The sequence below is a fragment of the Pseudomonas sp. 2995-1 genome (genome assembly GCF_002742505.1).
Lineage (GTDB): Bacteria > Pseudomonadota > Gammaproteobacteria > Pseudomonadales > Pseudomonadaceae > Aquipseudomonas > Aquipseudomonas sivasensis.
The window spans coordinates 55559-112025 of the sequence record NZ_LJSA01000368.1 but is presented as its reverse complement, the minus strand read 5'-3'; the positions used below and the strand labels follow the sequence as shown (position 1 = coordinate 112025).

The 56467-nt window shown below is 60.3% G+C and carries 53 protein-coding genes and 1 pseudogene (2 of these 54 cut by a window edge); 35 read left to right on the top strand and 19 right to left on the bottom strand.

The window, feature by feature from the left end; translation table 11 throughout:
- The 6 genes in view from recC to AOA61_RS17250 are tightly spaced (at most 12 nt apart) and all read left to right on the top strand, a layout consistent with a single transcriptional unit that may run on beyond the window.
- Window positions 1-2534 carry the 3' portion of an exodeoxyribonuclease V subunit gamma gene (gene recC, locus AOA61_RS17275; RefSeq protein ID WP_099602225.1) on the top strand. The gene continues 919 nt to the left of window position 1, outside the view, so the window shows 2534 of its 3453 coding nt (coding positions 920-3453); its start codon lies off the left edge, out of view; it ends in the stop codon at window positions 2532-2534.
- Entirely contained in the window at window positions 2531-6205 is a 3675-nt protein-coding gene (recB, locus tag AOA61_RS17270) for an exodeoxyribonuclease V subunit beta (RefSeq protein ID WP_099602224.1), read from the top strand. The genes recC and recB overlap by 4 nt, the downstream gene beginning before the upstream one ends.
- Entirely contained in the window at window positions 6202-8307 is a 2106-nt protein-coding gene (recD, locus tag AOA61_RS17265) for an exodeoxyribonuclease V subunit alpha (RefSeq protein ID WP_099602223.1), read from the top strand. Before recB ends, recD begins: the two co-directional genes overlap by 4 nt.
- A 12-nt stretch (window positions 8308-8319) precedes the next feature.
- Window positions 8320-8886 (top strand): YfiR family protein, encoded by a 567-nt coding sequence (locus tag AOA61_RS17260; protein ID WP_032885562.1) that lies wholly within the window; start codon window positions 8320-8322, stop codon window positions 8884-8886.
- Window positions 8883-10145 carry a diguanylate cyclase gene (locus AOA61_RS17255; protein WP_099602222.1) on the top strand — a complete coding sequence of 421 codons (1263 nt, stop codon included), beginning with the start codon at window positions 8883-8885 and terminating at the stop codon, window positions 10143-10145. Before AOA61_RS17260 ends, AOA61_RS17255 begins: the two co-directional genes overlap by 4 nt.
- A gap of 4 nt (window positions 10146-10149) precedes the next feature.
- A complete protein-coding gene (locus tag AOA61_RS17250) occupies window positions 10150-10641 on the top strand; it encodes an OmpA family protein (RefSeq protein WP_099602221.1) in 492 nt (163 codons plus the stop codon).
- A gap of 415 nt (window positions 10642-11056) precedes the next feature.
- Here the strand turns inward: AOA61_RS17250 and AOA61_RS17245 are convergent, their stop codons facing one another.
- Window positions 11057-12004, bottom strand: coding sequence for a LysR family transcriptional regulator (locus AOA61_RS17245; RefSeq protein WP_095186354.1), 948 nt, complete (start codon window positions 12002-12004; stop codon window positions 11057-11059).
- Window positions 12005-12137: 133 nt separating this feature from the next.
- On the opposite strand from AOA61_RS17245, the gene AOA61_RS17240 reads away from it, so the two are divergent.
- The 3 genes and pseudogenes from AOA61_RS17240 to AOA61_RS17225 all read left to right on the top strand — a co-directional run.
- A complete protein-coding gene (locus AOA61_RS17240) occupies window positions 12138-13655 on the top strand; it encodes a CoA-acylating methylmalonate-semialdehyde dehydrogenase (RefSeq protein ID WP_032885566.1) in 1518 nt (505 codons plus the stop codon).
- A 14-nt stretch (window positions 13656-13669) separates the two neighbouring features.
- Complete coding sequence (gene mmsB / locus AOA61_RS17235) at window positions 13670-14557, top strand: 3-hydroxyisobutyrate dehydrogenase (RefSeq protein ID WP_032885567.1); 888 nt, start codon at window positions 13670-13672, stop codon at window positions 14555-14557.
- 169 nt (window positions 14558-14726) lie between these two features.
- A pseudogene (locus AOA61_RS17225) lies at window positions 14727-14882 on the top strand (NAD-binding protein); the annotation flags it as partial.
- 335 nt (window positions 14883-15217) lie between these two features.
- Here the strand turns inward: AOA61_RS17225 and AOA61_RS17220 are convergent.
- Window positions 15218-15562, bottom strand: coding sequence for a cupin domain-containing protein (locus AOA61_RS17220; protein ID WP_032885568.1), 345 nt, complete (start codon window positions 15560-15562; stop codon window positions 15218-15220).
- 385 nt (window positions 15563-15947) lie between these two features.
- Between AOA61_RS17220 and kynB the strand changes: the two genes are divergently transcribed.
- Window positions 15948-16598 (top strand): arylformamidase, encoded by a 651-nt coding sequence (kynB, locus tag AOA61_RS17215; RefSeq protein ID WP_099602220.1) that lies wholly within the window; start codon window positions 15948-15950, stop codon window positions 16596-16598.
- Window positions 16595-17452: a tryptophan 2,3-dioxygenase gene (gene kynA, locus AOA61_RS17210; RefSeq protein WP_032885570.1), complete on the top strand. Its 858-nt coding sequence runs from the start codon at window positions 16595-16597 to the stop codon at window positions 17450-17452. The genes kynB and kynA overlap by 4 nt, the downstream gene beginning before the upstream one ends.
- Window positions 17453-17595: 143 nt before the next feature.
- Here the strand turns inward: kynA and AOA61_RS17205 are convergent, their stop codons facing one another.
- The 4 genes from AOA61_RS17205 to antA form a co-directional block, all read right to left on the bottom strand.
- The gene (locus AOA61_RS17205) at window positions 17596-18999 is read right to left on the bottom strand and encodes an amino acid permease (protein WP_099602219.1); all 1404 of its coding nucleotides are present in this window, start codon (window positions 18997-18999) and stop codon (window positions 17596-17598) included.
- Window positions 19000-19071: 72 nt separating this feature from the next.
- On the bottom strand, window positions 19072-20079 hold the full coding sequence (gene antC / locus AOA61_RS17200; RefSeq protein WP_099602218.1) for an anthranilate 1,2-dioxygenase electron transfer component AntC: 1008 nt from the start codon (window positions 20077-20079) through the stop codon (window positions 19072-19074).
- Window positions 20080-20285: 206 nt separating this feature from the next.
- Complete coding sequence (gene antB / locus AOA61_RS17195; protein WP_032885573.1) at window positions 20286-20777, bottom strand: anthranilate 1,2-dioxygenase small subunit; 492 nt, start codon at window positions 20775-20777, stop codon at window positions 20286-20288.
- Window positions 20777-22168, bottom strand: a complete 1392-nt coding sequence (antA, locus tag AOA61_RS17190; RefSeq protein WP_032885574.1) for an anthranilate 1,2-dioxygenase large subunit — start codon at window positions 22166-22168, stop codon at window positions 20777-20779. The genes antB and antA overlap by 1 nt, the downstream gene beginning before the upstream one ends.
- Before the next feature lie 314 nt (window positions 22169-22482).
- Between antA and AOA61_RS17185 the strand changes: the two genes are divergently transcribed.
- Window positions 22483-23475, top strand: coding sequence for a helix-turn-helix domain-containing protein (locus AOA61_RS17185; RefSeq protein ID WP_032885652.1), 993 nt, complete (start codon window positions 22483-22485; stop codon window positions 23473-23475).
- Window positions 23476-23608: 133 nt separating this feature from the next.
- On the opposite strand, the gene AOA61_RS17180 is transcribed toward AOA61_RS17185, so the two are convergent.
- The gene (locus AOA61_RS17180) at window positions 23609-24484 is read right to left on the bottom strand and encodes a LysR family transcriptional regulator (protein ID WP_095186358.1); all 876 of its coding nucleotides are present in this window, start codon (window positions 24482-24484) and stop codon (window positions 23609-23611) included.
- Window positions 24485-24598: 114 nt separating this feature from the next.
- On the opposite strand from AOA61_RS17180, the gene AOA61_RS17175 reads away from it, so the two are divergent.
- From AOA61_RS17175 to catA, 3 genes are read left to right on the top strand one after another with little or no spacing between them, the layout of a single operon-like run.
- Window positions 24599-25726, top strand: a complete 1128-nt coding sequence (locus tag AOA61_RS17175; RefSeq protein WP_099602217.1) for a muconate cycloisomerase family protein — start codon at window positions 24599-24601, stop codon at window positions 25724-25726.
- 12 nt (window positions 25727-25738) lie between these two features.
- Window positions 25739-26029 carry a muconolactone Delta-isomerase gene (catC, locus tag AOA61_RS17170; protein WP_032885577.1) on the top strand — a complete coding sequence of 97 codons (291 nt, stop codon included), beginning with the start codon at window positions 25739-25741 and terminating at the stop codon, window positions 26027-26029.
- 41 nt (window positions 26030-26070) lie between these two features.
- Window positions 26071-27000 (top strand): catechol 1,2-dioxygenase, encoded by a 930-nt coding sequence (gene catA, locus AOA61_RS17165; protein WP_099602216.1) that lies wholly within the window; start codon window positions 26071-26073, stop codon window positions 26998-27000.
- Between the two features lie 123 nt (window positions 27001-27123).
- On the opposite strand, the gene AOA61_RS17160 is transcribed toward catA, so the two are convergent.
- Complete coding sequence (locus AOA61_RS17160; protein WP_032885579.1) at window positions 27124-27597, bottom strand: Lrp/AsnC family transcriptional regulator; 474 nt, start codon at window positions 27595-27597, stop codon at window positions 27124-27126.
- 144 nt (window positions 27598-27741) lie between these two features.
- Between AOA61_RS17160 and kynU the strand changes: the two genes are divergently transcribed.
- Complete coding sequence (gene kynU / locus AOA61_RS17155) at window positions 27742-28992, top strand: kynureninase (protein ID WP_099602215.1); 1251 nt, start codon at window positions 27742-27744, stop codon at window positions 28990-28992.
- Between the two features lie 214 nt (window positions 28993-29206).
- Window positions 29207-30613, top strand: a complete 1407-nt coding sequence (locus AOA61_RS17150; protein ID WP_032885581.1) for an amino acid permease — start codon at window positions 29207-29209, stop codon at window positions 30611-30613.
- Here AOA61_RS17150 and AOA61_RS17145 read toward each other — a convergent pair.
- Window positions 30559-31455: a LysR substrate-binding domain-containing protein gene (locus AOA61_RS17145; protein WP_099602214.1), complete on the bottom strand. Its 897-nt coding sequence runs from the start codon at window positions 31453-31455 to the stop codon at window positions 30559-30561. The genes AOA61_RS17150 and AOA61_RS17145 overlap by 55 nt on opposite strands.
- 187 nt (window positions 31456-31642) lie before the next feature.
- On the opposite strand from AOA61_RS17145, the gene AOA61_RS17140 reads away from it, so the two are divergent.
- The 5 genes from AOA61_RS17140 (at window position 31643) to AOA61_RS17120 (ending at window position 36683) form a co-directional block, all read left to right on the top strand.
- Window positions 31643-32407: a sulfite exporter TauE/SafE family protein gene (locus AOA61_RS17140; RefSeq protein WP_099602213.1), complete on the top strand. Its 765-nt coding sequence runs from the start codon at window positions 31643-31645 to the stop codon at window positions 32405-32407.
- A gap of 119 nt (window positions 32408-32526) precedes the next feature.
- A complete protein-coding gene (locus AOA61_RS17135) occupies window positions 32527-33117 on the top strand; it encodes an NAD(P)H-dependent oxidoreductase (protein ID WP_099602212.1) in 591 nt (196 codons plus the stop codon).
- A 33-nt stretch (window positions 33118-33150) separates the two neighbouring features.
- Window positions 33151-34047 (top strand): LysR family transcriptional regulator, encoded by an 897-nt coding sequence (locus AOA61_RS17130; protein ID WP_099602211.1) that lies wholly within the window; start codon window positions 33151-33153, stop codon window positions 34045-34047.
- Window positions 34048-34150: 103 nt separating this feature from the next.
- Window positions 34151-35044 carry an NAD-dependent epimerase/dehydratase family protein gene (locus AOA61_RS17125; protein WP_032885586.1) on the top strand — a complete coding sequence of 298 codons (894 nt, stop codon included), beginning with the start codon at window positions 34151-34153 and terminating at the stop codon, window positions 35042-35044.
- Window positions 35045-35237: 193 nt separating this feature from the next.
- Window positions 35238-36683, top strand: coding sequence for a SulP family inorganic anion transporter (locus AOA61_RS17120; RefSeq protein WP_032885587.1), 1446 nt, complete (start codon window positions 35238-35240; stop codon window positions 36681-36683).
- 84 nt (window positions 36684-36767) lie between these two features.
- Here AOA61_RS17120 and AOA61_RS17115 read toward each other — a convergent pair whose 3' ends face one another.
- Window positions 36768-37148 carry a lysozyme inhibitor LprI family protein gene (locus AOA61_RS17115; protein WP_032885588.1) on the bottom strand — a complete coding sequence of 127 codons (381 nt, stop codon included), beginning with the start codon at window positions 37146-37148 and terminating at the stop codon, window positions 36768-36770.
- A 193-nt stretch (window positions 37149-37341) separates the two neighbouring features.
- Between AOA61_RS17115 and AOA61_RS17110 the strand changes: the two genes are divergently transcribed.
- Genes AOA61_RS17110 through AOA61_RS17095 form a run of 4 tightly spaced genes read left to right on the top strand, consistent with a single transcriptional unit; the run spans window position 37342 to window position 41481 of the window.
- Entirely contained in the window at window positions 37342-38745 is a 1404-nt protein-coding gene (locus AOA61_RS17110; RefSeq protein WP_099602210.1) for a gluconate:H+ symporter, read from the top strand.
- Window positions 38746-38757: 12 nt separating this feature from the next.
- Complete coding sequence (locus AOA61_RS17105; protein WP_032885590.1) at window positions 38758-39618, top strand: MurR/RpiR family transcriptional regulator; 861 nt, start codon at window positions 38758-38760, stop codon at window positions 39616-39618.
- Between the two features lies 1 nt (window position 39619).
- Window positions 39620-41083 carry an amidohydrolase family protein gene (locus AOA61_RS17100; protein ID WP_099602209.1) on the top strand — a complete coding sequence of 488 codons (1464 nt, stop codon included), beginning with the start codon at window positions 39620-39622 and terminating at the stop codon, window positions 41081-41083.
- 29 nt (window positions 41084-41112) lie between these two features.
- Window positions 41113-41481 (top strand): glyoxalase superfamily protein, encoded by a 369-nt coding sequence (locus tag AOA61_RS17095; RefSeq protein ID WP_032885592.1) that lies wholly within the window; start codon window positions 41113-41115, stop codon window positions 41479-41481.
- A gap of 110 nt (window positions 41482-41591) precedes the next feature.
- Here AOA61_RS17095 and AOA61_RS17090 read toward each other — a convergent pair whose 3' ends face one another.
- On the bottom strand, window positions 41592-43511 hold the full coding sequence (locus tag AOA61_RS17090) for a methyl-accepting chemotaxis protein (RefSeq protein WP_099602208.1): 1920 nt from the start codon (window positions 43509-43511) through the stop codon (window positions 41592-41594).
- Window positions 43512-43760: 249 nt separating this feature from the next.
- Here AOA61_RS17090 and AOA61_RS17085 point away from each other — a divergent pair, with 249 nt between their 5' ends.
- Entirely contained in the window at window positions 43761-44378 is a 618-nt protein-coding gene (locus AOA61_RS17085) for an FKBP-type peptidyl-prolyl cis-trans isomerase (RefSeq protein WP_032885594.1), read from the top strand.
- Window positions 44379-44439: 61 nt separating this feature from the next.
- Here the strand turns inward: AOA61_RS17085 and AOA61_RS17080 are convergent, their stop codons facing one another.
- The 3 genes from AOA61_RS17080 to AOA61_RS17070 all read right to left on the bottom strand — a co-directional run bounded on the left by AOA61_RS17080 (window position 44440) and on the right by AOA61_RS17070 (window position 46359).
- Entirely contained in the window at window positions 44440-44697 is a 258-nt protein-coding gene (locus AOA61_RS17080; protein WP_003194088.1) for a hypothetical protein, read from the bottom strand.
- 157 nt (window positions 44698-44854) lie between these two features.
- Window positions 44855-45196, bottom strand: a complete 342-nt coding sequence (locus tag AOA61_RS17075) for a zinc ribbon domain-containing protein YjdM (protein WP_003230858.1) — start codon at window positions 45194-45196, stop codon at window positions 44855-44857.
- 194 nt (window positions 45197-45390) lie between these two features.
- Entirely contained in the window at window positions 45391-46359 is a 969-nt protein-coding gene (locus AOA61_RS17070) for a polyprenyl synthetase family protein (protein ID WP_032885595.1), read from the bottom strand.
- 239 nt (window positions 46360-46598) lie between these two features.
- Between AOA61_RS17070 and rplU the strand changes: the two genes are divergently transcribed.
- From rplU to AOA61_RS17035, 7 genes are all read left to right on the top strand, one after another.
- The gene (gene rplU, locus AOA61_RS17065) at window positions 46599-46913 is read left to right on the top strand and encodes a 50S ribosomal protein L21 (protein WP_003176051.1); all 315 of its coding nucleotides are present in this window, start codon (window positions 46599-46601) and stop codon (window positions 46911-46913) included.
- A 34-nt stretch (window positions 46914-46947) separates the two neighbouring features.
- Entirely contained in the window at window positions 46948-47205 is a 258-nt protein-coding gene (gene rpmA / locus AOA61_RS17060; RefSeq protein WP_003176049.1) for a 50S ribosomal protein L27, read from the top strand.
- 193 nt (window positions 47206-47398) lie between these two features.
- Window positions 47399-48622, top strand: a complete 1224-nt coding sequence (cgtA, locus tag AOA61_RS17055) for an Obg family GTPase CgtA (protein ID WP_015885843.1) — start codon at window positions 47399-47401, stop codon at window positions 48620-48622.
- A 124-nt stretch (window positions 48623-48746) separates the two neighbouring features.
- Window positions 48747-49865, top strand: coding sequence for a glutamate 5-kinase (gene proB, locus AOA61_RS17050; RefSeq protein WP_026013771.1), 1119 nt, complete (start codon window positions 48747-48749; stop codon window positions 49863-49865).
- A 15-nt stretch (window positions 49866-49880) separates the two neighbouring features.
- Window positions 49881-50345 carry a CreA family protein gene (locus AOA61_RS17045; RefSeq protein WP_032885596.1) on the top strand — a complete coding sequence of 155 codons (465 nt, stop codon included), beginning with the start codon at window positions 49881-49883 and terminating at the stop codon, window positions 50343-50345.
- A gap of 101 nt (window positions 50346-50446) precedes the next feature.
- Window positions 50447-50929: a glutathione peroxidase gene (locus AOA61_RS17040; RefSeq protein WP_099602207.1), complete on the top strand. Its 483-nt coding sequence runs from the start codon at window positions 50447-50449 to the stop codon at window positions 50927-50929.
- Window positions 50930-51093: 164 nt separating this feature from the next.
- The gene (locus AOA61_RS17035; protein ID WP_032885598.1) at window positions 51094-52197 is read left to right on the top strand and encodes an NADH:flavin oxidoreductase; all 1104 of its coding nucleotides are present in this window, start codon (window positions 51094-51096) and stop codon (window positions 52195-52197) included.
- Here the strand turns inward: AOA61_RS17035 and AOA61_RS17030 are convergent.
- Window positions 52166-53368, bottom strand: coding sequence for a glycosyltransferase family 1 protein (locus AOA61_RS17030; protein ID WP_032885599.1), 1203 nt, complete (start codon window positions 53366-53368; stop codon window positions 52166-52168). The genes AOA61_RS17035 and AOA61_RS17030 overlap by 32 nt on opposite strands.
- 54 nt (window positions 53369-53422) lie before the next feature.
- Window positions 53423-54187, bottom strand: coding sequence for a sulfate transporter CysZ (gene cysZ / locus AOA61_RS17025; RefSeq protein ID WP_032885600.1), 765 nt, complete (start codon window positions 54185-54187; stop codon window positions 53423-53425).
- Between the two features lie 281 nt (window positions 54188-54468).
- Here cysZ and trxB point away from each other — a divergent pair, with 281 nt between their 5' ends.
- Window positions 54469-55431, top strand: a complete 963-nt coding sequence (trxB, locus tag AOA61_RS17015) for a thioredoxin-disulfide reductase (protein WP_010206474.1) — start codon at window positions 54469-54471, stop codon at window positions 55429-55431.
- Window positions 55432-55533: 102 nt separating this feature from the next.
- Here the strand turns inward: trxB and AOA61_RS17010 are convergent, their stop codons facing one another.
- The 3 genes in view from AOA61_RS17010 to folX are tightly spaced (at most 16 nt apart) and all read right to left on the bottom strand, a layout consistent with a single transcriptional unit that may run on beyond the window.
- Window positions 55534-55875 carry a HopJ type III effector protein gene (locus tag AOA61_RS17010; protein WP_099602206.1) on the bottom strand — a complete coding sequence of 114 codons (342 nt, stop codon included), beginning with the start codon at window positions 55873-55875 and terminating at the stop codon, window positions 55534-55536.
- Window positions 55868-56164 carry a DUF1244 domain-containing protein gene (locus tag AOA61_RS17005; RefSeq protein WP_010206472.1) on the bottom strand — a complete coding sequence of 99 codons (297 nt, stop codon included), beginning with the start codon at window positions 56162-56164 and terminating at the stop codon, window positions 55868-55870. The genes AOA61_RS17010 and AOA61_RS17005 overlap by 8 nt, the downstream gene beginning before the upstream one ends.
- 16 nt (window positions 56165-56180) lie before the next feature.
- Window positions 56181-56467, bottom strand: the 3' portion of a protein-coding gene (folX, locus tag AOA61_RS17000) for a dihydroneopterin triphosphate 2'-epimerase (protein WP_032857710.1). It continues 85 nt past the right edge of the window; 287 of the gene's 372 nt are visible here — the last part of the coding sequence; the start codon falls outside the window, past its right edge — the gene reads right to left on this strand; it ends in the stop codon at window positions 56181-56183.

Below are 56467 nucleotides of genomic sequence, written 5' to 3'. Positions count from 1 at the left end.
AGCACGCCCATCCGCTGCTGGCCGCCTGGGGTAAACAAGGCCGCGACTACATCAGTCTGCTGGACAGTTACGACGACCCGAACAGCTACCGCGCTGCCTTTCGTGATGGCCGCATCGACCTGTTCAGTGACAGCGAACCCACGACACTGCTCAACCAGCTCCAGGACGATATCCTCGAACTGCGCCCACTCAACGAAACCCGCGACCTATGGCCCGCAGTCGATCTGGAGCGTGACACCTCAGTTCGCTTCCACATTGCCCACAGCGCCCAGCGCGAAGTGGAAATCCTTCACGACCAACTGCTCCAACGCTTCAGCGCCGACCCCACGCTTCGTCCAAGGGACATCATTGTCATGGTCCCCGACGTCGACAGCTACGCACCGCATATTCGTGCGGTCTTCGGCCAGTTGGAAAGAAGTGATTCACGCTTCATCCCCTTTACCCTGACCGACCAAGGTCAACGTGGCCGCGACCCTCTGCTGATCGCCGTCGAACACCTGCTCAAACTCCCCGACAGTCGCTTTCCCGTCAGCGAGATTCTTGATCTGCTGGACGTCCCGGCCTTGCGTGAACGCTTTGCCATCAAGGAGCGCGACCTGCCCACATTGCACCGCTGGATTGAAGGTGCCGGTATCCGTTGGGGGCTCAACGCGGAACAACGGGCCGGCCTCGGTCTGCCAAGTGAGCTGGAACAAAACAGCTGGAGTTTCGGCCTTCGCCGTATGCTGCTGGGTTACGCCGTCGGCACCGGTGCTGCCTGTAACGGCATTGAACCTTACGACGAAATTGGCGGACTCGATGCGGCATTAATCGGCCCGCTGGTGGCTTTACTCGACGCACTCGGCGATGCCCATCAGGCGCTGTCCCAACCCGCAGCTCCCCACGAGTGGGGCGAACGTTTGCAACGCCTGATGCAACTGTTTTTCCTGCCCAGCAGTGAGCACGACGATTACCTGCTGGGTCAGCTTGAGCAACTAAGGGAAACCTGGCTGGTAACCTGCGAGTCAGTAGGCCTACAGGATGAGTTACCGCTCACCGTAGTCCGTGAAGCATGGCTCGCCGGCCTGGACCAAGGTCGTCTATCCCAGCGATTCCTCGCCGGGGCTGTCAATTTTTGCACCTTGATGCCTATGCGCGCGATTCCGTTCAAGCTGGTTTGCCTGCTTGGTATGAACGACGGCGACTACCCGCGAGCCCAACCACCCTTGGATTTCGACCTGATGGGCAGCGACTATCGCCCAGGCGACCGTTCGCGCCGCGAAGACGACCGTTACCTACTACTTGAAGCACTGCTATCGGCCCGAGACCAGCTTTACATCAGTTGGGTCGGCCGAAGCATCCGCGATAACAGCGAGCGTCCTGCCTCTGTTTTGGTCGGCCAACTGCGCGACCATATCGCCAGCGGCTGGCATAACGCAGAAGCAGAAAAGCCACTGCTGGACGCGATGACCCAAGAACACCCGCTCCAACCCTTCAGCGCCCGCTACTTCCACGAAGGCGATCCGCTGTTCAGCTACGCCCGCGAATGGCAGTTGCTACACGAAGCGCAGGTAGCCGCACCTGAGCAAGATGATCTGGCACAACACCATCAGGAAGAACCCCTGAGCCTCGGCCAGTTGCAAGATTTCCTACGCAACCCGGTCAAACACTTCTTCAGTCAGCGTCTGAAAGTGTTCTTCGAGGCCGCCGAAGTGCCGCTGGCCGATGAGGAACCCTTCGTTCTCGATGCGCTGCAACGTTACAGCCTGAGCGATAGCCTGTTGAATGCGGCGCTGTCCCAACCCGATCACCTGGACCAAGCCCTCAACGCCCAGGCCCTGCGTTTGCAAGGAAGTGGCTTACTGCCCATGGTCGGTTTTGGCGAGTGCCTGCGCAACGAATTGATCGAGCCCCTGCCGGGTTTGCTGCAACGCTACCAACAGTTACTGGCGCTCTGGCCTACTCCACACATCGGTGCCGAACCGATCAGTTTTGAGCATCAAGGCATTGCATTGGAAGGCTGGATCAGCGGCCTGCACCGACGCAGTGATGGCGGATTGCTTAGCGTCACCACCATCCCCAATAGCATTGGATCGATCAAGGCACGCAAGTGGCATCGACTGATCCGTCCTTGGGTCAACCATGTGGTGGCGTGCGCCTGTGGCCTACCGTTGAGCACGGGTCTAGTGGCAAGTGACGATACGTTGTTACTGGCCCCGCTGGATAAGCCCGTCGCCCAGGAAATCCTCAGCAACCTACTGCTGGCCTGGCACAGTGGAATGAGAAAACCGCTGCCGGTAGCCGTCAAAACGGCCTTCGCCTGGCTTAGCCAAACCGACCCGGCCAAAGCGCAGGCGGCAGCGAGCAAAGCCTATGAAGGTGACGGCCTGACCACCGACGGCGAACGCCGCGAAACTCCGGCGCTTACCCGGCAGTTCCCCGATTACGCAGCCTTGATTGCCAGCGAAGAATTCGAAGGCTGGTGCGAAACCTTGTATCGACCGCTGATCAACGCCCCATGGCGATCACTCACAGGCGAAGAGGCCGGCGCATGAGCAGCAAACCCTTGGCCCTGGCCTTCCCGCTGAGCGGCAGCCAACTGATCGAAGCCAGCGCCGGTACCGGCAAGACCTTCACTATTTCTGCCTTGTATCTGCGTCTGGTGCTGGGTCATGGTGGTGATGAAGCCGGGTTCGGTCGCGAGTTGCTACCACCGCAAATCCTCGTCGTCACCTTTACCGATGCCGCCACCAAAGAACTGCGCGAGCGTATCCGCATTCGTCTGGCCGAAGCCGCTCGTTTCTTCCGCGATGAGATCGAACAACCCGACGCGCTGATCGCTGACCTGCGCGCGCAATACCTCCCGGAGCAATGGCCCGCCTGCGCCAACCGCCTGGACATCGCCGCGCAATGGATGGATGAAGCGGCGGTTTCCACGATTCACAGCTGGTGCCAGCGCATGCTGCGCGAGCACGCGTTTGACAGCGGTAGCTTGTTCACCCAAACCCTTGAAACCGACCACAGCGACCTGCTCGGCGAAGTGCTGCGCGACTACTGGCGGCTGTTTTGCTACCCAATGCGTGACGACGCGCTCAACTGGGTGCGCAACAACTGGGGCGGTCCTGCCGCATTGATGCCTCGGGTGCGCGCACTGTTCGGCAGCGAAAGGCCCACCGATGAAACCCGCGAACCTGCGGAGCTGATCAATGCCTGCTTGCGGGAGCGCCGAGAAGCCCTGATAGAACTCAAGGCGCCCTGGCAGCAATGGGCCGCAGAGCTGCGTGACATCTGCCTGCAAGCCGTGGCCGCGAAAGCCGTTGACGGGCGCAAGATGCAAGCGCGTTACTTCGAGCCCTGGTTCGAAAAAATCAGCGCCTGGGCCGCTGATGAAACCTTGGAACAACTGGACATCGGCACCGGCTTCACCCGCCTCACCCCCGACGGCATGGCCGAAGCATGGAAGGGCGACCCGCCGCAGCACCCCGGCATCGACGCCATGGCCGGCCTCAAAGCCGCTCTCGACGCCTTACCAACCCCTGACGCCGCGGTGTTGCAACACGCTGCCGGTTGGGTGGGTAAACGCTTCGAAGAAGAAAAACGCCGTCGCGCAGAAATGGGCTTCGACGACATGCTGATCCGCCTGAATGCCGCTCTGCAGGCAGAGGGTGGCGAACGCTTGGCCAGCGTGATCCGCGAGCAATTCCCGGTGGCTCTGATCGACGAGTTCCAAGACACCGACCCGGTGCAGTACAGCATCTTCGACAGCATTTACCGCATCGAAGAGAACCACCTCGACAGTGGCCTGTTCCTGATCGGCGACCCCAAGCAAGCGATCTACGCGTTCCGTGGCGCCGACATCTACACCTACCTGCGCGCCCGCCAATCCACCACCGGCCGCCACCACACCTTGGGTACCAACTTCCGTTCCAGCCATGCGATGGTCGATGCGGTGAACCATGTGTTCCAGCGCGCAGAAACGGGCCGGGGCGCGTTCCTGTTCCGCGAGCCGAATGGCGATAACCCGGTGCCGTTCCAGCCGGTGTTATCCCAAGGCCGCAAGGAAAAACTGCAGGTCGACGGCCAAACGCTACCGGCCATGCACCTTTGGCACCTGCCCACCGACCAGCCGGTGTCCAACGCGGTGTACCGCCAACAACTGGCCGCCGCCTGTGCTACGCAGATTGTCGAGTTGCTCAACGGCGGCCAGCAAGGCACGGCCGGTTTTCTACGGCCGGATGACAGCTTCAAAGGCGTACTGCCGTCAGACATCGCCATCCTCGTGCGCGACGGCAAGGAAGCCCAAGCGGTGCGCGCCGAGTTGGCCGCCCGTGGTGTGCGCAGCGTATACCTGTCCGACAAGGATTCGGTGTTCGCCGCCCAGGAAGCTCACGACTTGCTGGCCTGGCTCAAGGCCTGTGCCGAGCCGGACGTCGAGCGGCCGCTACGGGCTGCCCTGGCTTGCGTCACCTTGAACCTATCACTGCCCGAACTGGAGCGTCTGAACCAGGACGAACTGGCGTGGGAAAGCCGCGTGATGCAGTTCCGTGGCTACCGCGTGATCTGGCGAACCCAAGGCGTGCTGCCGATGCTGCGTCGTCTGCTGCACGACTTCAAACTGCCGCAAACCCTGATTGCCCGCAGCGACGGCGAACGTGTGCTGACCAACCTGTTGCACCTCAGCGAGTTGTTGCAACAAGCCGCGTCGGAACTTGACGGTGAACAGGCGTTGATCCGCCACTTGGCCGAACACCTCGCGTTGTCCGGTCAAGCCGGGGAAGAGCAAATCCTGCGCCTGGAAAGTGATGAGCAACTGGTCAAGGTCGTGACCATTCACAAATCCAAGGGCCTGGAATACGACCTGGTCTTCCTGCCCTTCATCTGTTCGGCCAAGCCGGTCGACGGCAGTCGCCTACCGCTGCATTACCACGATGAACACGGCAAGTCCCAAGTTAGCCTGCGTCCTACGCCTGAGTTAATCGCCCAGGCCGATGACGAGCGCCTGGCCGAAGACCTGCGTTTGCTCTACGTGGCCCTGACCCGCGCCAAACATGCCTGCTGGCTTGGCGTTGCCGACCTCAAGCGCGGCAACAGCAGCAGCTCGGTATTGCACCTGTCGGCGCTGGGCTACTTGCTCGGCGCTGGAGCTTCGTTGGGCGAGTCTTCGGGACTGGCGCGCTGGCTGCTGGATCTGCAGGAAGGCTGCCCGGCCATCCACTATGCCCACGTGCCCGATGCCCAAGAGATCATGTTTCACCCGCCGCGCAACCAAGCGACTTTGCTCGCACCGTTGCTGCCTAAGCGCAAAGCTGCCGAAAACTGGTGGATCGCGTCCTACAGCGCCTTGCGAATGGGTGAAAGCATGAGCGTCGCCAACCTCGAAGCGCCAGAAAGCCCACAAGCGCAAAAGCTGTTTGATGACGAACGCCTCGATCCCGACGCACCGCGTGAAGTAGCGGCTTCCGGCGGCGATATTCACCGTTTCCCACGCGGTCCTAACCCAGGCACCTTCCTTCACGGCCTCCTGGAGTGGGCCGGCGAAGAAGGTTTCAACGCGACGTCGCAAGCCATCGAGAACGCTGTAGGTGCGCGCTGCAATCGCCGCAACTGGGAAGGCTGGATCATCACCCTCAGCGATTGGCTGGGTCACTTACTGCACACGCCATTGCCTGTGGATAACGACCACGTCAGCTTGAGCAGCCTGCAGCAGTATCAGATCGAAATGGAATTCTGGTTCGCCAGCCACAAAGTCGACGTGCTTGCCCTCGACAAGCTGGTCTGCCAGTACACCCATAACGGCGTCTCCCGTGTCGCTGCCGAGCCGGTGCTGCTTAACGGCATGTTCAAAGGTTTTATCGACCTGACCTTCGAACACGATGGCCGCTACTACGTGGCTGACTACAAATCCAACTGGCTCGGCCCTGACGATTTGGCCTACACCCAAGCAGCCATGGAGCAGTCGATCCTTGAGCATCGATATGACCTGCAATACGTCCTTTACCTGCTGGCGCTGCATCGCCAGCTCAAGGCGCGTCTGCCGGACTACGACTACGACCGCCACGTCGGTGGCGCGCTGTATGTGTTCTTGCGGGGCACCCAAGCCGTCAGCCGAGGAGCGTTTTTCACCCGGCCGCCGCGTGAGCTGATCGAAGGCCTGGACCTGCTGTTCCAGGGCAAGCCCATCCCGCCCAAGGTTGAGCCCGCCTGGGAACAAGGAGTGTTGTTATGAGCCTGTTGCCATCACCGCTTGAGGCGCTGGAACCCCTGAGCCGCGCCGCCGACCTGGTGCAGTTGCTGGAGCGTTGGGTTGACCGCGGTTGGCTGCGCGCATTGGACAAAGCCTTCGTCGGTTTCCTGCACGAACTCGACCCACACGCCGACCCTTTGGTGTTACTGGCCGCGGCGCTGACCAGCCATCAACTGGGCCACGGCCATGTGTGCCTGGATCTGTTCGAAACCCTCAAAGCGCCAGACTTTGCATTGTCCTTGCCGCCCGAAGGCGACCTGCAAACCGGCGCCATGCTGCTGCCGTCGCAGTTGCTCGACGGCCTCGACGGCGCCCACTGGTGTCACGCATTGGCCGCCAGCCCGTTGGTCGCCCTGGCGGTGGACGGCAGCGAATCGGCACACAGTCGTCCCCTGGTACTGTCGGGCACACGCCTGTACCTGCGCCGCTACTGGACCTACGAACGGCGCATCGACACCGCATTGCGCTTGCGTCTCGCCACCCAGGAAAGCGTCGCCGCGGATTTGCCCCAGCGCTTGAATGGCTTGTTTGACCAGCCGCCGCCCGACGGCGTGATCGACTGGCAAAAACTCGCCTGCGCATTGGCCACCCGCGGTGCCTTCAGCATCGTCACCGGCGGCCCCGGCACCGGCAAGACCACCACCGTGGTGCGCCTGCTCGCACTCTTGCAAGCGCCAGCGGTAGAAACCGGCAGCCCGTTGCGTATCCGCTTGGCCGCGCCCACCGGTAAAGCCGCCGCGCGCTTGACCGAATCCATCAGCCAGCAAGTGCTGTCGCTGACAGTGCCGCAAAGTGTGAAGGAAAAGATTCCGACCCAGGTCACCACGGTTCACCGTTTGCTGGGTAGCCGTCCGGGCACTCGGCACTTTCGCCATCACCTTGGTAACCCGTTGCCCCTGGATGTGCTGGTGGTGGACGAAGCCTCGATGATCGACCTGGAAATGATGGCCAATCTGCTGGACGCGTTACCGCCCCATGCCCGCTTGGTGTTGCTAGGCGACAAGGACCAACTCGCCTCGGTAGAGGCCGGCGCCGTACTGGGTGATTTGTGCCGCGACGCCGAAGCCGGCTGGTACAGCCCTCAGACTCGTCAATGGCTGCAAGCCGTCAGCGGTGAAGACCTCGACGCCAGCGGCCTGCTGGAGGACCTCGACGGCAGCCATCCTCTGGCCCAGCAAGTGGTGATGCTGCGTTACTCGCGGCGTTTCGGCGAAGGCAGCGGCATCGGCCAATTGGCGCGCTGGGTCAACCAACAAAACGCCGAAGAGGCCCGCAAGTTACTGGCCGCGCGTAGCCATAACGACCTGTTCTGCGTCGGCCTTAAAGGTGAGCATGACCACGCCCTGGAACGGCTGGTGCTGGATGGGCAGGGCGATGGCGCCCAGGGTTATCGCTATTACCTCAACTTACTGCACAGCGCGCGTCCGGCCCTCGAAACCCCGCGCGACGATCTCGCCTGGACCCAGTGGGCGCAACAACTGCTGCAAGCCTTCGATGCGTTCCAACTGCTCTGCGCCGTGCGCAAGGGCCCTTGGGGTGTGGAAGGGCTGAACGTGCGCATCACTGCAGCCTTGCGCAAAGTGCGGCTGATCGAGGGTGACGAGCAATGGTACGAAGGTCGCCCGGTGCTGATGACACGCAACGATTACGGCCTGGGCTTGATGAACGGCGACATCGGTATCGCCCTGAAGCTGCCCGAAAGTGACGGCGGCCCTCAGGTGCTGCGCGTCGCTTTCCCACGTAACGACGGCCAAGGCGGCGTGCGATTTGTATTGCCCAGCCGTCTGAATGATGTGGAAACCGTATACGCCATGACCGTGCACAAATCCCAAGGCTCGGAATTCACCCACACCGCGCTGATCCTGCCGGACGCCTTGAACCCGGTGCTGACCAAGGAACTGATCTACACCGGCATCACCCGCGCCAAACGCTGGTTCAGCCTGATCGAGCCCCGTGGCGGTGTGTTTGAGGAGGCCGTGCGGCGCAAGGTCAAACGCTTGAGTGGGTTGATGCTGGAGTTGGGTCCGGAGTCAGAAATATCTGACGCTGTGCTATCGTTGCGGCATCACCCCGATAACACCTGAGAGTATCGCTGCATGAACGTGGCCGTCTCGCCCACTGAGCGTAGTTTGAGCTGGAGACGCCTACTGCTGATGGCGGTTCTATGCCTGCTGGCACCTCGCGTATTTGCCGAAGCCCCGGGCCCGGCTGATCAGCGCGCCCAGGCGGTCACCCAAGTGGTACTTGGTATTCTCAGTTATGCCCGCTGGCCCGTGGAGCCTGAGCAACTGCGCCTGTGCATCCTCGGCCCGACTCAATACACCGACGATCTGATCAAGGGCACCACCCAAGCCACCGGTCGGCCGGTTGTAGTGCGACGCCTGCTGGTCGACCACCCCGATGTCGTCAACGCCTGCGATGCCGTGTACATCGGCAAACTCAGCACTGACGAACGCAGCCGCCTGTTTGACTCGTTGATCGGCCATCCAGTGCTCAGCATCAGCGAAGGCGGTGACCAGTGCACCGTGGGCAGCCTGTTCTGCCTGCGCGTGGGCGATGAGCAGGTGTCGTTTGAGGTCAACCTCGACTCGGTGGCGCGTAGCGGTGTGCGTATTCACCCCAGCGTGCTGCAACTGTCCCGTCGTCGGGCGCCGGCCTCATGACAGCCGTGACTGTGCGACCCACTCTGCGCTCCGTTATCGGCCGCGGGCATATGATCCTGGCGCTGGTAGCGGTGACCCTGGCCAGCGTGTCCCTGACCCTGCTCGGCGTCTTGGCGCTGCGGGTCTACGCCGAACACAACCTGCACCTGATCGCGCGTTCCATCAATTACACCGTCGAAGCGGCGGTGGTGTTCAACGACCGCGCTGCGGCCACCGAAGCCCTTAGCCTGATTGCTTCAACTGAAGAAGTGGCCCAGGCCGATGTGTTCGACGCCAGCGGCAGGCTGTTGGCGCATTGGGAACGCCCGGAAACCGGCATGCTCTCTCGGGTTGAACTGGCACTGGCGCATACCCTGCTTGAACAGCCCATCAATCAGCCGATCCTGCACCAGGGGCGGACCATCGGTAGCATCCACCTGACCGGCCACGGTGGCAGCCTGCTGCGCTTTCTACTCAGTGGTCTGGCGGGGATCCTAATCTGTACCGCTCTCAGCGCTTGGGTTGCCCTGCACCTCGCGCGCCGTTTGCTGAAGGGCATCACCGGGCCGCTGCAAAGCCTCGCCGCCGTGGCCCACGCCGCGCGCTGCGAACGCGACTTCGACCGTCGCGTGCCGCCGGCGCGCATCGCCGAACTCGATAGCCTGGGCAGCGACTTCAATGCTTTGCTTGGCGAGATGGAAGCCTGGCAAAGCCACCTGCAAAGCGAAAACGAAACCCTCGCACACAAGGCCAACCATGACAGCCTTACCGGCTTGCCCAACCGTGCGTTCTTCGAAGGCCGGTTGATCCGTGCCCTGCGCAGCGCTGCCAAGGCCAAGGAACAATTGGCGGTGCTTTACCTCGACAGCGACCGCTTCAAAGAGATCAATGACAGCTTTGGACATGCGGCAGGGGATGCCGTGCTCGTGGCCGTCGCCGAGCGCGTACGTGCGCAACTGCGAGAAGACGACCTGGTAGCACGCCTGGGCGGCGATGAGTTCGCCATCCTGCTGGCGCCGCTGCACAAGGTCGAAGACGCCCAGCGCATCGCCGACAAGATCATCGCCAGCATGGACACGCCGATTGCCGTGCCTGGCGACACCCAGGTGTTTACCTCCCTCAGTATTGGTATCGCCATCTACCCCGAACACGGTGTCACCCCCGGCACCTTGCTCAATGCCGCCGATGCGGCGATGTACCAGGCCAAACGGTTTTCCCAGGGCGGCCAGCAAACGGCAGAGTCGGAGCACTCTACCGCCAATGTTCAACACAGGAGTTGATCCCTTGTTTTCTAGCGCGCGCTTTTTACTTATCTCGTTGCTCGTGGCCTTTCTCGCCCTCGGCGGGTGCCAGACAGCCCCACCCAAAGGCCTGAGCCCGGCGCAGGTCGCAGTCCTCAAACAACAGGGTTTCGAACTCACCGACGAAGGCTGGGCATTCGGCCTGTCGGGCAAAGTCCTGTTTGGCAGCGACGTAGAAACCCTCAACCAACCCAGCACCGATATCGTGCAGCGCATCGGTAAGGCCTTGCTGGGCGTGGGCATCGAACGCGTGCGCGTTGACGGCCACACCGACACCTCGGGCAAGGAAACCTACAACCAGCAACTGTCCCTGCGCCGCGCGAAAAGCGTGGCGACGGTGCTGCAAGGCGTGGGCATGAAAGAAGAAAACATCCAACTGCGCGGGCTGGGCAGTGCTGAGCCCGTCGCGTCTAACGCGACAGCGGCGGGGCGCACCGAGAATCGACGGGTGTCGATTGTAGTCATCGCCGACTGACTGGACTCAGCGCGACAGCACTTTGCGATGCAATCAAATGTGTGAGAGGGCTTACCCCCGATGAGGGAGTATCAGTTGATGCATTTTTGACTGATCCACTGCTATCGGGGCATAGGCCTCTACCTAACTCCCAAAGGCTGACACCTAACTCTGTGGTGAGCGGGCTTGCCCCGCGCTGGGCTGCGAAGCGGCCCCAAAACCAGCCGCTGAGTTCTAACAGGAAACTCCCCGCGTGATAAATGAGTAGATACCCATGTCTTGATGGCGGCCTGATAGCCGACCCAGGATGCTGGCCGAGTACATACCCGTTGCTGCGGTAACGGCGACTCAGGGTTGCGCCCTTACGGCGGCTCACTTTTGAAAAGCGCAAAAGTAAGCAAACCGCTTCTTAAAGAAAATCTTCGGCGCAGGCCCTTTAATCCGCGAACGTGATCTCCCGCGTCTCCCCCATCAACAACCCCTGGTTCTGCTCCGTCACTTCCCTGATGTAATCCCACAACAACGTAATCCGCTTCAGCTTCCTCAAATCTTCCCGGCAATACATCCAGAACTGCCGCGTAATCGCAATCTGCTCCCCCAGCACGGGCAACAACCGTGGATCTTGCGCTGCCAGAAAGCACGGCAAGATCGCCATCGACCGGCCCTGCTGCGCGGCCACGTACTGCGCAATCACGCTGGTGCTGCGCAGGCTGGCGCTGGCGCCGGGCACTACGTTGGCCAGGTAAAGCAGCTCGGAGCTGAACGCCAGGTCGTCCACGTAGCTGATAAACGGATGCTCGGCCAAATCCGCGGGTTTGCGGATGGGCGGGTGTTGGTCGAGGTATTCCTGGGTCGCATACAGCTGCAGCTTGTAGTCGCACAGTTTGCAGCACACGTAGGGTCCGTGTTCCGGGCGTTCCAGGGCGATGACGATGTCGGCTTCGCGTTTGGACAGGCTGATGAAGTGGGGCAGGGGCAGGATGTCTACCGAGATCGCGGGATACGTGTCGACAAAGTGGCTCAACTGCGGGGTCACGAAAAAGCTGCCAAAGCCTTCGGTGCAGCCCATGCGTACATGGCCGGACAGTGCAACGCCGGAGCCCGAGACTTGCTCGCAGGCCATGTGCAGGGTGCTTTCGATGGACTCGGCGTAACCCAGCAGACGCTGACCTTCGGGCGTCAGGACGAAGCCGTTGGTCCGGGATTTTTCGAATAGCAACGTGCCGAGGGACACTTCCAGTGAACTGATGCGCCGCGACACGGTGGTGTAGTCCACCGCCAGGCGTTTGGCGGCCACGCTGGCCTTGCGCGTGCGGGCCACTTCTAGGAAAAACTTCAGGTCGTCCCAGTTCAGGGAGCCCAGTGATGTGATGTTTTTTTGCATATTGGACCGGCTTTTATGTGCGTTCTTATTAGAGATTTGCACATCTATACTCCAAAAACAGTCCGAACGCCTCATTCTTCAAGGCGATTCAACGCCTTGGTTCTCTAGCATAAATATAAGATTTGGAGACCACATGAACGCATCTGCCGATATTTCCGTGCAACAGGTCAAGTTGCTGATCAACGGCGAGTGGGTCGAGTCCAAGACCACCGAGTGGCAAGACATCGTCAACCCGGCTACCCAGCAAGTGCTGGCCAAAGTCCCGTTCGCCACGGCCGATGAAGTCAACGCCGCCATCGATGCAGCCCATCGCGCCTTCCAGACCTGGAAGCTGACGCCGATCGGCGCGCGCATGCGCATTATGCTCAAGCTACAAGCCTTGATCCGCGAGCATTCCAAACGCATCGCCGTAGTCCTCAGCGCCGAGCAGGGTAAGACCATTGCCGATGCCGAGGGCGACATTTTCCGTGGCCTGGAAGTGGTGGAGCACGCCTGTTCCATCGGCACCCTGCAAATGGGCGAGTTCGCCGAGAACGTCGCGGGTGGTGTCGACACTTACACCCTGCGTCAGCCCATCGGCGTGTGTGCCGGCATTACCCCGTTCAACTTCCCGGCAATGATTCCGCTGTGGATGTTCCCGATGGCCATCGCCTGCGGTAATACCTTCGTCCTCAAACCGTCCGAACAAGACCCGCTGTCGACCCTACTGCTGGTGGAGTTGGCGCTGGAAGCCGGTGTGCCGCCTGGCGTGCTGAACGTGGTGCACGGCGGAAAGGCTGTGGTGGATGCGCTGTGCACCCATAAAGACATCAAGGCCGTTTCCTTCGTCGGTTCGACGGCCGTCGGTACCCACGTCTACGACTTGGCGGGCAAGCACGGCAAGCGCGTGCAATCGATGATGGGCGCCAAGAACCACGCCGTGGTGCTGCCGGATGCCAACCGCGAACACACCCTCAATGCTCTGGTCGGTGCCGGTTTCGGCGCGGCGGGCCAGCGTTGCATGGCCACCTCGGTGGTGGTGCTGGTGGGGGCGTCCAAACAGTGGCTGCCGGATCTCAAGGCGCTGGCGCAAAAACTCAAGGTCAACGCCGGTAGTGAAGCGGGCACGGATGTCGGCCCGGTGATTTCCAAGCGCGCCAAGGCCCGTATCCTGGAGTTGATCGAAAGCGGCGTGAAAGAAGGCGCCAAGCTGGAGCTGGATGGCCGCGACATTCAGGTGCCGGGCTTCGAGCAAGGCAACTTCGTCGGTCCGACCCTGTTCTCGGGCGTGACTACCGACATGCAGATCTACACCCAGGAAATTTTCGGCCCGGTGCTGGTGGTGTTGGAAGTCGACACCCTCGATGAAGCCATCGCGCTGGTCAACGCCAACCCGTTTGGCAACGGCACCGGGCTGTTCACCCAAAGCGGTGCGGCGGCGCGTAAGTTCCAGAGTGAAATCGATGTAGGCCAGGTCGGCATCAACATCCCGATTCCGGTGCCGGTGCCGTTCTTCAGCTTCACCGGTTCCCGTGGCTCCAAGCTCGGCGACCTCGGCCCGTACGGTAAGCAAGTGGTGCAGTTCTACACCCAGACCAAAACCGTCACCAGCCGCTGGTTCGATGACGACACGGTCAACGATGGCGTCAACACCACCATCAACCTGCGCTGATTCGGGAGACGACCATGAAGATTGCATTTATCGGCTTGGGAAACATGGGCGCGCCCATGGCCCGCAACCTGATCAAGGCTGGCCACGCGCTGAACCTGTTCGACCTGAACCAGACGGTACTCAAGGAACTCGCCGAACTGGGTGGCAGCATCAGCGACTCGCCGCGTGACGCTGCCCAAGGCGCCGAGCTGGTGATTACCATGCTGCCAGCCGCCGCCCATGTGCGCAGTGTCTGGCTGAATGAAGACGGTGTATTGGCCGGGATCGGCAACGGCGTGCCCGCAGTGGATTGCAGCACCATCGACCCGCAGACCGCGCGCGATGTCGCCGCTGCTGCCGCCAAGCAAGGCGTGGTGATGGCCGATGCACCGGTCTCCGGCGGCACGGGCGGCGCCCAAGCGGGCACCCTGACCTTTATGGTCGGCGCCACCCCGGAACTGTTCGCCACCCTGCAACCGGTGCTGGCGCAGATGGGCCGCAACATCGTGCATTGCGGTGACGTGGGCACGGGGCAAATCGCCAAGATCTGCAACAACCTGCTGCTGGGCATCAGCATGGTTGGCGTCAGCGAGGCTATGGCATTGGGTGATGCACTGGGCATCGACACCCAAGTGCTGGCCGGGATCATCAACAGCTCCACCGGGCGCTGCTGGAGTTCGGACACCTACAACCCATGGCCGGGCGTGATCGAAACGGCGCCGTCATCCCGAGGTTACACAGGCGGGTTTGGTGCCGACCTGATGCTCAAGGATTTGGGCCTGGCTACCGAAGCGGCTCGCCAGGCGAAACAACCCGTCATTCTGGGTGCAGTGGCTCAGCAGTTGTATCAATCGATGAGTCAGCGTGGGGAAGGGGGGCAGGACTTCTCGGCGATTATCAACAGCTATCGCAAGCCCAAATAACCCACCAGTGGGACGGCAATTGTAGTGAGCGTGCTTGCCCCGCGCCGGGCTGCGAAGCGGCCCCAATGAAAACGCCGCATTCTTTCAGAAAGAATGCGGCGTTTGTTGTCAGGGCCGCTTCGCAGCCCAGCGCGGGGCAAGCCCGCTCACCACAATAAGTGGCTCAGCTCGGTATTTGGGCATGGCTACTGAAGCGGCTCGCCAGGCGAAACAACCCGTGATTTTGGGTGCAGTGGCTCAGCAGTTGTATCAATCGATGAGTCAGCGTGGGGAAGGGGGGCAGGACTTCTCGGCGATTATCAACAGCTATCGCAAGCCCAAATAACCCACCAGTGGGACGGCAATTGTAGTGAGCGGGCTTGTCCCGCGCCGGGCTGCGAAGCGGCCCCAATGAAAACGCCGCATTCTTTCAGAAAGAATGCGGCGTTTGTCGTCAGGGCCGCTTCGCAGCCCAGCGCGGAGCAAGCCCGCTCACCACAATAAGTGGCTCCGCTCAGTAAACCGGAGCACCACAATAAGTGGCTCCGCTCAGTAAACCGGAGCACCACAATAAGTGGCTCAGCTCGGTAAACCGGAGCACCACAATAAGTGGGTCAGCTCGGTAAACCGGAGCACCTCAATAAGTGGCTCAGCTCGGTAAACCGGTGCACCACAAAAACCTCAGGCGAATACAAAATACTTGCGCACCGTCTCGACCACTTCCCATGTCCCCTTCATCCCCGGCTCTACCACAAAAATATCCCCAGCCCGCAGGTGAATCGGCTCCATCCCTTCAGGGGTGATGATGCAGTAGCCTTCCTGGAAGTGGCAGTACTCCCACTTCACATAATCCACGTACCACTTGCCCGGGGTGCAGATCCAGGTGCCCATGATCTTGCTGCCGTCTTCGCTGGTGTAGGCGTTGAGGTTGACGGTGTGCGGATCGCCTTCGAGTTTTTCCCATTTGCAGGCATCCAGGACCGGCAGGGGATGGGTGTCGCGCAGTACGGTAATGGGCGTGGACATGATGGCTCCGAGGCAGGTAATGGGAAGATGCACCCTAAGGCCTTGTGCGTTGCGCCAGTGGTCTGAACTCGACATCGGGATGCCCAGAAGCGCAGGTGAATGCGACTCATCAGGCCATGTGCAGTCAATGTGGGAGGGGGCTTGCCCCCGATGGCGCCGGGTCAGCCTGCACCTGTGTCAACTGACCCACCGCCATCGAGGGCAAGCCCCCTCCCACATTAATCCTTGGTGGCAGCTCCACCGTGGCCAGGCGACACTTCTGAGCGTAAATAAGTAATTTCCTCGCAGTAAGTGCGAAAGATTTCCCGCTTGGCGCAGGAATTCGCAAGAAAATTCAGCCCTGGCCCTCGTATCATTCACCCCAGTAACCGCCGAGAGCCTTTAAATGAACCCAATAAAAACGTGGTGGGATATCAGCCCGCCCTTGAGTACGGCGACCCCGACCTGGCCGGGTGATACGCCGTTCCAGGAAGAGCGCGTGTGGCAGTTCGGCCCGGAGTGCCCGGTGAATGTAGGGCGCATTACCTTGTCGCCGCACACCGGCGCCCACGTGGATGCGCCGCTGCACTACAGCGCGGACGGTGCACCCATCGGTGACGTGTCGTTGGATGTGTACATGGGCCCGTGTCGGGTGCTGCATTGCCTCGGCAGCGGCGCGCTGGTGCAACCGCATCAATTAGAAGGCCGTGTGGATAACTTGCCGGAGCGTGTGCTGCTGCGTACTTATCCACAAGCGCCGCTGACCGAATGGGATTCGAATTTCACCGCCATCGCGCCGCAAACCATTGAGCTGCTCGCCAGCCTGGGCGTGCGCCTGATCGGTATCGACACGCCCTCGCTGGATCCGCAACAGTCCAAGACCATGGATTCCCACAACGCCGTGGCCCGGCATGGGATGGCGATTCTCGAAGGCATCGTGCTCGACGAGGTAGCGGAAGGCGACTACGAACTGATTGCGCTGCCGCTGCGCTTTGCCAACCTGGACGCCAGCCCGGTCCGCGCTATTCTCCGTCCGCTCAAGGAGCCCACGCGATGAGCCAATGTCCCTTCTCTGCTGATTACCAACCGCCGGAAGAATGGCATAACGCCGAGCTGAATTTTTCCGAGTCCATGAGCTACGGCGACTACCTGGACCTGGGCAAAGTCCTCAGCGCCCAGCACCCGCTGTCGCCGGACCACAACGAAATGCTCTTCATCATCCAGCACCAGACCTCTGAGCTGTGGATGAAACTGATGCTCCACGAACTCAAGGCCGCCCGTGAGCATGTGCGACTGGGCGAGTTGCCGCCAGCGTTCAAGATGCTGGCGCGGGTGTCGCGGATCTTTGACCAACTGGTGCACGCCTGGGCCGTGCTGGCGACCATGACGCCTTCGGAATACAAAGCGATTCGTCCGTTCCTGGGGCAATCGTCCGGGTTCCAGTCGTTCCAGTATCGCGAGATCGAATTTATCCTCGGCAATAAAAGCGCGGCGCTGTTGCGGCCTCACGCCCATCGGCCGGAGTTGTTGAACGAGTTGAAAGTGGCGATTGCCACGCCGTCGCTGTATGACGAAGCGATCAACTTGATGACCAAGGCGGGCCTTGCGATTGATCCCCAACGCGCCGAGCGCGACCCGACGGCGGCCACCGTTCACGATGAGTCGGTGGAGGCGGCGTGGCGCGAGGTGTATCGCGATCCGAGCCGTTATTGGGATTTGTATCAGTTGGCTGAAAAGTTTATCGATCTGGAAGATTCGTTCCGCCAGTGGCGCTTCCGGCATGTGACCACCGTTGAGCGCATCATCGGTTTCCAACCCGGTACTGGCGGCACCGAAGGCGTGGGGTATCTGCGCAAGATGCTCGACACCGTGCTGTTCCCCGAGTTGTGGCGAGTGCGCTCCACGCTGTAAACAAAAAGCCCCGGATTACCGGGGCTTTTCATTTGCAATGCAATCAAATGTGGGAGGGGGCTTGCCCCCGATGGCGGTGGGTCAGTGGGCACATAAGTGACTGACACACTGCTATCGGGGGCAAGCCCCCTCCCACATGGGTATTACTGCGTGGCGGCTACCGCTTTCGCCTTACTCACTCGCAACCGGTAAGCCACATAGATAATCCCCACCCAAATCGGCATCGCATACACCGACTCGCGAATACCCGGGATCGCCAACATCACGCTGATGATCATCAGCATGAACGCCAGGCACAGGTAGTTGCTGAACGGGAACCAGAAGGTCTTGAACGATGGCGTCACGCCTTGCTCGCCCATGGCCTTGCGGAACTTGATGTGGGTGATGCTGATCAGCGCCCAGTTGATCATCAGCGACGCAACCACCAGCGCAAACAGCAACTCCAGCGCACTCTGCGGCGCCACGTAGTTGACCACCACGCACAGCATCGTCACCAACGCCGAGATCGCCAGGGCCCGCAGTGGTACGCCTTGCTTGTTGAGCTTCATCAGCGCTTTTGGCGCATCGCCTTGCTCGGCCAGGCCGAACAGCATGCGGCTGTTGCAGTACACGCCGCTGTTGTACACCGACAGCGCCGCGGTCAGCACCACGAAGTTGAGGATGTGCGCGGCGGTGTCGTTACCGATCAACGAGAAGATCTGCACAAACGGGCTGCCGCTGTAGGGGTCGCCCGACGCGCCGAGGGTCTGCAGCAGTTGGTCCCATGGGTACAGCGACAGCAGCACGGTCAGGGCACCGACGTAGAAGATCAGGATCCGGTAGACCACCTGGTTGATCGCTTTGGGGATCACTTTGCGCGGTTCGGTGGCTTCGGCGGCGGTAATACCCACCAGCTCCAGGCCACCGAACGAGAACATGATGAACGCCATCGACATCAACAGCCCCATGCCGCCATTCGGGAAGAACCCGCCGTGGCTCCACAGGTTACTGATGGACGCTTGCGGGCCGCCGGTGCCGCTGAACAGCAGGTAGCAGCCGAGCACGATCATGCCGACAATCGCCACCACCTTGATGATTGCGAACCAGAACTCGGTTTCACCGAAGAACTTCACGTTCAGGGTGTTGATCAGGTTCACCGCAACAAAGAACACCAGCGCGCTGACCCAGGTCGGGATCTCCGGCCACCAGAACTGGATGTACTTGCCCACGGCCGTCAGTTCGGCCATGCCCACCAGTACGTACAGCACCCAGTAGTTCCAACCGGCCAGGAAGCCCGCGTAGCCGCCCCAGTATTTGTGGGCGAAGTGGCTGAACGAGCCGGCCACTGGCTCTTCGACGATCATTTCACCGAGCTGGCGCATGATCAGGAACGCAATGAAACCCGCAATCGCGTAGCCCAGGATCATCGACGGGCCCGCCGACTTGAGCACCCCGGCCGAGCCGAGGAACAACCCCGTGCCAATCGCCCCTCCCAAGGCGATCAGCTGAATATGCCGGTTCTTCAGGCCACGCTTGAGGCCCACCGGGTTAACCATGTCATCCGCCATTAACGTTCCCTTCTACTTGTTTTTCTTGGGGTTGATTGCACGCCGCACCAGCCCCTCAGAAGTGCTGAGGAGTCAGATATTACTCTGCGTAAACTTTTCGTAATACAGCTGAACGCCATCAAGTGCCTGATCCGCCAGCCATTGTTGGATGGATTCGACCATTGGAGGGGGGCCGCAGACATACATATCCGCCGATCCGTCCCGCAATTCGGCCAAGTCGAAATGTTGGGTGAGGTAGCCGCGCTTTCCGGGCCAGTCATCTGCGGGGTCGCTGAGGACTTCGGTGTAGCGAAAACCCGGCAGTTTCGCCGCGTAGGCCGCGATGCGTGTCGCTTCGCATAAGTCCTCGGCACCGCGCACGCCATAGTAGAGATGCACCGGCTGGTCGCAGCCAGTGGCGGCCAGTTGATCGAGCATGCCCAGCAGCGCCGACAACCCGGTGCCGCCGGCGACCAGCACCAGCGGTTGGGTGACGTGCCGAAGGTAGAACGCACCCAGCGGTGCCTCCATCAGCAGTTCATCGCCGATTTGGCAGCGCTCACGCAGGTAGTTGCTCATCACCCCATCGGGCAGCAAGCGGATCAGAAACTGCACCTGATTGCCCGCCAGGTTGGCGAAAGAGTAGGAACGCCAACTGTCCGTGCCAGGCACCGAGAGGCGTGCATATTGGCCGGGTAGAAAATCCAGTGGCGCGTCCAACTGCACGTTGAGGATCGCCGTACTGGCCGACACCAATTGCACCTCGCTGACCGTTCCGCGCACCTGCACCGGGTTCGGTGCATTGCACAAGCTCGAATCAAAGTCGAAGTAGAAGGTGGCGTCGGACTTCACCCGCGTCTGGCAACTGAGCATCTTGCGTTGTTGCAGGTCGAGGCTTGAGAGGGCTTCGTCGTCCACGTAGTCCTGGGTGTAGTCGCCCGATTCGCAACGACCCTGGCAGGTGCCGCATACACCTTCGCGGCAATCCAGGGGGATCTTGATGCCATTGCGCAGGGCCGCATCCAATAGGGTTTCATGGGCGCCCACGGGGAAAAACAGGGTCTTGCCGTCGGCAAAACTGAAGGCCACTTTGTGATTCATGTGTTGTTCTCTGCATATTTATGACGTACGTACGGCCTGTTGGGGTGAGCGGTCTTGCCCCGCGCTGGGCTGCGAAGCAGCCCCATGAGAGTCGCCGCATTTTTCCCGCCAAACCGCAGTGCTTGCACCATGGGCCGCTGCGCGCCCCAGCGCGGGGCAAGCCCGCTCACCACAAAAAGCCCGCTCACCACCACAACAAGGGTGCTTTAGAGGTGATAGAAATCCAGCACCGAGTTGATGGTGTCGTTGAGCAGCAGCGCATGCTTGCGAGTGATCAGCCAACTGTCTCCCTCAGGTTTGAGGCGGTAAGTGGCCTGTCCGTAAAACTGCTCCGAAGTCGCCAGCCGATAGAACAGCGTGTGCCAGTTCAGCTTCACTTCCAGCGAGCCATCCGCCTGTTCTGCGATGCGTACGTTATTGATCAGGTGCAAGGTGCGCGGCATTGGCGTGGCCGAGGCTGCCTTGCCGGTGCGCAGGCGAAAGACGCGGTCTTCCAGGCCTGAGCGGTTGGCGTAGTAGATCAACGACATCTCGCGTTTGGGGTCGCGGGTGTACACATGCTCCGAGTCCCATTGCGGCAGATGGAACTCGCTCTGCGGATCGAACAGCTGCACATAGGCGTCCCAGTCTTGGGCGTCGCAGAGTTCGGATTTTCGGTAGAAAAACTGCTCGATCCTGTATTGCAGTTGGGCATTCATCATTGCACCTCCCGCAGTGTCAGCGCTTGTCGATCAAGGCCGTTGAGCAGGAACTGCTGCCAGTTGCGGTGCTGGTTGACGTACAGCCCTTCGTGGGTGAATTCAGTGCCGGTCATGGCCGGTTGGATGCCGATGGCTTCACTGTTCGGTGTCGGGCCGGTCTCCCAGCGATGGCTGCCACGGGAGATATCGCTCCAGCGCTCCAGGCGGCCTTGGAAACCACGCTGGGCTTCACGAAATTCCACCAGGTCGTCCGGCGTGCCCATGCCCGATACGTTGAAGAAATCCTCGAATTGGCGAATGCGGTTTTCGCGGTCAGCGTCGGACTCGTTTTTCACCCCCAGGCATTGGCTGATGATCTCGGTCTTGTTCCACGCCACCGGGCGGATGATGCGCAGTTGCGAGCTGATCTGATCGAGGAAGAACAGGCTCGGATAGATGTTCAGATTGCGCAGGCGGTGCATCATCCATTCGGCTTTTTGCTGGCCGTGTTCTTCCACCAGGCGCGGCATGATGGTGGCGTAGCCGGAACGCACGGTCGGGTTGGGCATGTCGCTGAACAACAGGCTGTGGCCGTTGTTGAAGGCGAACCAACCGTCATCGGTATTCGCGTCGCCTGCACCGAGTTTGCTGTAGTCCAGTGTGGTGCCGGAACCTGTGCCGTTCTCGGTATTCACCTGTTGGCGATGCTGCACCGTGGCCACGTAGTTGTAGTGCACGGTGCTCACGTGATAACCGTCCAGACCGTTTTCGTTCTGCAACTTCCAGTTGCCGTCGTAGGTGTAGGCGGATTTTCCCGGCAGCACTTCCAGCTCACCGGTGGCGGATTGCGCGACCATCATGTCGAAGAACACTTTGGCATCGCCGAGGAAGTCTTCCAGGCTGTCCGTGCCGTTCACGTCCAGACTGATAAACACAAAACCTTTGTAGCTTTCGATTCGCGCTTTTTTAAGGCCGCGGGTGGCTTTGTCGAAACCTTCCGGGTATTCCCCCGGCGCCTTGACCTTCACCAACCGGCCATCGCTCTTGTAACACCAGGCGTGAAACGGGCAGGTAAAGGTGGACTGGTTGCCCTTGCCGACGCGGGTGAGGGTGGTGCCGCGATGCTGGCAGGCGTTGATCAGCGCATTGAGCTGGCCTTCGCCATCGCGGGTGATAATCATCGGCTGGCGCCCGGCGCGCATGGTCACGAAGTCATGGTTATGGGCCAGTTCGCTTTCATGGCAGGCGTAGATCCAGTTCTTTTCGAAGATCAGTTCCATCTCCAGGTCGAACAGTTGCGGCTCGGTGAACATGTCCCGGGCGATACGGAACACTTCGTCTGCCGGACGAAAATCCAGGCAGCTTTCGATAAAGCTTTTCCACTGCTCGACGCTTCTTGCACCACTCATGGGAGGCACCTTTTTGATAGGGCTAATCGGTGGTTTATTAGAGGCAGCGGGGCAGGGCGTGGGCTATCCGCTTAATGGGGGAAGATGGGCCGCAAAGTTGGGCGCGGAGTACCCAATACGGTGCGGCGAGGTAACGTCATGCGCTACTGTCATAGGGCGCGAGGGGCATGAAAACCGGTGACTTATCCACATAGTCGGCCCTTGCTATCCACCCAGTGGCGCTACCACCGGCGTGGCGCAGAACTTGCTGTCCAACAACGATAACGACGCGCCGTCAGAGCGCGCAAACGCCTAACCGCCGTGGGTGCACCCTGATGAGCAGCCAGACACGCGATATCCATATCCAACGCTTCGACCTCGAAGGCGCCCGCAGCTGGATGTCCGGCATCTGCGGGCCGCACCGCCTGGCGACGACGACCCCGGAGCGCCTGCGTTTTCACCACAGCGCCAATGTGTTCAAGTCCCGCGCGACCACCTTGGGCGTGATCGAATACGGCACCGACGTGACCATCGATATCGAGGATGCCGAGCACTTCAGCAGCTACAGCCTCAGCCTGCCGTTGGTGGGTGAGCAGGAGTTGAGCAAGAACGGTGAGCGCCTGAGTTCCAACCGCGACCAAGGCGTGATCATCTCGCCCAACGAGCACCAGGTGCTGGCGATTTCCGGGGACTGTCGCAAGCTGCAAGTGGTGATTACGCGGGCAGCGATGAGTGAGTCACTGGAAGGTTTGTTGCAACGGCCCATCGACGCACCGCTGCGCTTTGAGTCGGTGATGGATGCGGTGGATGGCGCCCCGGCCTCGTGGTGGCGCATGGCGCGTTACTTCATTGCCGAACTGGAGCGCAGCAGCGAGTTGTATGAACAGGCCGCGTTTACCCGGGATCTGGAAAGCTCGCTGATCAAGGGGTTGATCCTGGCCCAGCCCAATAATTACTCCGAAGAACTGCGCGACGTACTGGGCGTGAAACTGCCGCATTACTTGATCCGCGCGCGCCAATACATTCACGACAACGCCCGCGAAGCGCTGCACCTGGAAGACCTGGAAGCCGCAGCAGGCGTGTCGCGCTTCAAGCTGTTCGACGCTTTCCGCAAGTACTTTGCCCTGTCGCCGATGGCCTACCTGAAGAAGTACCGACTGGGCGCGGTGCGCCAGGAAATCCTTGAGCACGGTTCAATTCGTACCATCTCCGAGATTGCCTTGGGCTGGGGCTTTACTCACTTGGGACGGTTTTCGGCGGAGTATCGCAAGCTGTTTGATGAGTCGCCCAGCCAGACGCTGCAGCGCAATCGCCTGCGCAGTACTTGAGCCTGATGAAGAGCAAAATGTGGGAGGGGGCTTGCCCCCGATAACGGTGGATCAGTCAGCCCATTCGTTAACTGGCCCAGCGCAATCGGGGGCAAGCCCCCTCCCACAGGGAGATCGCAGTGTTTAGAGCGTTTCAGATCAGTTCTTCCACCAACTGCAGGCAATGACTAAGCCCCGGCGACTGATCATTCACCCTTCGGCTGAGAATAATCGGCGAGGTCGCGGTGGTTTCCACAATCGGCGTGTAACCGATATCCGCCCGATGCAGCACCTGCACCGACGCAGGCACCAGCGTCACGCCCATGCCAGCGCCGACCAGGCCAATCGCGGTCTGCAGCTCGTTAGTCCACTGCGCCACCTTGAGGCTTAAACCGTGGGTATCGAACAGCGCGATCACATGGTCGGCATAACTGGGGCGTGGGTTGCCGGGGTACAGCACAAACGGCTCGGCGGCCAATTGGGCGAGGGTGGCCGGCGCCGCCAGCAGCGGGTGGCCGGCAGGCAGTACCGCCACCAGTCGATCCTCCACCAGTACACGCTGGTCAATGGCTGGGTCGTCGATGCGGATACGTCCGAAGCCGACATCAATGCGCCCGGCCTTGAGCGCTTCGACCTGCTGCAAAGTGGTCATCTCGGACAAACCCAATTCCAGCTCCAGCGCGTCATGGCTGCGCAGCCGCCGGATCAGCTCGGGCAGTACGCCATACAAAGTCGACGGCGCAAAGCCGATGCCCAGCCAGGTCTTTTCGCCCTGGCCGATGCGCCGGGTGCTGTCGCAGACCTTGTTCAACTGTTCGAGCAGCACATTGGCGTGTTCATAGAAAAACCGCCCGGCTTCGGTCAGTCGCAGTGGGCGGCCGCGTTCCAGCAGAATCACCCCCAGCTCATCCTCCAGTTGCTGGATCTGCCGGCTCAACGGTGGTTGGGCGATGTGCAGGCGTTCGGCGGCCCGGGTGAAGTTGAGGGTTTCGCCCAGCACCTGGAAGTAGCGCAGATGACGCAGTTCCATGACGGCTCCTTTCATACCTTGAGAGTATTGTTCGAGACTAATTCTATATTGGCTCCACGCAAAGAGCGGGAACAGAATCAGCGCAGACCTATAAAGAACCCAGCGGGTATTGCCATGCCGATTTGCGCCATTGAGTCGATCGAGACCATTATCGTCGACCTTCCCACCATTCGCCCGCACAAGCTGGCAATGCACACGATGCAGAACCAGACCCTGGTGATCATCCGCGTGCGTTGCGCCGACGGCATCGAAGGCATCGGTGAGTCCACCACCATCGGCGGTCTGAGCTACGGCAACGAGAGTCCCGACAGCATCAAAATCAATATCGACCGCCACTTCGCGCCGCTGCTGATCGGCCAGGACGCCAGCAACATCAACGCCGCCATGTTGCGCCTGGAGCGCAGTATTCGCGGCAATACCTTTGCCAAGTCCGGTATTGAAAGCGCGTTGCTCGATGCATTGGGCAAGCGCCTGAACCTGCCGGTGAGCGAGCTGCTCGGCGGCCGTGTACGTGACGCGTTGCCGGTGGCCTGGACCTTGGCCAGCGGCAACACCGAACAAGACATCGCCGAAGCCGAAAAGATGCTCGACCTGCGCCGCCACCGCATCTTCAAACTCAAGATCGGCGCCGGTGAAGTCGGTCGCGACCTCGCTCATGTGATCGCGATCAAAAAGGCCTTGGGCGAGCGCGCCAGTGTGCGTGTCGACGTCAATCAGGCCTGGGATGAGGCCGTCGCCCTGCGCGCGTGCAAGGTGCTTGGCGACAACGGCATCGACCTGATCGAACAACCGATCTCGCGCAATAACCGTGGCGGCATGGCCCGGCTGAACCTGTCGAGCCCAGCGCCGATCATGGCGGATGAATCCATCGAATGTGTCGAGGATGCCTTCAACCTCGCCCGTGAAGGTGCGGCGTCAGTGTTCGCCCTGAAGATCGCCAAGAACGGCGGCCCGCGCGCGGTGTTGCGCACGGCCGCGATTGCTGACGCGGCGGGTATCGGCCTGTACGGCGGCACCATGCTCGAAGGCGGCATCGGCACCCTGGCCTCGGCCCATGCGTTCCTGACCTTGAACAAGCTGGCGTGGGATACCGAACTGTTCGGTCCGCTGCTGCTCACCGAAGACATCCTCACCGAACCGCCGGTGTACCGAGATTTTCAGTTGCATGTCTCCACTGCGCCGGGCCTGGGCCTGGCCATCGATGAAGAGCGTCTGGCGTTCTTCCGTCGTGACAAACACTAAGAGGCGCTTGCCATGTTGTTCCACGTAAAAATGACCGTGAATCTGCCCGTCGACATGAATCCGGAGCGCGCCGCCCGCCTCAAGGCCGACGAAAAAGCCCTGGCTCGACGTTTACAAGAGCAAGGCAAATGGCGCCACCTGTGGCGCATCGCCGGGCTTTACGCCAACTACAGCGTGTTCGATGTCGACAGCGTGCAAGAGCTGCACGACCTGCTGATGCAACTGCCGCTTTATCCCTACATGGCCATCGAAGTGAACGCCCTGTGCCGGCACCCTTCGTCGATCCATGAGGACGACCGTTAAGCCTGTTCTACACCTAACAATTACAAGATGAGGATCGCACCATGTCCATCCGACTGTCCCAGACTGCCCACGCCCAACAGTTTCTCGAAGAAGTCAGCGGCAACCTTAATGACGGCGGTAACCCGCGCACCAAAGCGCTGATCTACCGGATTTTGCGCGACACCGTGAACATCATCGAAGACCTGGACGTGACGCCGGAAGAGTTCTGGAAGGCGGTCAACTACCTCAACGAACTGGGCAAAAACCAGGAAGCCGGACTGCTTGCCGCCGGGTTGGGCCTGGAGCACTACCTGGACATGTTGATGGACGCCGCCGATGAAGAAGCCGGCAAATCCGGCGGCACGCCACGTACCATCGAAGGCCCGCTGTACGTGGCCGGTGCGCCGCTGTCCCAGTACGAAGCGCGGTTGGATGACGGGACGGATGCCGCAGTGCCGCTGTTCATGCGCGGACAAGTGCGCGACACCAACGGTAAACCGTTGGCTGGGGCGATTGTGGATGTGTGGCAGGCCAACACGGGCGGCACTTATTCCTGGTTCGATAACACCCAGTCGGAATTTAACCTGCGCCGTCGCATAGAGACCGACGCCCAGGGTAACTACCGTTTTCGCAGCATCGTGCCGTCGGGCTACGGCTGCCCGCCGACTGGACCGACCCAGCAACTGCTCGATCAACTGGGGCGCCACGGGCAGCGGCCGGCACATATCCACTTCTTCATCTCGGCGCAGGGGCATCGGCACCTGACGACACAGATCAACCTGTCGGATGACCCGTACCTGCACGATGACTTTGCCTACGCGACGCGGGATGAATTAATTGCCGAGATTCGCTTCAGCGACGATCAGCAACTGGCGCGGGAGTTTGGGGTGGAAGGCCGGTTTGCACAGATTGATTTTGATTTTGAGTTGCAGACGGCTGATGCGCCGGTAGAACAGAAACGCATGCAGCGAGTCCGCGCCCTCGAAGACTAAATTCGGTCAAAAATGTGGGAGGGGGCTTGCTCCCGATAGCGGCGGATCAGTCAACATTTAAGTGACTGACACACCGCCATCGGGGGCAATCCCCCTCCCACATTTGAACTTAGGCGTGGCTGACTATTTGCGTACGACGAGATCAAGCACCTCATCCTTATCCTTGATCTTCTGCAGCACGATTTCCGAGCGTATATCCATCACCCCCGCCGTGCGGTTCAGGTGGTTCACGATAAAGTCCGAAAAGTGCTTGAGGTTGCGCGCCTGCACCCGCAGCACATAGTTGCTGGCGCCGGTGATCACATAGGCGCTGGCCACTTCCGGCCAGCCTTGCACCTTCTTGATAAACGTCTCATGCCAATCCTCCACATCCTGGCGCAACGACAGGTGGACGATGGCTTCCAGCTCGATCCCCAATTGCTCGGCATTCAGCACTGCGCGGTAGCCGCTGATGATTCCTTCACTCTCCAGCAGACGCAAACGGCGCAGGCAGGCGGAGGGCGACAGTGCGACTTTTTCCGCCAGTTCCTGGTTGCTGATACGGCCATCCTGTTGCAGGAAATGCAGGAGGCGCAGGTCGGTGGCGTCAAGAATCATGGTTTGAATAAATCCGCGTGTTTAGGGGTTAAATTCGAATTTCCTACTGCTTAATTAGCCTGTTACCCACCACTTTGCACGAAAATTCTCTAAAGCTTCGTTCATTATTTGGTTCATTCCCGCCTATAAAAACCAGGACTATCCATGACCACCCGAAGCCATTGCCAAGCCCTCGACGCCCAGGACCCGCTGGCGCCGTTGCGCAATCAATTTTCCTTGCCGGAGGGTGTGATCTACCTCGACGGTAACTCCCTTGGCGCGCGTCCGGTGGCATCGCTGGCGCGGGCGCAACAGGTGATTGCCGAGGAGTGGGGCAATGGCTTGATCCGCAGTTGGAACAGCGCCGGTTGGGCAGACTTGTCCCAGCGCCTGGGCAATCGCCTTGCGCCGCTGATCGGTGCGCGGGACGGCGAAGTGGTGATCACCGATACCACCTCCATTAACCTGTTCAAAGTGCTCAGCGCTGCACTGACGGTGCAGCGCCAACGCGCAGCAGAGCGCAAGGTAATCGTCAGCGAAGCAAGCAACTTTCCCACCGACCTGTACATCGCCGAAGGTCTGGCTGAATTGCTGCAACAGGGTTACTCCCTGCGCCTGGTGAACAGCCCGGACGAACTGCACCAGGCCATCGACGTCGACGTGGCGGTGGTGCTGCTCACCCACGTCAACTACAAGACCGGCTACATGTACGACATGCAGGCGCTTACTGCCTTGAGCCATGAATGTGGCGCGCTGAGTATCTGGGATTTGGCGCACTCGGCGGGCGCGGTGCCCATCGATCTGCATAACGCCGGGGCCGATTACGCGATTGGCTGCACTTATAAATACCTCAACGGCGGCCCAGGCTCCCAGGCGTTTGTGTGGGTCAATCCGGCGTTGGTCGACCTCGTACGCCAGCCGCTTTCGGGCTGGTTCGGGCATACCCGGCAGTTCGCCATGGAAGCCAACTATGCGCCGAGCGCCGGCATTGCCCGCTACTTGTGCGGCACCCAACCGATCACCTCGCTGGCGATGGTGGAGTGTGGGCTGGCAATTTTTGAGCAGACTGATATGGCCAGCCTGCGCACTAAATCCCTGGCGTTGACGGATCTGTTTATCGAGTTGGTTGAAGCCCGTTGCGCGGCTCATGGCCTGGTGTTGATCACCCCGCGTGAGCATGCCCGGCGCGGTAGCCATGTGAGTTTTGAGCACCCCGAAGGTTATGCAGTGATTCAGGCTCTGATTGCCCGTGGCGTGATCGGCGATTACCGCGAGCCGCGCATTATGCGGTTTGGGTTTACGCCGCTGTACACGAGCTTTACTGAGGTCTGGGACGCAGTGGAAATCCTCGGTGAGATTCTCGACGAGAACACCTGGGACCAGCCGCAATTCAAAGTCCGCCACAGCGTCACCTGAATAAACGCAGACAACATTATGGGAGAGGGCTTGCATCAGATACACAATGGATAAACACCACAAGCCTCATGTGGGAGGGGGCTTGCTCCCGATGGCAGTGTGTCAGTCGCCGGATTGGCAAGCTGATACACTGCCATCGGGAGCAAGCCCCCTCCCACAGGGATCTGCGGCAACAGACAAATAGTGCAACCACAATAATAAAGGGGCACCCCACGTGACTACGCCAGACACCGGCTTTGCCGAGATCACCCAACGCGAACTGGGCCTTCGGCGCCAGCTCACTTCCGGCCAGATGAGCATGATCGCCATCGGTGGCGCCATCGGCACCGGGTTGTTCATGGGCAGCGCCTATGCCATTGGTTATGCCGGGCCGAGCGTGCTGGTGAGCTACGCCATTGGTGCACTGATCACCTTGCTGTTGATGGGCTGCCTGGCGGAGATGACCGTTGCGCATTCCACCTCGGGTTCCTTCGGCGCCTATGCCGAGTTCTACATCAGCCCGCTGGCTGGGTTTCTGGTGCGTTATGCCTATTGGGCGGCGATTGTGCTGGCGGTGGGCGCCGAGGTCACGGCGGTGGCGATGTACATGAAGTACTGGTTCGCCAACGTGCCGGAGTGGGTGTGGATTGTGTCGTTTTCCAGTGTGCTGATCCTGCTTAATGCGATCAGCGTGAAGACGTTTGGCAACTTTGAATACTGGTTCTCCACCATCAAGATCAGCGCCATCGTCGGCTTCATCATCCTGGCCGTGTATGTGGTGTTCGGCTCCGGCAACCCGGAGTATGGCGTGCAGAATTACACCGCACACGGCGGTTTTTTCCCCCATGGCTTGAGCGGCATGTGGATTGCCGTGATTGTGTCGATCTTCAGTTACCTGAGCGTCGAGATGATCGCTGTGGCTGCCGGTGAAGCCGCCGACCCGGAGCAGGCGGTGAAGAAGGCCTTTCGCGCGACCATCGTGCGCCTGGTGGTGTTTTACCTGCTGACCCTGGCGCTGATGCTGGCCATCGTGCCGTGGAATCAGGCCGGGCAGACCCAAAGCCCGTTCGTTACAGTGATGCAGACCATCGGCATTCCCGGTGCCACCGGGGTGATGAATTTCGTGATCCTGATCGCCGCGTTGTCAGCAATGAACAGCCAGCTCTACATCACTACACGCATGATGTTCAGCCTGTCCCGCGCGGGCTTCGCGCCCAAGTCCATGGGCGCGTTGAGCAAAAGCGGCATTCCGCTGAATGCACTGCTGCTGTCCAGTTCGGGCATTGCCCTGGCGACCTTGTTGAATGTGGTGTACCCGGAAAGCTCGTTCACCCTGATGATGGCGATCTCGATGTTTGGCGCGATCTTCACCTGGTTCATGATCTTCCTCACGCACCTGTTTTTCCGTCGCTATCGCAAGCGTCACGGCGGGGCGAAGTTGTCATTCCAACTGCGCCTGTTTCCCTACAGCACATTGCTGGGTCTGGTGCTGATGGGCGCGGTGATGATCACCACGTATTTCACCGAGGCGTTCAAGATGACGTTGGTGTTTGGCGTGCCGTTCCTGTTGATTCTGTCGGCGGTGTATTACGGGTTCTTCCGCAAGGGCAGGGCCAAGGCGTTGAACAAGGCTTTGGCGTAACCCGGCAGTTGCTCGAACGAACGTGCGCAAAGCAACAGCTGTCGGCGGGCCCAGTCTTCTCCCAGAGGCTGGGCCTTGAAGTGGCGCGCCAAGGGCCAGCGATCCAACGCGGCCCGGGGCACGATGCCCAGGCCAGCACCTCGTGCGACCATCCGAATCACCCCATCAAAGCCCTCGGCGCGGATGCGCGTCTGTAAGCGGAACCCCGCGTGCAGCGCTTGTTCTTCCAGGTACACCGACAGTGCGCTGTGGGCCGCGAGGCCGACGTAATCGTGTTGCAGGCTGTCGATAAAACTCACCGGGCTCGCTGCCAGGGGATGATCCAGGGGCATGATCAGCACCAGCGGGTCATCGCGAAAGGGCAGGGTCTGCAAACCGTGGGTGTCTACTGCATCGGAGATGATCCCCAGGTCGGCCGTGCCCTGACGCAGGGCCTGGATGATGCGCAGGCTGGGCAACTCCTGCAGGTCGATATCGAGGTTGGGGTGTTCGCGTAGAAAGTCCGCGAGCAGTTCCGGCAGGTATTCGCTGAGCGCAGTGGTGTTGCACAGCAGGCGCACTTGGCCTTTGATGCCGTTGGCGTATTCGGCGAGGTCCTGTTGCAGATGGTCAGCCTGTTGCAGCAGCAGGCGAGCGTGGCGCGCGAGGGCTTTACCTGCAGGTGTCGGCGTGACACCCCGGCGGCCCCGCTCAAGCAATTCGATGCCCAGCGATGCTTCCATAGCGCGGATGCGTGCGCTCGCGGCTGCCAGGGATAAATGGCTGCGGCTGGCGCCGGCGGTGATGTTGCCGGTGTCCAGGGTATGCAGGTAGAGGCGCAGATCGATCAGGTCAACGTGCATGGGTGGGGTTCTCGGATGGCTCTACTGGCCGCATCGGGGGCAAGCTCCCTCCCACATTTGGATGGGTGAACACAGTCTAAGTGGGAGGGGACTTGCCCCGATGCGGCCCCAAGGCTCTTGCTAAACAAGAGGCTGCCTCAGTATATGGCGAATTTCAGAACGCATCGAAAAGTCGCACACTCTGCCCATGATTACCTTCCTTGCGTTCTACCAAAACCTCGGTCCCGCCGTTACTTTGCTGGTGATTGGCACGTTCCTGCTGGCGGGCACCGTCAAAGGAGTAATCGGCCTCGGCTTACCGACAGTCGCCATGGGCATGCTCGGCTTGGCTATGTTGCCGGCGCAGGCTGCGGCGTTGCTGATCATTCCTTCAACGGTCACCAACCTTTGGCAACTGGCATTCGGCGGGCACCTGAGTGGCTTGCTCAAACGCCTTTGGCCGATGCTCGTGCTGATTTTCCTCGGCACCGGGCTGGGTACGGTGTGGCTTGGCATGGAAGGTGGGCACTGGGTGGTGCGCGCGCTGGGCGCGGCGTTGCTGGTGTATGCATTGAGCGGGTTGTTTTTGCCCACCTTCAAGGTCAAGCCGCAGACCGAACGCTGGTTGGGCCCGTTGTGTGGGCTGATCACCGGTTTGATCACCTCGGCCACTGGCGTGTTCGTGATTCCTGCGGTGCCGTATTTGCAAGCCTTGGGCCTGAGTCGCGATCAGTTGGTACAGGCCCTCGGCCTGTCGTTCACCGTGTCGACGCTGGCGCTGGCGGCGGGATTGGCTTGGCGTGGCACCTTGGGCGGCGGTGAAGTGAGTGCCTCGCTGCTCGCGCTGGTGCCGGCGCTGCTGGGCATGTGGCTGGGCCAAGCGCTGCGCCAGCGCATCAGTGCGGTGTTATTCAAGCGGGTATTTTTCATCGGCATGGCCCTGTTGGGCGGTCATCTGCTGATCAGTGGTTAACAATCTCATGGGTATTCGTGCTTTTTGATCAAAGGTATTTTGCCGGGTGACGGCTTATTCCGAAGGGTCGGGGCCGATAGTCTGCATCCAGACATTTTCAACCTTCTGGATCCCCTCCCATGAAAAAAGTACTCCTGCTCAACGGCGGCAAAAAGTTCGCCCACTCCGATGGCCGCTACAACACCACCCTGCATGACACTGCCCTGGCTGTGCTGGATCGAGGCGGTATCGACGTTAAAGTCACCCATATCGACGAAGGCTACGACGTGGCCGAAGAGGTGGCCAAGTTCCTCTGGGCCGACGTGATCATCTACCAGATGCCCGGTTGGTGGATGGGGGCGCCGTGGATCGTCAAGAAGTACATCGACGAAGTCTTCACCGAAGGCCATGGCAGCCTGTACGCCAGCGACGGTCGCACCCGTTCCGATGCCTCGCAGAAATACGGCAGTGGCGGCCTGATCCAGGGCAAGCAGTACATGCTGTCCCTGACCTGGAACGCACCGCAGCAAGCCTTCGACGACCCGAGCGATTTCTTCGAAGCCAAGGGCGTGGATGCGGTGTACTTCCCGTTCCACAAGGCCCACGAGTTCCTCGGCATGACCGGCCTGCCCACGTTCCTGTGCGTGGATGTGATGAAACGCCCAGCCATTGAGGCAGACGTGGCGCGCTATGAGCAGCATCTGGCGCAGGTGTTCAAGCTCTCGGTGTAATAAGCTGCACTGAACCGATAACGAGGACCGTCCGTGAAAGCCCGATCCGATGAGCTACAGATCTTCGTCAGCGTCATCGAGTGCGGCTCGATTTCCGCAGCGGCGGAGCAGGTCGGGCAGACGCCGTCGGCGGTCAGCCGTACCTTGTCGCGCCTGGAAGCCAAGCTCGACACCACGCTGATCAACCGCACCACGCGGCGCATGGACCTGACCGAAGAGGGCAAGTACTTCTTCGAACAGGCCAAGCTGATCCTGGCGCAGATGGATGAGCTGGAAGAGCGCCTGTCGTCACGTCAGAAGAACCCGGCCGGGCGGCTGCGTATCAACGCGGCCGTGCCGTTTATGCTGCATGGGATCGTGCCGTACATTGCCGAGTTTCGCAGCTTGTACCCGCAGATCCATTTGGAGTTGAACAGCGATGACCTGATCATCGACCTGCTGGAGCAGAGCACCGACATCGCCATTCGCATCGGCGCCCTGGCCGACTCGACCTTGCATGCGCGTTCCCTCGGTTGTACGCCGCTGCATATCCTGGCCAGCCCTGAATACCTTAAGCAATACGGCGCCCCCACCACGGTGGCCGAGTTGGCTGACCACACGTTGCTCGGCTTCAGTCAGACCGAAACCCTCAACCACTGGCCGCTGCGCCATGTGGAGGGTGACCGCTGGCTGATTCAGCCGAGCATCGCTGCCTCCAGCGGCGAAACCCTGCGCCAGTTGGCGCTGGAAGGGCAGGGTATTTGTTGCCTGTCGAACTTCATGACCAGCGCCGACATCGACGCCGGCCGCCTGGTGCCGGTCCTGGAAGCCTTCAACAGCGGTTATCGCCAGCCGATCCACGCGGTCTTCTACCGTAACTCGCAGTTGGCGTTGCGCATCCAGTGCTTCCTGGACTTTATCCAGGCCAAACTGGCGCGGTATGCCTGCTGATTCGTGACTGCCACGCAAGATTGAATTGGGCGTCAGGGGCTTATTCGGTAAGGGTGGAGCCGGGATACTGGGCCTATCACTTACCCAGTCAGGAGAAATCTCCATGAACGTATTCGTTACCGGCGCCGCAGGTTTTATCGGCGGTTCGATTGCCACCGGCCTGGTCAAGGCCGGCCATCACGTCACCGGCCTGGTACGCAGCGCCGAGCAAGCGGCTGAGCTGACGGCCCTGGGCATCGCTCCGGTGATCGGCAGCCTCGATGACGCTGCCGTGCTTACCGAGCAAGCGCACAAGGCCGATGCGGTGATCAACGCCGCCAGCAGCGACCATCGTGCTGCGGTAGAAACGCTGTTGACCGCCTTGCAGGGATCAAACAAGCCGTTCCTGCACACCAGCGGTTCGAGCATCGTCGGCGATGCATCGGGCGGTAAGGCCAGCGACGTGATCTATTTCGAAGACAACCTGCCGGAGCCGACCGTCGACAAGGCCGCGCGTGTGGCCATCGACAACCTGATCCTGGCTGCTGCCCAGGACGGCGTGAATTCGGCGGTGATCTGCAACACCCTGATCTACGGCCACAGCCTGGGCGTACAGCGTGACAGCGTGCAATTGCCGCGCTTGCTCAAGCAGGCGCGCAAGAGTGGGGTGGTGCGCCATGTGGGCACAGGGCAGAACATCTGGTCCAACGTGCACATCGAAGACGTGGTTGCGTTGTACCTGCTGGCGCTGACGAAGAACGTACCGGGCACGTTCTACTTTGTGGAAAGCAGCGAAGCGGCGTTTGTCGACATGACCACGGCCATCGCTGACGCGCTGAAGCTGGGCAAGCCGCAGGACTGGCCATTGGCCGAGGCTGAAGCCGAGTGGGGTTATGAAATGGCCAACTACGGCCTGGGTTCGAACAGCCGGGTGCGCGGCAAGCATGCCCGCGAACTGCTGGGCTGGGCACCGAAGCGCACGTCGGTGGTTGAGTGGATTCGTCACGAAATGGTGTGATGTTCGCTTGAGACCGAGTCGGCCATCGGGAGCAAGCCACCTCCCACATTAGAATGCGTTCCAAAACTGGAACACGGCCAAGTGTGGGAGGGGGCTTGCCCCCGATGGCGACCACTCGGTCTTCCAGACTAGCCCCACCCCGCTCATTTCCGTACCATTCCCCGCCTTATCCCCCGCAACTCCCTGGTACCTCATGAACCTCACCCGTCTGCGCGCCGATGCCCTGGCCGGCCTCACCACGTCTTTCGCGCTGCTGCCCGAATGCATCGCCTTTGCTCTGGTGGCTCACCTTAATCCGCTGATGGGCCTATACGGCGCCTTTATCATCTGCACCCTGACGGCCTTGTTCGGCGGTCGGCCCGGTATGGTCTCCGGCGCGGCGGGCTCGATGGCGGTGGTGATCGTCGCGTTGGTGGTGCAGCACGGCGTGGAATATTTGCTGGCAACGGTGCTGCTGGGCGGGTTGATCATGGTCGCTTTCGGCCTGCTGCGCCTGGGCAAGCTGGTGCGCATGGTGCCGCATTCGGTGATGCTCGGGTTCGTCAACGGCCTGGCGATCATCATTGCCCTGGCGCAGTTGGAGCATTTCAAGAGTGGTGAAACCTGGCTCAGCGGCACGCCGTTGTATGTGATGACCGGGCTGGTGGCGGCGACCATGGCCATTGTCTACCTGCTGCCGCGCCTCACCCGCGCGGTACCGCCGGCCTTGGTGGCGATCCTCGGCGTGGGCCTGGCGGTGTACCTGCTCGGTCTGCCAACCCGCACCCTCGGCGACATGGCCCACATCGCCGGTGGCCTGCCGACCTTCGCGTTGCCGCAGATCCCCTGGACCCTGGAAACCCTCGGCATCATCGCGCCCTACGCTTTCCTGATGGCCATGGTCGGCCTGCTGGAAACCCTGCTGACCCTGAACCTTACCGACGAAATCACCGAAACCCGCGGCTATCCTGATCGCGAAAGCGTGGCGTTGGGTGCGGCGAATATGGTCTCGGGCCTCTTCGGCGGCATGGGCGGTTGCGCGATGATCGGGCAAACCGTGATCAACCTAAGCTCCGGCGGACGTGGGCGCTTCTCCGGGGTGTTTGCCGGGGTGATGATTCTGTTGTTCATTCTGTTTCTGTCACCGCTGATTGAGCGGATCCCGCTGGCGGCGCTGGTGGGGGTGATGTTCGTGGTGTCCCAGCAGACCTTCGCCTGGGCGTCGCTGCGGGTGATCAACAAAGTGCCGCTCAATGATGTGCTGGTGATTATTGCGGTGACGGTGATCACGGTATTTACCGACCTGGCCACTGCCGTGCTGTGCGGTATCGTGATCGCCGCGCTCAACTTCGCCTGGCAACAGGCCCGCGAGTTGTACGCGGATGAGCACCTGGAAGCCGACGGTAGCAAGCTCTATCGCCTGCACGGCACGTTGTTCTTTGCCTCGACCACGCCGTTTTTAAACCAGTTCGACCCGTCCAATGACCCGGATCAGGTGACGCTGGATTGTCGTCACCTGAGCTTTGTCGACTACTCAGCGATTGCCGCGCTGATGACCTTGCGCGAGCGCTACACCAAGGCCGGCAAGCATCTGCGGGTGTTGCATTTGTCTGAGCGCTGCAAGAAGTTGCTCAAGCGTGCGCGGGTGCATCACGACTAATTGAGCCTCTTTGGCGAGGGAGCTCATTACCAAGATTTGCGACCGCTGCGCAGCCCAACGGGAGCAAGCTCTCTCGCCACAACATTACGGCCCGACCAGGTCTTCCAATTCCTGGGCGCGGGTCTGGGTCATGTCCAGCACGCAGCCGGAACCGTTGACTTGGTCGATGGTGCCGCCGGTGGCGGAGCCGGCGAAGGCGCAATTGGCGTCACGGTATTTGATCCACAGGCGCTGCAGGTCCTGCAGTTGCTGCTGGCGCGTGCCTTCCAGGGCGGCGATGGCGGTCTTGTAGGCTTTGTTCAGGCGCGTGTCCTGCACCTTGGTTTCCTTGACGTTGCAGCTGACCATATCGGCAGTGGTGTTGGCGCCGTCCATGCATTTTTTCAGCGCCGGGTTGTCGGCAGCGGCGGCAGTGCCGCATACGGCGAGAAGCAGGACGCCAGCGGCGAATGTGGTGCGAATCATGCTCGATTTTCCTGGCAACAGTGGGTGTGCATTCTATGACTCAGCCCGCTGGGCTGAGTTTCCGGTCTTCTCTGATCTTCATGTAAGAACAGCCCCCCAATTTTCATACGCAGGTGTAGGGCATGTCCCAACGCGACAGCGCTTGTCTGTGGGCGAAACTTACTTTCATAAAGTTTGAAAATGCTCCTCGGTAATGATTTATGAGTTTCACAACCAATTCGACGTGACCCTTTCCGAGGAGTACCGCATGGCCGCATCACCGGGCTTCGGGCTGTTGGCATACGCTGCCATCGCCATCATTGCTTTGATCGTGCTGATTGCACGTTACCGACTCAACCCGTTTATCGTCATCACCCTGGTATCCATAGGCCTGGCGCTGATGGCCGGGATGCCAGCGGACACCATCATGGGCTCCTACGAGGCGGGTGTTGGCAAGACCCTTGGGCATATCGCGCTCGTTGTGGCGCTGGGCACCATGCTCGGCAAGATGATGGCCGAGTCCGGTGGCGCCGAGCAGGTGGCGCGCACGCTGATCAATCGTTTTGGCGAGCGCAATGCCCATTGGGCGATGGTGTGCATTGCCTTTCTGGTGGGGTTGCCGCTGTTTTTCGAGGTGGGTTTTGTGTTGCTGGTGCCCATCGCCTTTACCGTCGCCCGACGCGTAGGCGTGTCGATTTTGATGGTCGGCTTGCCGATGGTCGCCGGTTTGTCGGTGTTACACGCGCTGGTGCCGCCGCATCCGGCGGCGATGATGGCCGTGCTGGCGTATAACGCGTCGGTGGGGCAGACGGTGCTGTATGCGATTCTTATCGGTATCCCCACGGCGATCATTGCAGGGCCCGTCTACGCCAAGTTCATCGTGCCGCACATCCACCTGCCGGCAGAAAACCCGCTGGAACGCCAATTTATCGAGCGTGAACCGCGCACCCGTTTGCCGAGTTTTGCCCTGACCATGGGCACCATCCTGTTGCCGGTGGTGCTGATGATGATCGGCGGATGGGCCAACGTAATCTCTACGGCGGGGACCGGCTTCAACCAGTTCCTCTTGTTTATCGGCAACTCGGTCATCGCGTTGCTGGTGGCGACCTTGGTGAGCTTCTGGACCTTGGGGCTGGCCCAAGGCTTCAACCGCGAATCGATCCTCAAGTTCACCAACGAATGCCTGGCGCCGACGGCCAGCATCACCTTGCTGGTGGGGGCGGGCGGCGGTTTGAATCGCATCCTGGTGGACGCTGGGGTGACCAATGAAATTCTCGGCCTTGCCAATGCGTTCCAACTGTCGCCCCTGGTGATGGGCTGGCTGTTCGCGGCGTTGATGCGCATTGCGACCGGCTCGGCCACGGTGGCCATGACGACGGCGTCCGGCGTGGTCGCGCCAGTCGCCATGGGGTTGGGTTATCCACACCCTGAATTACTGGTGCTGGCCACCGGTGCGGGCTCGGTGATCTTTTCCCATGTGAATGACGGCGGCTTCTGGCTGATCAAGGAATACTTCAATATGACGGTAATCCAGACCTTCAAGACCTGGACCGTATTGGAGACTCTGATCTCTGTGGTTGCCTTCGGTCTGACTTACGGTCTGTCCTGTATTTTGTAACCCGGAGCCCCCATGGACATCCTCTACCAGATCCGCGCCCGCCAGGCTTCTTTCAGCGCCGGCGAAGGACGTATCGCCAAGCTGATGCTCGATGATGTGGGTTTTGCGGCGTCAGCCAGCCTGGATGAGTTGTCCCAACGAGCTGAAGTCAGTACGGCGACCTTGTCGCGGTTTGCACGCAGCGTCGGTTGCCGCGATCTACGCGATTTGCGCCTGCAACTGGCCCAAGCCAGCGGCGTCGGCAGCCGTTTCCTGGACCCGGCGGGGTTGCCCGAACAGTCGGCGTTTCACCGGCAGATTCTCGGTGATATCGAGGCGACGTTGCGTCAGCACTTGTCGGGGTTCAACCAGGCGAGTTTCGCCGATGCGGTCAGCCTGCTGAGCAAGGCCCGGATGATCCACGCGTTCGGCATGGGCGGCCCGTCGAGTCTGTGCAGCGACGAGTTACAGGTGCGCCTTGTCCGCCTGGGCTATCCGATTGCCGCTTGCCATGACCCGGTGATGATGCGCGTCACGGCCGCCACCTTGGGGCCGGAACATGCGCTGATCGTCTGTTCGCTGACCGGTATTACGCCGGAACTGCTGGACGTGGTGGACCTGGCGCGCAACTACGACGCCCGCATCATCGCCATCACCTTGGCCGATTCCCCCCTGGCGCGATTGGCGGATGTCCTGTTGCCGCTGCAACCAGCCGAAACCAGCTTTATCTACAAACCCACCGCAGCGCGCTACGGCCTGCTGCTGGCCATCGACCTGCTCGCTACCGAGTTGGCGCTGGCCTTGCCGGACGACAACCAGGAACGCCTGCGCCGGATCAAACTGGCCCTGGACGATTATCGCGGCGGCCCCGATAGCTTGCCGCTTGGAGACTGATATGAAGTACGACACGCTGATTCGCCACGCGCTGATCATCGATGGCAGCAACACACCCGGTTATGTCGCGGATGTGGGGCTGCGCGATGGGCGTATCGAGACAATCGGTGATCTGTCTGCTGCGACGGCCGAGCATGAAATCGACGCCACCGGCCGCGTGTTGGCGCCGGGGTTTATCGATGTCCATACCCACGACGACACCGTTGTGATCCGTCATCCGCAGATGCTGCCCAAGCTCAGTCAGGGCGTGACCACGGTGATTGTCGGCAACTGTGGCATCAGCGCTTCGCCGGTAAGTTTGCGCAACGACCCGCCGGACCCGATGAACCTGCTGGGCAGCGCTGCGGCGTTTGTATATCCCCGTTTCAGCGACTATCGCAGCGCCGTTGAAAGCGCCCATCCAGCGCTCAACGTCGCGGCATTGATCGGCCACACGGCGCTGCGCAGCAACCACATGGACGATCTGCATCGCACCGCCACACCGGATGAAATCACCGCCATGCGCGTGCAGTTACAAGAGAGTCTTGAAGCCGGCGCCCTCGGTTTATCCACAGGCCTGGCCTACGCCAGCGCATTCAATGCCGAGACCGATGAAGTGCTGCAACTGAGTGAAGAACTCACGGCCTACGGCGCCGTGTACACCACCCATCTACGCAGCGAATTCGAGCCGGTGCTGGAGGCGATGGACGAAGCTTTTCTGATCGGCCGGCACGCCAAGGTGCCGGTGATTATTTCCCACCTCAAATGCGCCGGGGCGGGTAACTGGGGGCGCAGTCCGCAGCTGCTGGCCGCTCTGGAGCTGGCGGCGAAAACCCATCCGGTGGGATGTGACTGTTATCCCTACGCAGCCAGTTCTTCGACCCTGGATTTGAAGCAAGTGACCGATGCGTTTCGCATCACCATTACGTGGTCCACGCCCCATCCGGACATGGGCGGGCGAGATTTGCAGGACATTGCCGGCGAATGGGACGTCTCCTTGATGGACGCCGCCCGCCGTCTGCAGCCTGCGGGTGCGGTGTACTACGGGATGGATGAAGCGGATGTACGACGCATCCTCGCGCATCCATTGTCGATGGTGGGGTCGGATGGCTTGCCTGAAGACCCGTTTCCGCATCCACGCTTGTGGGGTGCGTTCCCACGTGTGTTGGGGCATTTCAGCCGGGATATCGGGTTGTTCCCGTTGCATACCGCCGTGCACAAAATGACCGGCTTGTCGGCGGCGCGTTTCGGCCTGGTCGAGCGGGGTGAAATTCGTGAAGGGCACTGGGCGGACCTGGTGTTGTTCGACCCGTTGCGGGTGCGGGATGTGGCGGATTTCAAAAATCCAGAGCAGGCGGCAGAGGGCATTGATGGTGTGTGGGTCAATGGCGTGTTGAGCTACAGCGATGGACAGGCCAATGGTCAGCGCCCAGGACGATTCCTGGCTCGCCAGGGAGATTTGCGTCGGGGGTTCAGCGCTCTATAGTGGGCGATCTCAAAAACGGAGCGGTTGCCATGCACTTAGGAAAAGTCACCCCTATCCTGCGGATTTTCGACGAGACCAAGGCGTTGGAATTCTATGTGGAGTTCCTTGGGTTCAAGGTTGATTGGCAGCATCGTTTCGAGGCGAATTACCCGTTGTACCTGCAAGTATCCTTGGGCGAGTGCGTGCTGCATCTGTCCGAGCATCATGGCGACGCTTCGCCGGGCGCGGCGGTGCGGATTCAGGCGCAAGGGGTAGATGCCTACCAGCAGCAATTGCAGGCTAAGGATTACCGTTATGCCAAGCCCAGCGTTGAAGAAACGCCTTGGGGATCGCGGGAGATGAGCATCAAGGATCCATTTGGGAATCGTGTGGTGTTTGTTGAGGAAGGCGAGGGCTGAGAGGCCAATCGCAGGCAATAAAAAAACCGCCTTAGTAGGGCGGTTTTTTATTGCAGCCCCAGCTTTTGGCTGGGGCTGCATCTGTGGCGGGTCAGGTATCGCAGCGATTCTTAAACCCGGAAATGGCTGACCATCTGCTGCAACTGGCTGCCCAAACGTGCCAGTTCCACACTCGATTTGGCCGTCTCGTCACTGGCGGTGGCGGTCTGTTCCGACACGTCACGTACATTGACGATGCTGCGGCTGATCTCTTCGGCCACGGCGCTTTGTTGCTCGGCGGCGGCGGCGATCTGCTGGTTCATCGACTGGATGTTCGACACCGTACGGGTGATGTTTTCCAGGGATACACCGGCCTTGCGCGTCAGCTCCACGCTGCTGTCGGTGAGGCTGCGGCTGTTGTTCATCACATTGGCCACTTGCTGGGTGCCGTTCTGCAAACCGGCGACCAGACCTTCGATTTCTTCGGTGGATTTTTGCGTGCGTTGGGCCAGGCCGCGCACTTCGTCGGCGACCACGGCAAACCCGCGACCGGCTTCACCGGCGCGTGCTGCTTCGATGGCGGCGTTGAGGGCCAGCAGGTTAGTTTGTTCGGCCACGGCTTTGATCACGTCCATCACGCTGCCGATCTTGTTGCTCTCTTGTTGCAGATGGCTCATGGCGTCGGTGGAACGCGCCACTTCGGCGGCCAGGCGTTCGATCTGGGCAATGGCTTCGGCCACCACTTTGTCGCCTGCACGGGCTTGGCCGTCGGCATCGGCAGCGGCCAGGGAAGCCTGTTCGGCATTGCGCGCGACTTCCTGCACGGTAGCGGTCATTTCATGCATCGCGGTGGCGACTTGATCGGTCTCGATCTTCTGGCTGTTCACGCCGGCACTGGTCTGCTCGGTCACGGCCGATAGTTCTTCGGCGGCGCTGGCGATCTGGGTCACGCCGTCACGAATACCGCTGATCAATTCACGCAAGGTGGTGCCCATGCGCTGGATGCCTTGTTGCAGCACGCCCAGCTCATCACGGCGGGTGACCTGGATGTTGTGGCTCAAATCGCCGGAGGCAATGCGTTCAACCACGGCCAGGGTTTCCTGGATCGGGCGAGTGATCTGGCGGGTGATGACCAGCGCGGCAATGATGCCAACCAGCAGGGCCAGCAAGGTGCTGATCAATTGCAGGCTACGGGCCTGGGCGCTTTCGGCGTCGCGGCGATCCAACTGGATCTCGTAGAGCTTGTCGCTGATGTTGACGATATCAGTGCCTTGGGTGGTCATTTCTGCGCGAGCAGCAACGATATTGGCGTTGGCCACCTTGTAGTTCTGGACAGCCGTGCGGTAGGCGCCAAGAGCGGTTTCCAGCGCGGTCAGCGCGCTTTGCTGGCCGGCGCCAAAAGCGGCACTGAGGTCTTTCAAGCTGGCAATGGCTTTGTCGATCTGTGCGGCAGCGCGGGCTTCGGTATCCGGGCTGACGTTGCCGGTGTAGCCGCGCACTTCGTAGCGGGCCAGTTGGAATTGCATCTTGGCGTCGGCCACGGCCTGGAACTGAGCAAAGTGCTCCGCGCTGTCAGGCATCTGCTTCACGCTGGCTTCCAGCGCGTCGATCTGGGCGTTGGCGCTGTCGGCCTTGTCGCCCATCACTTGGCGAGAGGCATTGCCGTTACGGTAAGCCTCTCGCATTTTGTTCAGGGATTGCTGGTAGGCGGTAATGACCGATTTCTGCTCATTGAGCAGCTTGAGGTTTTCCGGGCTCTTGAAGCTGTCCAGCAGTTTCTGTTGCTGGGCAACGAAGGCATCGAGGCTGGTCTGCACGTTCTGCGCCACGGCTTCGTCACCGTTGGCCAGCATGTATTGAAGGCGCACGATGCGCAGTTTGGTCAGCGACGCGTTGAGCTGGGTGATGTCGCTCATCCAGTTGCTGCGGTCGATCAGGCCGCCCAGGCTGGTCCAGCCAGTGAGTGCCAGGATCGAGGTGAGGACAAGCACCAGGCCGAAGCCCAGGCCCAGTTTGAGGTTGACGCTGATGTTACCGAACCAGCTGTTCATCGAATGCTCCGCAAGAGTGATGTCTGTTTGCTGGACGGTGTTGTTATTTGAGCCAGCCAAGGTGTAGCGCTGTATCGGCGGCGGGATGTGAATCTGAAGGGCGTTTTATTTCAAGTGGCGACGAAGGGTCGTCAGCGGTGTGCAGAACCACTGAGGGCTCATCAAGGGGCGGTCTTGTGTGCTAGTCTGCGGGCCCTTTTAGTTTTGGGCAGCGCGGGAAATCGCGTTGTCCTGCAGCGGAGCCTCTTCATGTCCGAAGTTAATCTGTCCACCGACGAAACCCGCGTCAGCTACGGTATCGGCCGTCAGTTGGGCGACCAACTGCGCGACAACCCGCCACCGGGTGTGAGCCTGGACGCAATCCTGGCTGGCCTGACCGACGCGTTCGCAGGTTCGCCAAGCCGCGTTGACCAAGAGCAAATGGCTGCCAGCTTCAAGGTGATCCGTGAAGTCATGCAAGCCGAAGCAGCCGCCAAGGCTGAAGCCGCTGCTGGCGCTGGGCTGGCCTTCCTGGCTGAAAACGCCAAGCGTGATGGCATCACCACCCTGGCTTCCGGCCTGCAATTTGAAGTGCTGACTGCCGGTGAAGGCGCCAAGCCGACCCGTGAAGACCAAGTCCGTACCCACTACCACGGCACCTTGATCGACGGCACTGTGTTCGACAGCTCCTACGAGCGTGGCCAGCCAGCAGAATTCCCGGTTGGTGGCGTGATTGCCGGTTGGACCGAAGCCCTGCAACTGATGAATGCTGGCAGCAAATGGCGCCTGTACGTGCCGAGCGAACTGGCTTACGGCGCTCAAGGCGTTGGCAGCATTCCGCCGCACAGCGTTCTGGTATTCGACGTCGAGCTGCTCGACGTTCTGTAAGACCTGCTGATTACCTGTGGGAACGAGCCTGCTCGCTCCCACAGTGTTTTAGGGGGTTTGCTCATGGATGAAACTTGCCATTGAGCTCCGTCGCCGGGCGCAACGCTCGGGCATAGCAAAACAGAAACAGATTACGCACCACCTCTTTCAGCACACCGGGTTCACTTGAACTCAGGCCATTGACGTCCAGGTCGCCCTGGTCCTGCAATTCATTCAGCGCTTCTTCTTCCAGTACCGCACAGACTTCGCCGGTTTCCCGATGCAGTATCCGCAGGTAAGGGTGTGGGCGGTCCAGCCAGGCATCTATCAAATAAGTCATGGTGCATCTCCTTGATCGGTTTCAATGAGAATAATTCTTATTCGTAGAATAGCAAGCGTCTATTGGCGGTTTCTTGGTTTTTCTGTGTGGATATTGAGACAGGTCAAGGGAGGGCAAAACGCCATCCCGCGGCTGGCGCGGGATGGATACAGCAGATTCAGACTTTGCGAACGAACTCGGATTTAAGCTTCATCGGGCCGATGCCGTCGATCTTGCAATCGATATCGTGGTCGCCATCGCACAGGCGGATGTTCTTGACCTTGGTGCCGACCTTGACGACCAGAGACGTGCCTTTGACCTTGAGGTCCTTGATCACTGTGATGGTGTCGCCGTCCTGCAGGACGTTGCCCACAGAGTCTTTCTTCACGGTTTCATCGCCGGCCACTTCGGCCTCGCCATTGGCGGACCACTCATGGGCGCATTCCGGGCAGATCAGCTGGGCGCCGTCTTCGTAGGTGTATTCGGAATTGCATTTCGGGCAGGGTGGCAACGTGCTCACTAAAGCTCCTTAAAGGTCAGGATGGCTAAAAGTCGCACATTATATAGGGTTTTGTGGTGTTGCAGGCTCTATGAAATCCAAATGTGAGAGGGGGCTTGCTCCCGATAGCGGTGGATCAGCCAGTCATATATCGACTGGACACCGTCATCGGGGGCAAGCCCCCTCCCACATTGGTCTGTGTCTGCAGGTATGGCTTAGTGCGTACGAGCGACTGCAAACTCACTCAGCTCAACCAGGGCGTCCCGGTATTCGCTGGCAGGCAGGGCTTCCAGGCACTTGATCGCACGGGCCACGTAGTCACGCGCCAGTTGTGCGGTGTAGTCCAGGGAGCCCGAAGCTTCCACGGCTGCGCGGATGCTTTCGAGGTCTTCTATGCCGCCTTTCTGAATCGCCTTGCGCACCAAAGCTGCCTGTTCTGGCGTGCCTTCGCGCATGGTGTAGATCAGCGGCAAGGTCGGCTTGCCCTCGGCCAGATCGTCGCCGACGTTCTTGCCCAGGGTTTCAGCATCGCCACGGTAGTCGAGCAGGTCGTCTACCAGTTGGAACGCCACGCCCAGATGGTCGCCAAAGGTGCGCAGGGCTTCGGCCTGTTCGGCGGTCGCGCCACACAATGCCGCAGCGCTGTGGGTGGAGGCTTCAAAGAGCATCGCGGTCTTGCCGCGAATCACTTCCATGTAGGTTTCTTCGGTGGTGCTGGCGTCGCGGACCTTCGACAGCTGCAACACTTCGCCTTCAGCGATGATGCGCGTGGCCTGGGACAGGATCTTCATCACCGGCATCGAGCCCAGTTCGACCATCATTTCGAACGAGCGTGAATACAGGAAGTCGCCGACAAGCACACTTGGTGCGTTACCCCACATCGCATTGGCGGTCTCGCGGCCACGGCGCATGCCGGACATGTCGACCACGTCGTCATGCAATAGGGTGGCGGTGTGCAGGAACTCGATGGTGGCGGCCAGCAGGCGCAGGTCATCGCCTTCGCGGCCCAGGGCCTTGCCGCACAGCAACACTAATAAAGGACGCAGGCGCTTACCGCCCGCCGACGTAATATAGTCGCCAATTTTGGAGACCAGCGGCACTTTAGACGTCAGCTGCTGCTTGATGATGCCGTCGACGGCGCTAAAATCGTCCGCGACCGCGCGGTAGAAAGCTTGGGGTTGCATCAGCGACAGTCGCTCCAGAAGGGTTGCGCGGCATGCTAGGACCCTGACCCCGTAGTGTCAAGGCGCGATGGACGGCCACTTGCAACACCCATTTACCTTGCGTACAATCGCGCACCCTGAACTTCCTGGGCAGCACCTGCCTTACGCAATTGCATTCGGGACGTCCATCCCATGCAGCCATGCCAGCCAATACCTCTTCTTATAAAGCGCTGGGTGAGCAGGATTATCGGAGAAATACCATGTCGTACGCAGTAATTGTTACTGGTGGCAAGCAATACAAGGTCGCCCCAGGTGAATACCTGAAGATCGAAAAACTGGAAATCGCTACCGGCGAATCCGTTACTTTTGATCGCGTTCTGTTGGTCGCCAATGGCGATGACGTGAACATCGGCGCTCCAGTTGTTGCTGGCGCTACCGTTGTGGCTGAAGTGATCTCCCAAGGTCGTCACGATAAAGTCCGCATCATCAAGTTCCGTCGTCGTAAGCACCACATGAAGCGTATGGGCCACCGCCAGTGGTACACCGAGATCAAAATCACCGGTATTCAGGCTTAATTTCAGCCTAATTCCTCACTAGGAGAATTGACTCATGGCACACAAAAAAGCTGGTGGTAGTACCCGTAACGGTCGCGACTCAGAAGCCAAACGCCTTGGCGTTAAGATGTATGGCGGCCAGAAAATCATTCCGGGCAACATCATCGTGCGTCAGCGCGGCACCCAATTCCACGCCGGTTACGGTGTAGGCATGGGCAAAGATCACACCCTCTTCGCGAAAATCGAAGGCGTGATCAAGTTTGAAGTAAAAGGCGCGTTCAACCGCCGTTACGTGAGCGTTGTCGCAGCTTAATTGCGAAATCGCTGGAAAAGCCCTGTCTCGCGACGGGGCTTTTTCGTTTGTGGGGTGAGTCTCTTGCAAAGCTGTTTGTGATGGGCTCCGGCGCTGGATTTGCGGTCGCTGATTGAGGTCGCTGCGCTCATTTTTGCAAGAGTCTTATGTCTTGGTTTCTTAAGCTCGTCCATGCGGCGAGAGGCGTTTTGTTATGAAGTTCGTTGATGAAGTATCCATCCGAGTAAAAGCAGGCGACGGCGGTAACGGTTGCATGAGTTTCCGTCGCGAAAAATTCATCGAAAACGGTGGCCCCAACGGCGGTGACGGCGGTGACGGCGGTTCCATCTACATGATGGCCGACGAAAACCTCAACACCCTGGTCGACTACCGTTACACCCGGCACTTTGATGCCGAGCGTGGCTCCAACGGCGGCAGTACGGACTGCACCGGTAAAAAAGGCGAAGACCTGGTACTGCGCGTACCGGTTGGCACCACGATCATCGATTCCGCGACCCAGGAAGTGATTGGCGACCTGACCAAGGCCGGCCAGAAACTGATGGTTGTGCAGGGTGGCTGGCACGGTCTGGGTAACACCCGATTCAAGTCCAGTACCAACCGTGCACCGCGCCAGACCACGCCGGGCAAGCCTGGCGAGCAGCGTGACCTCAAGCTGGAAATGAAAGTACTGGCAGACGTGGGTCTGCTGGGCTTGCCGAACGCAGGCAAAAGTACCTTCATCCGCTCGGTATCGGCCGCCAAGCCGAAAGTCGCTGACTACCCGTTCACTACCCTGGTGCCAAACCTGGGCGTGGTCAGCGTTGACCGCTGGAAAAGCTTCGTGATCGCCGATATTCCTGGCCTGATCGAAGGGGCTTCCGACGGCGCAGGCCTGGGGATTCGCTTCCTCAAGCATTTGTCCCGCACCCGTTTGCTGCTGCACCTCGTCGACATGGCGCCATTGGATGACACCAGTGCACCAGACGCCGCCGAAGTGATCGTCAGCGAGCTGACCAAGTTCAGCCCGGCCCTGGCCGAGCGTGATCGTTGGTTGGTGCTGAACAAGTGCGACCAGATCCTCGAGGAAGAGCACGAGGAGCGCGTCAAGGAAATCGTTGATCGCCTGGAATGGACGGGTCCGGTCTACGTGATCTCGGCCATCGCCAAAGAAGGCACCGAGCGCCTGACCCGCGACATCATGCGCTACCTCGAAGACCGTGCTGACCGCCTGGCGGCCGACCCGGTGTTCAAGGCCGAACTCGCCGAACTCGACCAGCAGATCGAAGACGAAGCCCGTGCCCAGCTGCAAGCTCTGGACGACCAGCGTGCCCTGCGCCGCAGCGGCGTGAAGTCGGTCCACGACATCGGCGACGACGATTGGGACGAAGAAGACGTGGATGATGAAGACGGTCCAGAAATCATTTACGTGCGCGACTGATTCGTTGCAGTAAACTTAAGCGCCGCTCACATGAGCGGCGTTTTGGTATCTGGGTATTACGTAGCCACGAATAACGTTATGGGCAGCGCTGGGTCGCGCGGCCCTCTATCTAAGGTTGAAGATGATGCGGAGCAAAGTGACAGGTGCGCAGCGTTGGGTCGTAAAGATCGGAAGTGCGCTGCTGACGGCGGATGGCAAAGGCCTGGATCGCGCAGCAATGAGCGTCTGGGTGGAGCAGATGGTGGCCTTGCATGAGGCTGGTGTCGAGTTGGTGCTGGTGTCGTCCGGGGCGGTTGCCGCCGGGATGAGCCGTCTCGGCTGGACCGCGCGACCCAGCGCGATGCACGAACTGCAAGCCGCTGCCGCCATCGGCCAGATGGGCCTGGTGCAAGCCTGGGAGTCCAGCTTCGCCGAGCACGGCCGCCACACGGCGCAGATCCTGCTGACTCACGACGACCTGTCCGACCGCAAGCGCTACCTCAACGCCCGCAGTACGTTGCGCGCCCTGGTGGAGCTCAAGGTGATCCCGGTGATCAACGAGAACGACACCGTGGTCACCGACGAAATCCGTTTCGGCGACAACGACACCCTGGCCGCACTGGTAGCCAACCTGGTGGAAGCCGACTTGCTGGTGATCCTCACTGATCGCGACGGCATGTTCGACGCCGATCCGCGCAACAACCCCGATGCGCAGCTTATTTATGAAGCCCGCGCCGATGACCCGGCGCTGGACGCCGTGGCCGGCAGTGTCGGCGGTGCCCTGGGCCGTGGCGGCATGCAGACCAAGCTGCGGGCTGCGCGTCTGGCTGCACGCTCCGGTGCCCACACCATTATCGTCGGTGGGCGCCTGGAGCGCGTGTTGGACCGCCTCAAGGCTGGCGAACGCATCGGCACGTTGCTGTCGCCGGAACGCGGCATGCTGGCGGCGCGCAAGCAGTGGCTGGCCGGGCATCTGCAAACCCGTGGCACTCTGGTGCTGGACGACGGCGCGGTATCGGCACTGTCCCAGGGCAACAAGAGCCTGCTGCCGGTGGGCGTCAAGCTGGTACAGGGCAGCTTCCGCCGCGGCGAAATGGTGGTGTGCGTAGCGCCCGACGGTCGTGAGATCGCCCGTGGCCTGGCCAATTACAGTGCCCTGGAAGCACAGAAAATTATTGGACAATCGTCTGACGCGATTGTCGGACTATTAGGTTACATGGCCGAACCTGAACTGGTTCACCGCGACAACCTGATCCTGGTCTAACCAAAGGAATATACGATGCGTTTAGTGAAGTTTGCGTTGGGCCTGCTGTTGCTGACGCCGTTGCTGGCCAGCGCCGAAGAGGTTGGCCAGGTGTCGACGGTGTTTAAATTCGTCGGCCCCAACGACCGAATTGTCGTCGAAGCGTTTGACGACCCCAAGGTCGACGGCGTGACCTGCTACTTGTCCCGCGCCAAGACCGGTGGCGTTAAAGGCGGCCTGGGCCTGGCCGAAGATCGCGCTGAAGCATCGATTGCCTGCCGTCAGGTCGGCCCGATCCGCTTCAAGGGCGAACTAAAGGACGGCGACGAAGTGTTCAAGGAACGCACCTCGCTGGTGTTCAAAACCATGCAAGTGGTGCGTTTCCTCGACAAAAAGCGCAACACCTTGGTGTACCTGGTCTACAGCGACCGCCTGATCGAAGGCAGCCCGCAGAACGCCGTGACCGCAATTCCGATTTTGCCGTGGCCGACCGCTCAGTAATCCGCAGGCGGGTTTTGTAATCGGCGTCTATGATTGCAGGCTTGCGGGTTGTAACCTCAAGGCGCCGCTTTGCTAAGAACATGGGATATCTGGAGTTCGTCATGAGTGCTTTCCACGACCTGAAACTCAAAGCTTTGGACGGACAAGAGTTGCCACTGGCGCCCTTCAAGGGGCAAGTAGTGCTGGTGGTCAATGTAGCCTCCAAATGTGGCCTGACCCCGCAATATGCGGCGTTGGAAAACCTCTATCAGCAGTACAAGGACCAAGGGTTTACTGTGCTGGGCCTGCCGTGCAACCAGTTTGCCGGCCAGGAGCCGGGCACTGAGGAAGAAATCCGCGAGTTCTGCAGCCTGAACTACGGCGTGACCTTTCCCTTGGGCAGCAAGCTCGATGTCAATGGCCCTGAGCGTCACCAGCTCTACCGGTTGCTGGCGGGTGAGGGGGCCGAATTTCCCGGCGATATCACCTGGAATTTTGAGAAGTTCCTGCTGGGTAAAGATGGTAGGGTCCTTGCTCGATTCTCACCGCGTACCCCGCCGGAAGACCCTTCGATCGTCCAGGCCATCGAAAAAGCCTTGAGCTAAATCACTTCTCTTGTGGTGAGCGGACCTTTCCCGCCATGGGCTGCGTAGCAGCCCAAATACCCCACCGCTTTTACCCCTTAATCACCAAAATCAATAGTGCTACCGGGCGCGTTCCACTCCTCATATTATCCGCATCATAAACCCAGTCTCCCGTGGAGTGCTCCATGCCCGTCCAAGCCTTGTTCAAACCCTTCCAGCTCGGTGCACTGCAACTGTCGACCCGCGTGGTCATGGCGCCGATGACCCGCTCGTTTTCTCCGGGTGGTGTACCTAATTCCAACGTCATCGAATACTACCGTCGCCGTGCGGCCGCTGGCGTGGGCTTGATCATCACTGAAGGCACCGTGGTCGGTCACCAGGCCTCTAATGGCTACCCGAATGTCCCGCATTTCTACGGTGAAGCGGCCCTGGCCGGGTGGAAGAAAGTGGTCGATGCCGTGCACGCCGAAGGCGGCAAGATTGTCCCTCAGTTGTGGCATGTCGGCAGCGTGCGCCGTATCGGCACTGAGCCTGATGCCAGCGTGCCGGCCTATGGTCCGATGGAGAAACTCAAGGACGGCAACGTGGTGGTCCACGGCATGACCGCCCAGGACATCAAGGACGTGATCAACGCTTTCGCCCAAGCCGCCAAAGACGCCCAAAGCATCGGCATGGACGGCGTGGAAATCCATGGCGCCCACGGTTATCTGGTCGATCAGTTCTTCTGGGAAGGCAGCAACCAGCGCACCGACGAGTACGGCGGTAGCCTGGCCAACCGCTCGCGTTTTGCCATCGAGCTGATCCAGGCTACGCGCGCCGCTGTCGGCCCGAACTTCCCGATCATCTTCCGTTTCTCCCAGTGGAAGCAGCAGGACTACACCGCGCGTCTGGTACAAACCCCTGAGGCGTTGGGTGAATTCCTCAAGCCGCTGTCCGACGCCGGCGTGGATATTTTCCACTGCTCAACCCGACGTTTCTGGGAACCGGAATTTGAAGGTTCCGACCTCAATCTGGCCGGTTGGGCGCGCCAACTCACCGGCAAACCGACTATCACCGTGGGCAGCGTCGGCCTGGATGGCGAGTTCCTGCAGTTTATGGTCAACACCGACAAAGTCGCGCAGCCGGCCAGCCTGGAAAAACTGCTTGAGCGCCTGAACAACGACGAGTTTGATCTGGTTGCCGTAGGTCGTGCGTTGTTGGTTGACCCGGATTGGGCCGTGAAGGTGCGTGAAGGACGTGAGGGTGACATCCTGCCATTCAGTCGTGAGGCGTTGACGACTCTGGTGTAAGTGGCGTCAGGGCGGGCTCCAGGTGCCCGTCCTCGCACACACCGCGCAACTGGCGTTCGAACTGCTCGATAATCGCTGGCCAACCCTGGCGACTGGCATGTTGGCGAGCATTCAGGCGGGCCCTGCGCAACGTTTCGCGTTCTTCCAGCAGCCAGATGGCTGCATCGCAAAACGCCTCTTCATCCCCCGGCATCGCCAGTGCGCCGCTATAGCCGTGCCGCAGGTGCTGGCTTGCGGCTGCCTGGTCGTACGCCACCACACCAAGGCCTGAGGCCATGGCTTCCAGCACTACATTACCGAAGGTCTCCGTCAGGCTGGGAAACAGAAACAGGTCTCCCGACGCGTAATGCCGTGCCAACTCTTCACCGCGTTGGGTGCCGCAGAATACTGCTTCGGGCAGGTCGTGCTCCAGCAGTGCACGTTGCGGGCCGTCCCCGACGACAATCAGCTTCATTGGGCGGGATGGGTACGTTTTCTGTAGCGCATCAAAGCAGCGCTTGAGCAGCCCGAGGTTTTTCTCCTGGGCCAGGCGGCCAACGTGCAGCACAGCGATATCGTCGTTCTCTAAACCCCAGCTTTCACGCAGTGCATTGTCACGCTTGGTCGGGTGGAATAACTGGCTGTCGACACCCCGCGACAACATTCCCAGGCGCTCGAAATGCCGACGCTCCAACTCCAGGCGTTGGCTGGCGCTGGGCACCAGGGTCAACGTCGAACGGTTGTGAAACCAGCGCAGGTAATGCGTGACCATTCGACTGAGCAGGCTCAAGCCGTACTGGTTCGAATACTGTTGGAAATTGGTGTGAAAGCCGCTGACCACACTGATGCCCAGGCGCCGTGCTGCACGCAGTGCCGACAAGCCCAGCGGGCCTTCAGTGGCGATGTAGAGCACGTCCGGGCGTTGGCGTGTCCAGCGGCGCAGCAACTTGTGCATCGACGACTGACCCCACTGCAGGCCCGGATAACCCGGCAGTGGCCAGCCGCGGCATAGCAGGAGTTCGTCGTCGCTGAGCCGGCTCTGATCGACGCCTTGGCGTGGGCGTACCAGTTCGACTTGATGGCCGCGCGCGCGCAAACCCTCGCACAGGCGACCAAGGGTATTGGCCACCCCGTTGATCTCTGGCGGGAAGGTTTCGGTGATGAGGGTGATATGAAGCGAGGCTGTCGTCATGACCCACAGTGTCCGTGTGGGCCATGTCGCCATTGTGTCATCCAGATGATGGATTTATGACTTGGTGACCTTGGGGTTCGCCATCGCCTCGGCGCCTTGCTCGCGCACCCAGAACAAGGTGGCGCCAGCCACCGCCGCGGGCATCATCAGCAGGTTGACCACCGGCACCAGCAATACCAGATAGACGATGCCGCCAAAGCTCATGCTCTGCCAGCGTTTCTGGCGTAACCAGGCGAGCATTTCGTTCCAGCCCAGTTTGTGGTTGTCGGCCGGGTAGTCGATGTATTGGATTGCCATCATCCATACGCCAAACAGCAGCCACAACGGCGCGGCGATCAGGTTGACCACGGGAATAAACGAAAGGATAAACAGGCCGATCGCCCGTGGCAGGAAGTAGCCGAGCTTGCGCATTTCTCGGGCCAGGGTGCGGGGGACCATGGCGATCAACTCGCCCCAACTGAAGGCCGGGAAGTCATCGGTACCGCGCACCACCACTTCTACCTTCTCTGAGAGAAAGCCATTGAACGGCGCCGCGATGATATTGGCGAGCATGGTGAAGGTGAAAAACACCATCAGCACCACCAACACGACAAAGAGCGGCCATAGCAGGTAATTCAAAAAGCTCAGCCAACTCGGCAGCGTCGGCATTAAGTGCTCGACCCACAAGCTGAACTGATGGCCGGCGAAGTAAATCAATCCGACGAACAGCACCAGGTTGATCATCAGCGGCAGCAGCACAAACAGGCGTAGGCCAGGGCTCAACACCAGTTTGAGGCCTTCACGCAGGTATTGCGGGCCGGAAAGAACAGGGGCAGGCATGGGGAACTCCGAGCAGGATGACGAACGCGCCGACCTTACCGACTTTGTATCCGAGGCGAAAGCGGCGACATCAACAGTAACAAACGCCTCGATTAGCTGGGCTGACAGCATAGAGACCGCCTATGAGCTGGATTGTTAAACCGTATTTCCTTAATCTTGCCCCCCTCTATACGCTGCACCCATTATTTTTAGGATCTGCGAGTTAAAGCCTTCCCCAAGTGCTTCGCAGTCCTTTTTTATTCCAGCCGCCTTGTAGTCCGGGCGGTCGATAGGAGTGAGTCATGTCTGATACCCGTCATTCGCGAGTGATTATTCTCGGTTCCGGCCCTGCCGGTTACAGCGCTGCTGTCTATGCTGCCCGGGCCAACCTCAAGCCGCTGCTGATCACCGGCATGCAGGCGGGCGGTCAGTTGACCACCACCACGGAAGTCGACAACTGGCCTGGCGACGTCCACGGTCTGACCGGCCCGGTGCTGATGGAGCGTATGAAAGAACACGCCGAGCGCTTTGAAACCGAGATCGTTTTTGATCACATCAACCAAGTCGACTTCTCGAAAAAGCCTTACAGCCTGACCGGCGACAGCGGCGTCTACACCTGTGACGCGCTGATCATCGCCACTGGCGCCAGCGCCCGTTACCTGGGCCTGCCATCGGAAGAAGCGTTCATGGGCAAGGGCGTTTCCGCCTGCGCGACCTGCGACGGTTTCTTCTACCGCAACAAGCCGGTCGCTGTAGTCGGCGGCGGTAACACTGCCGTTGAAGAGGCGCTGTACCTGGCCAACATCGCCAGCACCGTGACCCTGGTTCACCGCCGCGAGACTTTCCGCGCCGAGAAGATCCTGATCGACAAGCTGCACGCCCGTGTCGCTGAAGGCAAGATCATCCTCAAGCTCAACGCCACCCTGGACGAAGTCCTGGGCGACAACATGGGCGTGACCGGTGCTCGCCTGAAAAACAACGACGGCAGCTTCGACGAGCTGAAAGTCGACGGCGTGTTCATCGCCATCGGCCACACTCCGAACACGTCGTTGTTCGAAGGCGTGCTGGAAGCCAAAGACGGTTATCTGGTGGTGCAGGGCGGCCGTGAAGGCAATGCGACTGCCACCAATATCGAAGGCATCTTTGCTGCCGGTGATGTGGCTGACCACGTGTACCGCCAGGCCATTACCTCGGCTGGTGCCGGTTGCATGGCAGCACTGGATGCCGAGCGTTACCTCGACGGTTTGAAGGACGCTTCGTTCTAAATCGTTGGAATAAAAAAACCGGCTGCGAGGCCGGTTTTTTTATGAGTGCAATTTAAATGTGGGAGGGGCAAGTCCCCTCCCACATTTTGATCCGCGTCTGACTCAGGATTTGCGGGTCAGGGGCTGCGCGGTGAATTTCACACCGGCCAACCCATGGGCAATCAACGCCCGAATATTGCCGTGGTCGCTGCCCTCAGGCGTCGCCACCACCGAGCGGTAATGCTCACCAAACGCCAGCAGCGCTTCTTGGTCGCTCAAGCCTTCCAGCACCGCCAAACCCAAGGTCTTGCACGACCCTTCATTCTGCCCGGCCGCGTTTTCCACGGTGCCGTTGGTGAAGGCCTGCGGTTGGTAATCGTAACCGGCCGCGACAAATGCCAGGGTGTCGGCAAAGACGTGTTGGCCGCCGTTGAGGCTGGCGCGCAGGGTGTTCAAATCAGTCATGGGTTTTTCCTTTGGCGAACGCTGCCTGTTGGTCAGCGCTGGCTTCTTTCTGGTATTGGGCTTTCCACTCGGCGTACGGCATGCCGTACACCACTTCACGAGCGTCATCGAGGCTCAGCTCGATCTGACGCTCGTCGGCCTCGGCCTTGTACCACTTGGACAGGCAATTACGGCAGAAACCGGAGAGGTTCATCAGGTCGATGTTCTGTACATCCTTGCGGCTGTCCAGATGTGCTACCAGCCGGCGAAAAGCGGCGGCTTCGAGTTCGAGGCGTTGTTGATCGTTCATAGGGTCCACTTCAATGTCAGCGGCTGGCCGCCAGGGTAATCGAAACCGATTCGGCAAAGCGCAGCGCATGGGGCTTATCCACTTCGACCTCGGCGTACAGCACCGATTCATTGCTCATCACCAGGTCCAGCAATTCCTGGGTCAGGCGTTCCAGCAGCGCGAAGCGGTTGCCTTCCACGTGGGCGATGATCGCCTTGGTGATAGTGCGGTAGTTCAACGCGTGGTCAATATCGTTGTCACGCACGGCGTCCTGGGCTGCATACAGGATGGTCAGGTTGATCAGCACATCCTGCTTGTTGAGGA

What these genes read in the sequence shown, in the direction of transcription:
- AOA61_RS17140 (WP_099602213.1), top strand. Translation starts at nt 31,643, where the DNA reads ATGATTACCTTCCTTGCGTTCTACCAAAACCTCGGTCCCGCCGTTACT.
- AOA61_RS17115 (WP_032885588.1), bottom strand. Translation starts at nt 37,148, where the DNA reads ATGATTCGCACCACATTCGCCGCTGGCGTCCTGCTTCTCGCCGTATGC.
- cysZ (WP_032885600.1), bottom strand. Translation starts at nt 54,187, where the DNA reads ATGCCTGCCCCTGTTCTTTCCGGCCCGCAATACCTGCGTGAAGGCCTC.
- proB (WP_026013771.1), top strand. Translation starts at nt 48,747, where the DNA reads ATGCGGAGCAAAGTGACAGGTGCGCAGCGTTGGGTCGTAAAGATCGGA.
- AOA61_RS17105 (WP_032885590.1), top strand. Translation starts at nt 38,758, where the DNA reads ATGGACATCCTCTACCAGATCCGCGCCCGCCAGGCTTCTTTCAGCGCC.
- trxB (WP_010206474.1), top strand. Translation starts at nt 54,469, where the DNA reads ATGTCTGATACCCGTCATTCGCGAGTGATTATTCTCGGTTCCGGCCCT.
- catC (WP_032885577.1), top strand. Translation starts at nt 25,739, where the DNA reads ATGTTGTTCCACGTAAAAATGACCGTGAATCTGCCCGTCGACATGAAT.
- AOA61_RS17080 (WP_003194088.1), bottom strand. Translation starts at nt 44,697, where the DNA reads ATGACTTATTTGATAGATGCCTGGCTGGACCGCCCACACCCTTACCTG.
- AOA61_RS17245 (WP_095186354.1), bottom strand. Translation starts at nt 12,004, where the DNA reads ATGCAAAAAAACATCACATCACTGGGCTCCCTGAACTGGGACGACCTG.
- AOA61_RS17005 (WP_010206472.1), bottom strand. Translation starts at nt 56,164, where the DNA reads ATGAACGATCAACAACGCCTCGAACTCGAAGCCGCCGCTTTTCGCCGG.
- AOA61_RS17040 (WP_099602207.1), top strand. Translation starts at nt 50,447, where the DNA reads ATGAGTGCTTTCCACGACCTGAAACTCAAAGCTTTGGACGGACAAGAG.
- AOA61_RS17255 (WP_099602222.1), top strand. Translation starts at nt 8,883, where the DNA reads ATGACAGCCGTGACTGTGCGACCCACTCTGCGCTCCGTTATCGGCCGC.
- antA (WP_032885574.1), bottom strand. Translation starts at nt 22,168, where the DNA reads ATGAGTGGTGCAAGAAGCGTCGAGCAGTGGAAAAGCTTTATCGAAAGC.
- AOA61_RS17180 (WP_095186358.1), bottom strand. Translation starts at nt 24,484, where the DNA reads ATGGAACTGCGTCATCTGCGCTACTTCCAGGTGCTGGGCGAAACCCTC.
- AOA61_RS17095 (WP_032885592.1), top strand. Translation starts at nt 41,113, where the DNA reads ATGCACTTAGGAAAAGTCACCCCTATCCTGCGGATTTTCGACGAGACC.
- catA (WP_099602216.1), top strand. Translation starts at nt 26,071, where the DNA reads ATGTCCATCCGACTGTCCCAGACTGCCCACGCCCAACAGTTTCTCGAA.
- AOA61_RS17135 (WP_099602212.1), top strand. Translation starts at nt 32,527, where the DNA reads ATGAAAAAAGTACTCCTGCTCAACGGCGGCAAAAAGTTCGCCCACTCC.
- kynA (WP_032885570.1), top strand. Translation starts at nt 16,595, where the DNA reads ATGAGCCAATGTCCCTTCTCTGCTGATTACCAACCGCCGGAAGAATGG.
- cgtA (WP_015885843.1), top strand. Translation starts at nt 47,399, where the DNA reads ATGAAGTTCGTTGATGAAGTATCCATCCGAGTAAAAGCAGGCGACGGC.
- AOA61_RS17110 (WP_099602210.1), top strand. Translation starts at nt 37,342, where the DNA reads ATGATTTATGAGTTTCACAACCAATTCGACGTGACCCTTTCCGAGGAG.
- antC (WP_099602218.1), bottom strand. Translation starts at nt 20,079, where the DNA reads ATGAATCACAAAGTGGCCTTCAGTTTTGCCGACGGCAAGACCCTGTTT.
- AOA61_RS17205 (WP_099602219.1), bottom strand. Translation starts at nt 18,999, where the DNA reads ATGGCGGATGACATGGTTAACCCGGTGGGCCTCAAGCGTGGCCTGAAG.
- AOA61_RS17185 (WP_032885652.1), top strand. Translation starts at nt 22,483, where the DNA reads ATGAGCAGCCAGACACGCGATATCCATATCCAACGCTTCGACCTCGAA.
- AOA61_RS17175 (WP_099602217.1), top strand. Translation starts at nt 24,599, where the DNA reads ATGCCGATTTGCGCCATTGAGTCGATCGAGACCATTATCGTCGACCTT.
- AOA61_RS17125 (WP_032885586.1), top strand. Translation starts at nt 34,151, where the DNA reads ATGAACGTATTCGTTACCGGCGCCGCAGGTTTTATCGGCGGTTCGATT.
- AOA61_RS17035 (WP_032885598.1), top strand. Translation starts at nt 51,094, where the DNA reads ATGCCCGTCCAAGCCTTGTTCAAACCCTTCCAGCTCGGTGCACTGCAA.
- AOA61_RS17160 (WP_032885579.1), bottom strand. Translation starts at nt 27,597, where the DNA reads ATGATTCTTGACGCCACCGACCTGCGCCTCCTGCATTTCCTGCAACAG.
- AOA61_RS17100 (WP_099602209.1), top strand. Translation starts at nt 39,620, where the DNA reads ATGAAGTACGACACGCTGATTCGCCACGCGCTGATCATCGATGGCAGC.
- AOA61_RS17030 (WP_032885599.1), bottom strand. Translation starts at nt 53,368, where the DNA reads ATGACGACAGCCTCGCTTCATATCACCCTCATCACCGAAACCTTCCCG.
- AOA61_RS17085 (WP_032885594.1), top strand. Translation starts at nt 43,761, where the DNA reads ATGTCCGAAGTTAATCTGTCCACCGACGAAACCCGCGTCAGCTACGGT.
- kynB (WP_099602220.1), top strand. Translation starts at nt 15,948, where the DNA reads ATGAACCCAATAAAAACGTGGTGGGATATCAGCCCGCCCTTGAGTACG.
- AOA61_RS17070 (WP_032885595.1), bottom strand. Translation starts at nt 46,359, where the DNA reads ATGCAACCCCAAGCTTTCTACCGCGCGGTCGCGGACGATTTTAGCGCC.
- AOA61_RS17260 (WP_032885562.1), top strand. Translation starts at nt 8,320, where the DNA reads ATGAACGTGGCCGTCTCGCCCACTGAGCGTAGTTTGAGCTGGAGACGC.
- AOA61_RS17010 (WP_099602206.1), bottom strand. Translation starts at nt 55,875, where the DNA reads ATGACTGATTTGAACACCCTGCGCGCCAGCCTCAACGGCGGCCAACAC.
- AOA61_RS17240 (WP_032885566.1), top strand. Translation starts at nt 12,138, where the DNA reads ATGAACGCATCTGCCGATATTTCCGTGCAACAGGTCAAGTTGCTGATC.
- AOA61_RS17220 (WP_032885568.1), bottom strand. Translation starts at nt 15,562, where the DNA reads ATGTCCACGCCCATTACCGTACTGCGCGACACCCATCCCCTGCCGGTC.
- AOA61_RS17145 (WP_099602214.1), bottom strand. Translation starts at nt 31,455, where the DNA reads ATGCACGTTGACCTGATCGATCTGCGCCTCTACCTGCATACCCTGGAC.
- recB (WP_099602224.1), top strand. Translation starts at nt 2,531, where the DNA reads ATGAGCAGCAAACCCTTGGCCCTGGCCTTCCCGCTGAGCGGCAGCCAA.
- rpmA (WP_003176049.1), top strand. Translation starts at nt 46,948, where the DNA reads ATGGCACACAAAAAAGCTGGTGGTAGTACCCGTAACGGTCGCGACTCA.
- antB (WP_032885573.1), bottom strand. Translation starts at nt 20,777, where the DNA reads ATGAATGCCCAACTGCAATACAGGATCGAGCAGTTTTTCTACCGAAAA.
- AOA61_RS17090 (WP_099602208.1), bottom strand. Translation starts at nt 43,511, where the DNA reads ATGAACAGCTGGTTCGGTAACATCAGCGTCAACCTCAAACTGGGCCTG.
- kynU (WP_099602215.1), top strand. Translation starts at nt 27,742, where the DNA reads ATGACCACCCGAAGCCATTGCCAAGCCCTCGACGCCCAGGACCCGCTG.
- AOA61_RS17120 (WP_032885587.1), top strand. Translation starts at nt 35,238, where the DNA reads ATGAACCTCACCCGTCTGCGCGCCGATGCCCTGGCCGGCCTCACCACG.
- recD (WP_099602223.1), top strand. Translation starts at nt 6,202, where the DNA reads ATGAGCCTGTTGCCATCACCGCTTGAGGCGCTGGAACCCCTGAGCCGC.
- AOA61_RS17045 (WP_032885596.1), top strand. Translation starts at nt 49,881, where the DNA reads ATGCGTTTAGTGAAGTTTGCGTTGGGCCTGCTGTTGCTGACGCCGTTG.
- mmsB (WP_032885567.1), top strand. Translation starts at nt 13,670, where the DNA reads ATGAAGATTGCATTTATCGGCTTGGGAAACATGGGCGCGCCCATGGCC.
- rplU (WP_003176051.1), top strand. Translation starts at nt 46,599, where the DNA reads ATGTCGTACGCAGTAATTGTTACTGGTGGCAAGCAATACAAGGTCGCC.